This window comes from Vibrio sp. FF266, assembly GCF_041439695.1.
Classification (GTDB): Bacteria; Pseudomonadota; Gammaproteobacteria; order Enterobacterales; family Vibrionaceae; genus Vibrio; species Vibrio tasmaniensis_A.
The window spans coordinates 151,764-209,434 of the sequence record NZ_JBGOOO010000004.1 but is presented as its reverse complement, the minus strand read 5'-3'; the positions used below and the strand labels follow the sequence as shown (position 1 = coordinate 209,434).

48 protein-coding genes, 1 tRNA gene and 1 riboswitch (1 of these 50 only partly in view) are annotated in these 57,671 nt (G+C 43.9%); of the genes, 27 read left to right on the top strand and 22 right to left on the bottom strand.

What is annotated here, in order from left to right:
- Nucleotides 1-1,730 carry the 3' portion of a methionine--tRNA ligase gene (gene metG / locus ACED59_RS05575; RefSeq protein ID WP_017099044.1) on the top strand. 331 nt of this gene lie to the left of the window's left edge, so the window shows 1,730 of its 2,061 coding nt (coding positions 332-2,061); its start codon lies off the left edge, out of view; it ends in the stop codon at nt 1,728-1,730.
- Nucleotides 1,731-1,950: 220 nt separating this feature from the next.
- Entirely contained in the window at nt 1,951-2,430 is a 480-nt protein-coding gene (locus tag ACED59_RS05570; RefSeq protein ID WP_017099045.1) for a DUF1456 family protein, read from the top strand.
- Nucleotides 2,431-2,571: 141 nt separating this feature from the next.
- On the opposite strand, the gene fadR is transcribed toward ACED59_RS05570, so the two are convergent.
- Nucleotides 2,572-3,411, bottom strand: coding sequence for a fatty acid metabolism transcriptional regulator FadR (gene fadR, locus ACED59_RS05565; protein ID WP_009848622.1), 840 nt, complete (start codon nt 3,409-3,411; stop codon nt 2,572-2,574).
- 641 nt (nt 3,412-4,052) lie between these two features.
- Between fadR and nhaB the strand changes: the two genes are divergently transcribed.
- Both nhaB and dsbB read left to right on the top strand, forming a co-directional pair.
- A complete protein-coding gene (nhaB, locus tag ACED59_RS05560) occupies nt 4,053-5,645 on the top strand; it encodes a Na(+)/H(+) antiporter NhaB (protein ID WP_009848623.1) in 1,593 nt (530 codons plus the stop codon).
- 131 nt (nt 5,646-5,776) lie between these two features.
- Nucleotides 5,777-6,301 carry a disulfide bond formation protein DsbB gene (gene dsbB / locus ACED59_RS05555; RefSeq protein WP_009848624.1) on the top strand — a complete coding sequence of 175 codons (525 nt, stop codon included), beginning with the start codon at nt 5,777-5,779 and terminating at the stop codon, nt 6,299-6,301.
- Between the two features lie 73 nt (nt 6,302-6,374).
- Here the strand turns inward: dsbB and ACED59_RS05550 are convergent, their stop codons facing one another.
- A complete protein-coding gene (locus ACED59_RS05550; protein ID WP_012603553.1) occupies nt 6,375-6,995 on the bottom strand; it encodes an SEC-C metal-binding domain-containing protein in 621 nt (206 codons plus the stop codon).
- A gap of 218 nt (nt 6,996-7,213) precedes the next feature.
- Between ACED59_RS05550 and ACED59_RS05545 the strand changes: the two genes are divergently transcribed.
- Both ACED59_RS05545 and dusC read left to right on the top strand, forming a co-directional pair.
- Entirely contained in the window at nt 7,214-7,756 is a 543-nt protein-coding gene (locus ACED59_RS05545) for a prepilin-type N-terminal cleavage/methylation domain-containing protein (RefSeq protein WP_009848626.1), read from the top strand.
- A gap of 70 nt (nt 7,757-7,826) precedes the next feature.
- A complete protein-coding gene (dusC, locus tag ACED59_RS05540; RefSeq protein WP_017099046.1) occupies nt 7,827-8,783 on the top strand; it encodes a tRNA dihydrouridine(16) synthase DusC in 957 nt (318 codons plus the stop codon).
- Nucleotides 8,784-8,826: 43 nt separating this feature from the next.
- On the opposite strand, the gene ACED59_RS05535 is transcribed toward dusC, so the two are convergent.
- From ACED59_RS05535 to yfbV, 3 genes are all read right to left on the bottom strand, one after another.
- Nucleotides 8,827-10,293: a sensor domain-containing diguanylate cyclase gene (locus tag ACED59_RS05535; protein WP_017099047.1), complete on the bottom strand. Its 1,467-nt coding sequence runs from the start codon at nt 10,291-10,293 to the stop codon at nt 8,827-8,829.
- A 251-nt stretch (nt 10,294-10,544) separates the two neighbouring features.
- On the bottom strand, nt 10,545-11,510 hold the full coding sequence (locus tag ACED59_RS05530) for an ABC transporter substrate binding protein (protein ID WP_017099048.1): 966 nt from the start codon (nt 11,508-11,510) through the stop codon (nt 10,545-10,547).
- A 309-nt stretch (nt 11,511-11,819) separates the two neighbouring features.
- Nucleotides 11,820-12,272 carry a terminus macrodomain insulation protein YfbV gene (yfbV, locus tag ACED59_RS05525; RefSeq protein ID WP_017099049.1) on the bottom strand — a complete coding sequence of 151 codons (453 nt, stop codon included), beginning with the start codon at nt 12,270-12,272 and terminating at the stop codon, nt 11,820-11,822.
- Between the two features lie 341 nt (nt 12,273-12,613).
- On the opposite strand from yfbV, the gene ACED59_RS05520 reads away from it, so the two are divergent.
- From ACED59_RS05520 to ACED59_RS05510, 3 genes are all read left to right on the top strand, one after another.
- On the top strand, nt 12,614-13,810 hold the full coding sequence (locus tag ACED59_RS05520) for an acetate kinase (protein ID WP_017099050.1): 1,197 nt from the start codon (nt 12,614-12,616) through the stop codon (nt 13,808-13,810).
- 146 nt (nt 13,811-13,956) lie between these two features.
- Complete coding sequence (gene pta / locus ACED59_RS05515; protein ID WP_029224061.1) at nt 13,957-16,122, top strand: phosphate acetyltransferase; 2,166 nt, start codon at nt 13,957-13,959, stop codon at nt 16,120-16,122.
- Between the two features lie 379 nt (nt 16,123-16,501).
- Nucleotides 16,502-18,958 carry an EAL domain-containing protein gene (locus ACED59_RS05510; RefSeq protein ID WP_371731359.1) on the top strand — a complete coding sequence of 819 codons (2,457 nt, stop codon included), beginning with the start codon at nt 16,502-16,504 and terminating at the stop codon, nt 18,956-18,958.
- Nucleotides 18,959-18,991: 33 nt separating this feature from the next.
- Here ACED59_RS05510 and ACED59_RS05505 read toward each other — a convergent pair whose 3' ends face one another.
- The 11 genes from ACED59_RS05505 to moaA form a co-directional block, all read right to left on the bottom strand.
- The gene (locus tag ACED59_RS05505) at nt 18,992-19,939 is read right to left on the bottom strand and encodes a glutathione S-transferase family protein (protein WP_029224062.1); all 948 of its coding nucleotides are present in this window, start codon (nt 19,937-19,939) and stop codon (nt 18,992-18,994) included.
- Nucleotides 19,940-20,132: 193 nt separating this feature from the next.
- Nucleotides 20,133-21,119 carry a murein tripeptide/oligopeptide ABC transporter ATP binding protein OppF gene (oppF, locus tag ACED59_RS05500; RefSeq protein WP_029224063.1) on the bottom strand — a complete coding sequence of 329 codons (987 nt, stop codon included), beginning with the start codon at nt 21,117-21,119 and terminating at the stop codon, nt 20,133-20,135.
- A complete protein-coding gene (locus tag ACED59_RS05495) occupies nt 21,116-22,087 on the bottom strand; it encodes an ABC transporter ATP-binding protein (RefSeq protein ID WP_017078105.1) in 972 nt (323 codons plus the stop codon). The genes oppF and ACED59_RS05495 overlap by 4 nt, the downstream gene beginning before the upstream one ends.
- Before the next feature lie 42 nt (nt 22,088-22,129).
- Nucleotides 22,130-23,032 carry an oligopeptide ABC transporter permease OppC gene (gene oppC, locus ACED59_RS05490; protein WP_004734021.1) on the bottom strand — a complete coding sequence of 301 codons (903 nt, stop codon included), beginning with the start codon at nt 23,030-23,032 and terminating at the stop codon, nt 22,130-22,132.
- A 15-nt stretch (nt 23,033-23,047) separates the two neighbouring features.
- Nucleotides 23,048-23,968 carry an oligopeptide ABC transporter permease OppB gene (gene oppB / locus ACED59_RS05485; protein ID WP_004734022.1) on the bottom strand — a complete coding sequence of 307 codons (921 nt, stop codon included), beginning with the start codon at nt 23,966-23,968 and terminating at the stop codon, nt 23,048-23,050.
- A gap of 116 nt (nt 23,969-24,084) precedes the next feature.
- Nucleotides 24,085-25,716 carry an ABC transporter substrate-binding protein gene (locus tag ACED59_RS05480; RefSeq protein WP_017099054.1) on the bottom strand — a complete coding sequence of 544 codons (1,632 nt, stop codon included), beginning with the start codon at nt 25,714-25,716 and terminating at the stop codon, nt 24,085-24,087.
- A gap of 660 nt (nt 25,717-26,376) precedes the next feature.
- Entirely contained in the window at nt 26,377-26,850 is a 474-nt protein-coding gene (gene moaE, locus ACED59_RS05475; RefSeq protein WP_009848639.1) for a molybdopterin synthase catalytic subunit MoaE, read from the bottom strand.
- Between the two features lie 2 nt (nt 26,851-26,852).
- Nucleotides 26,853-27,098: a molybdopterin synthase sulfur carrier subunit gene (moaD, locus tag ACED59_RS05470; RefSeq protein ID WP_017085813.1), complete on the bottom strand. Its 246-nt coding sequence runs from the start codon at nt 27,096-27,098 to the stop codon at nt 26,853-26,855.
- Entirely contained in the window at nt 27,095-27,574 is a 480-nt protein-coding gene (gene moaC, locus ACED59_RS05465; RefSeq protein ID WP_004734026.1) for a cyclic pyranopterin monophosphate synthase MoaC, read from the bottom strand. The genes moaD and moaC overlap by 4 nt, the downstream gene beginning before the upstream one ends.
- A 12-nt stretch (nt 27,575-27,586) precedes the next feature.
- Complete coding sequence (gene moaB, locus ACED59_RS05460; protein WP_017099055.1) at nt 27,587-28,099, bottom strand: molybdenum cofactor biosynthesis protein B; 513 nt, start codon at nt 28,097-28,099, stop codon at nt 27,587-27,589.
- Between the two features lie 356 nt (nt 28,100-28,455).
- A complete protein-coding gene (gene moaA / locus ACED59_RS05455) occupies nt 28,456-29,445 on the bottom strand; it encodes a GTP 3',8-cyclase MoaA (RefSeq protein WP_009848642.1) in 990 nt (329 codons plus the stop codon).
- Nucleotides 29,434-29,586, bottom strand: a riboswitch (molybdenum cofactor riboswitch). Its footprint overlaps the gene before it by 12 nt.
- A gap of 194 nt (nt 29,587-29,780) precedes the next feature.
- Here moaA and ACED59_RS05450 point away from each other — a divergent pair.
- The gene (locus ACED59_RS05450) at nt 29,781-30,668 is read left to right on the top strand and encodes a YvcK family protein (protein ID WP_017092489.1); all 888 of its coding nucleotides are present in this window, start codon (nt 29,781-29,783) and stop codon (nt 30,666-30,668) included.
- A 90-nt stretch (nt 30,669-30,758) separates the two neighbouring features.
- On the opposite strand, the gene luxU is transcribed toward ACED59_RS05450, so the two are convergent.
- The 3 genes from luxU to uvrB form a co-directional block, all read right to left on the bottom strand.
- Complete coding sequence (gene luxU / locus ACED59_RS05445) at nt 30,759-31,103, bottom strand: quorum-sensing phosphorelay protein LuxU (protein WP_004734030.1); 345 nt, start codon at nt 31,101-31,103, stop codon at nt 30,759-30,761.
- A gap of 24 nt (nt 31,104-31,127) precedes the next feature.
- On the bottom strand, nt 31,128-32,516 hold the full coding sequence (luxO, locus tag ACED59_RS05440) for a quorum-sensing sigma-54 dependent transcriptional regulator LuxO (RefSeq protein WP_004734031.1): 1,389 nt from the start codon (nt 32,514-32,516) through the stop codon (nt 31,128-31,130).
- Nucleotides 32,517-32,818: 302 nt separating this feature from the next.
- Nucleotides 32,819-34,849, bottom strand: a complete 2,031-nt coding sequence (uvrB, locus tag ACED59_RS05435) for an excinuclease ABC subunit UvrB (protein WP_017063461.1) — start codon at nt 34,847-34,849, stop codon at nt 32,819-32,821.
- Nucleotides 34,850-35,358: 509 nt separating this feature from the next.
- Here uvrB and ACED59_RS05430 point away from each other — a divergent pair.
- The 10 genes from ACED59_RS05430 to ACED59_RS05385 all read left to right on the top strand — a co-directional run bounded on the left by ACED59_RS05430 (nt 35,359) and on the right by ACED59_RS05385 (nt 44,409).
- Nucleotides 35,359-35,434, top strand: a tRNA-Asn gene (locus tag ACED59_RS05430).
- Between the two features lie 518 nt (nt 35,435-35,952).
- The gene (rsxA, locus tag ACED59_RS05425) at nt 35,953-36,531 is read left to right on the top strand and encodes an electron transport complex subunit RsxA (RefSeq protein ID WP_004734039.1); all 579 of its coding nucleotides are present in this window, start codon (nt 35,953-35,955) and stop codon (nt 36,529-36,531) included.
- A 2-nt stretch (nt 36,532-36,533) separates the two neighbouring features.
- Nucleotides 36,534-37,127, top strand: a complete 594-nt coding sequence (rsxB, locus tag ACED59_RS05420; protein ID WP_004734040.1) for an electron transport complex subunit RsxB — start codon at nt 36,534-36,536, stop codon at nt 37,125-37,127.
- A gap of 7 nt (nt 37,128-37,134) precedes the next feature.
- Nucleotides 37,135-40,020, top strand: a complete 2,886-nt coding sequence (gene rsxC, locus ACED59_RS05415; protein WP_371704889.1) for an electron transport complex subunit RsxC — start codon at nt 37,135-37,137, stop codon at nt 40,018-40,020.
- Nucleotides 40,020-41,066, top strand: coding sequence for an electron transport complex subunit RsxD (rsxD, locus tag ACED59_RS05410; protein WP_017098009.1), 1,047 nt, complete (start codon nt 40,020-40,022; stop codon nt 41,064-41,066). The genes rsxC and rsxD overlap by 1 nt, the downstream gene beginning before the upstream one ends.
- 12 nt (nt 41,067-41,078) lie before the next feature.
- On the top strand, nt 41,079-41,708 hold the full coding sequence (gene rsxG, locus ACED59_RS05405; protein WP_017098008.1) for an electron transport complex subunit RsxG: 630 nt from the start codon (nt 41,079-41,081) through the stop codon (nt 41,706-41,708).
- Nucleotides 41,708-42,400, top strand: a complete 693-nt coding sequence (locus tag ACED59_RS05400) for an electron transport complex subunit E (protein ID WP_017088559.1) — start codon at nt 41,708-41,710, stop codon at nt 42,398-42,400. Before rsxG ends, ACED59_RS05400 begins: the two co-directional genes overlap by 1 nt.
- A gap of 206 nt (nt 42,401-42,606) precedes the next feature.
- Complete coding sequence (gene nth / locus ACED59_RS05395) at nt 42,607-43,242, top strand: endonuclease III (protein ID WP_010437137.1); 636 nt, start codon at nt 42,607-42,609, stop codon at nt 43,240-43,242.
- 126 nt (nt 43,243-43,368) lie between these two features.
- A complete protein-coding gene (gene gloA, locus ACED59_RS05390; RefSeq protein WP_004734046.1) occupies nt 43,369-43,785 on the top strand; it encodes a lactoylglutathione lyase in 417 nt (138 codons plus the stop codon).
- Nucleotides 43,786-43,974: 189 nt separating this feature from the next.
- Complete coding sequence (locus ACED59_RS05385) at nt 43,975-44,409, top strand: DUF2753 domain-containing protein (RefSeq protein ID WP_012603530.1); 435 nt, start codon at nt 43,975-43,977, stop codon at nt 44,407-44,409.
- Between the two features lie 98 nt (nt 44,410-44,507).
- On the opposite strand, the gene ACED59_RS05380 is transcribed toward ACED59_RS05385, so the two are convergent.
- Nucleotides 44,508-45,389, bottom strand: coding sequence for an OmpA family protein (locus ACED59_RS05380; protein WP_012603529.1), 882 nt, complete (start codon nt 45,387-45,389; stop codon nt 44,508-44,510).
- Nucleotides 45,390-45,577: 188 nt separating this feature from the next.
- Between ACED59_RS05380 and rnt the strand changes: the two genes are divergently transcribed.
- The 4 genes from rnt to ACED59_RS05360 all read left to right on the top strand — a co-directional run bounded on the left by rnt (nt 45,578) and on the right by ACED59_RS05360 (nt 53,926).
- On the top strand, nt 45,578-46,222 hold the full coding sequence (rnt, locus tag ACED59_RS05375) for a ribonuclease T (RefSeq protein WP_029223957.1): 645 nt from the start codon (nt 45,578-45,580) through the stop codon (nt 46,220-46,222).
- 65 nt (nt 46,223-46,287) lie between these two features.
- Complete coding sequence (locus ACED59_RS05370; protein ID WP_012603527.1) at nt 46,288-47,613, top strand: Na+/H+ antiporter family protein; 1,326 nt, start codon at nt 46,288-46,290, stop codon at nt 47,611-47,613.
- Between the two features lie 534 nt (nt 47,614-48,147).
- A complete protein-coding gene (locus ACED59_RS05365; protein ID WP_231847883.1) occupies nt 48,148-49,491 on the top strand; it encodes a response regulator in 1,344 nt (447 codons plus the stop codon).
- Nucleotides 49,492-49,537: 46 nt separating this feature from the next.
- Nucleotides 49,538-53,926, top strand: coding sequence for a transporter substrate-binding domain-containing protein (locus tag ACED59_RS05360; RefSeq protein WP_017098214.1), 4,389 nt, complete (start codon nt 49,538-49,540; stop codon nt 53,924-53,926).
- A 42-nt stretch (nt 53,927-53,968) separates the two neighbouring features.
- Here ACED59_RS05360 and ACED59_RS05355 read toward each other — a convergent pair whose 3' ends face one another.
- Together ACED59_RS05355 and ACED59_RS05350 are read right to left on the bottom strand one after the other, a co-directional pair.
- Nucleotides 53,969-54,598, bottom strand: a complete 630-nt coding sequence (locus tag ACED59_RS05355) for a DsbA family protein (RefSeq protein ID WP_371704890.1) — start codon at nt 54,596-54,598, stop codon at nt 53,969-53,971.
- Nucleotides 54,599-54,697: 99 nt separating this feature from the next.
- Complete coding sequence (locus ACED59_RS05350; RefSeq protein WP_009848715.1) at nt 54,698-55,036, bottom strand: Grx4 family monothiol glutaredoxin; 339 nt, start codon at nt 55,034-55,036, stop codon at nt 54,698-54,700.
- A 269-nt stretch (nt 55,037-55,305) separates the two neighbouring features.
- Here ACED59_RS05350 and sodB point away from each other — a divergent pair, with 269 nt between their 5' ends.
- The 3 genes from sodB to ACED59_RS05335 all read left to right on the top strand — a co-directional run bounded on the left by sodB (nt 55,306) and on the right by ACED59_RS05335 (nt 57,603).
- The gene (sodB, locus tag ACED59_RS05345) at nt 55,306-55,890 is read left to right on the top strand and encodes a superoxide dismutase [Fe] (RefSeq protein ID WP_004734050.1); all 585 of its coding nucleotides are present in this window, start codon (nt 55,306-55,308) and stop codon (nt 55,888-55,890) included.
- A gap of 247 nt (nt 55,891-56,137) precedes the next feature.
- Nucleotides 56,138-56,641, top strand: a complete 504-nt coding sequence (locus ACED59_RS05340) for a VC2046/SO_2500 family protein (protein WP_269146599.1) — start codon at nt 56,138-56,140, stop codon at nt 56,639-56,641.
- A 278-nt stretch (nt 56,642-56,919) separates the two neighbouring features.
- The gene (locus ACED59_RS05335; RefSeq protein WP_371704891.1) at nt 56,920-57,603 is read left to right on the top strand and encodes an SDR family oxidoreductase; all 684 of its coding nucleotides are present in this window, start codon (nt 56,920-56,922) and stop codon (nt 57,601-57,603) included.
- Nucleotides 57,604-57,671: the final 68 nt, after the last annotated feature.

Below are 57,671 nucleotides of genomic sequence, written 5' to 3'. Positions count from 1 at the left end.
ATCTAGAACTTAAAAAGAACGGCTTCATTTCTAGCCGTACTATTTCTCAGCTTTTCGATCCTGAGAAAGAGATGTTCCTACCAGACCGCTTCGTAAAAGGTACTTGCCCTAAGTGTAAGTCAGAAGACCAGTATGGTGATAACTGTGATAACTGTGGTGAGACATACAGCCCAACTGAGCTAATTAACCCTAAATCAGCGGTTTCTGGCGCAACTCCAGTAATGAAAGATTCTGAGCACTTCTTCTTCGACCTACCTCAGTTCGAAAGCATGCTTAAAGAGTGGACTCGTTCTGGTTCTCTACAGAATGAAACTGCAAACAAAATGCAGGAATGGTTCGAGTCTGGTCTGCAACAGTGGGATATCTCACGTGATGCACCTTACTTCGGCTTCGAAATCCCAGGCGAGAAAAACAAATTCTTCTACGTATGGCTAGACGCTCCTGTTGGTTACATGGCTTCTTTCAAGAACCTATGTGACAAGCGTGACGATCTAAACTTTGACGAATACTGGAAGAAAGACAGCACAACTGAGCTTTACCACTTCATCGGTAAAGACATCGTTTACTTCCACAGCCTATTCTGGCCTGCAATGCTAGAAGGCGCTGGTTTCCGTAAGCCAAACAACGTATTCGTACACGGCTACGTAACGGTGAACGGTGCGAAAATGTCTAAGTCGAAAGGCACATTCATCAAAGCAAGTACGTACTTAAATCACCTAGACCCTGAGTGTCTACGCTACTACTACGCTGCTAAGCTAAACAGCCGTATCGATGACCTTGACCTTAACCTTGAAGACTTCACTCAACGTGTAAACGCGGATGTAGTAAACAAGATTGTTAACCTAGCTTCTCGTAACGCTGGCTTCATCACTAAGCATTTCGAAGGCAAGCTTTCTGCTGAATTTGCAGAACCTGAGCTATACAACGAATTCGTTGCTGCTGCAGAGCGTATCGGTCAGCTATACGAAACTCGTGAGTTCAGCCGCGCTATCCGTGAAATTACTGCACTAGCTGATAAAGCTAACCAGTACATCGACGAAAAAGCACCTTGGGTTCTTGCAAAAGAAGAAGGTAAAGAGAAAGAGCTTCAAGAAGTTTCTTCTGTCGGTATTAACCTATTCCGCGTGCTAATGGCTTACCTGAAACCCGTTATGCCAGAGCTTGCGGCTCGCACTGAGGCTTTCCTAAACGAAGAGCTTACGTGGGAAGCGATTGCTACTCCGCTAACTGATCACGAAATCACTAAGTTCAAGGCGTTGTTTAGCCGTATTGAACCGAAGAAAGTAGAAGCAATGATCGAGTCTTCTAAAGAAGATGCAGCCGCAGAAGCCGCTGCGAAAGAAAAAGCAGAAGCTGAAAAAGAGCAAGCAAGCCAAACTGAGCTAGACAAAGAGCCAATCGCAGACGAGATTGAATTCGATGCCTTTGCAGCAGTCGATATGCGTATTGCTCGTATTATCTCATGTGAAGAAGTACCAAAAGCGAACAAGCTACTGAAGTTCCAACTGGACATCGGTGGTGAAACTCGCCAAGTATTCTCTGGTATCAAGTCAGCGTACAAACCTGAAGAGTTAGAAGGCAAACTAACTGTCATGGTAGCAAACCTTAAACCTCGTAAGATGAAGTTTGGTATGTCTGAAGGCATGATCCTAGCTGCTGGTCCTGGTGGCAGTGACTTGTGGATCCTTGAACCACACGAAGGTGCTCAACCTGGCATGCGTGTAATGTAGCTCTGGCTTCAGTCAGATAACAAGCACTCATAGCGAAATCCCTAATGCACTTTTAACTTGAATGAGTTGATAAGCATTGGGGATTTTTTATATCTACCGAAAATAAGCGTTCTCTGTTAGAGTCGCCGTCAACTATGCTATGTAGAGTAGAAATTTGTTTGCCGACAATAACGGGCTAACCAACACCTTTTACTCTTCAAACCCTTTTTAGGAATCCCCAGTGACTAACAACGAAATCTTGCGTCGTATTCAACACGCGCTAAACCTTAAAAATGCACAGATCATTAAAGCTATCGAGCAAGCTGATGTGACCGTTGCTCATGACCAAGTGATTAATTGGCTAAAAGACGACAACGACAAGTCATGCTCTAAGATGAAAGATAAAGAGTTAGCGGTATTCCTAAATGGTTTTATCAATATTAAGCGTGGCAAAAAAGAAGGTGTTCAACCTAAACCTGAAGTTGCTCTGACTAACAACATGATTTTCATGAAGCTGCGTATTGCGTTGAACATGAAAGCAGAAGATGTATTAGATATATTAGAAGTGGTAGGCATCAGCCTAAGTAAGTACGAGATTGGTGCCTACTTCCGTAAGCCAGAGAACAAGAACTACAAAGTATGTGAAGACCAACTACTTTGCGATTTTCTAAATGGCGTGCAATTTACTAACCGTCCAGACTCAGAAGAGTTTGCAGGGTAAGTTACTGCCTATTGATACGTTTTCACCAACTATCAATAAATAAAAAGCGGCGAGATAATTTGATTATCTCGCCGCTTTTTCGTTTCTTTACGTCGTTTACTCAATAAGTAAAACAACCGAACAATACTTTTATGAAAAGACTTAGCTGTCGTCTTCAGTAAAGTTTGTCGGTAACGTTGTCTTCATCTCGTTCCAAATCTGTGCGCTTGCGATACCGTAGTTACGAATCACAAGTGGTAAATTCTCACGCTCACCGCTTTCACAAATAACAAACAAGTTTTTGTAGAACTCCATGGCTAAACGACGAGCTTCTGGGTTAGAGAAGTAGTAGCTGCCAACACGGTCGTACAACTTACGAACACCATTGAAGATCAGGCCATAAATTTGGTTACCTGAATGGAATGCTAAACGTTGGAAAAGCATGTAATCGTAGAAGTTAAAAGTTTTAGCAATTAAGATCGTTTGACGCTTCGCTTCATCTTTTTCTACGTCTTCTTTCACCGATTGTTTGATCTTGTCAGCATATGGCGACGATTCTAAGAATTCATCCCAAGTAGGTGCCGCAAGTAAAGATTCACAAGATTCAATTACGTTAGTAATCGTACGCTCTGAAGCCTCTTTATTTGCTTTGAATGCATAACGCATAAAGATAGGGCTGATATTAGTACGAGCAGCAAGCAGGTCTTCTACCATTTTACTTGCGTTATCAACGTCCAACGTCATTAATGTATCAAGGATATGAAGACCTGACGTTTCCATAAACTGATTAACTTTAGTTGGCTTACCGTGTTGGATTGTCAACCAACCATCACGAGCAAGACGCTGAAGTACTTCACGAAGCGTAGTACGTGTAACACCAATCAGCTCAGAAAGCTCACGCTCTGCGGGCAAGATAGAACCTGGAGCGAAACGGCCATTCCAAATACTTTCAATGATATACTTTTCTGCAAATCCTGCCGGGCTCTTTGCCTTAATGACCATCTACACTTCAATCCAATTTAATTATTTTGTTCTAATTTACTCATCATACCACTAGTTAACACCCTGCGGAAATACCCCCAAAAAATTTTACGCACTCAAAACCCAAGTAGAGTTAAAACTCTAAAGTTCAGCACACGTTTGCACTCAAGGTTTGGATAGCAAGCGACTACAAATCATCATTTAAACAAACCATTAACACAACAAATTCTTTTTAAAATCAATGAGATTGGTCATATTTTTAAATCTATTAATTTGCAATATTAAGTTGTAATAATCATATATAAGCCGTCGTTATTCTGTAAATTTTAATCATTTCGCTGAAATATTGATTCTAGTCGGTTTTTATCACATTTTAAGTGGTATGCTTGCGCTACTTTGATCGCGTTTCTCAACAAAAAAGAGGTATTTTTAGTGCTACAGGGGTTTTCCTGTTGACTAAATGTTATCTAAGAGTAGAGTTGCGCTCAAAAATAAGCAGTGCTTGAGTTTCTAAGGGAGTGACTTGGCAAGACCACAGAACATTACATGGAATGTAGTTTTTCTAAGTCACTGTTAGTTATAGGTTTTAACTAAACCTACAGCTCGATTCTCAAAATGTTGTATTGCTTGTCTATTCATAATCAACATAAAAGAGTATTAACATGCCGATGTCTCTCGGAAACGCTTTTATCAAAAACTTCCTTGGTAAAGCTCCTGATTGGTATAAACTTGCCATCATTTCCTTTTTAATCATCAACCCGTTTGTTTTTTTCCTAGTTGACCCATTTGTTGCGGGCTGGCTATTAGTGGTTGAGTTTATTTTCACTCTAGCTATGGCTCTAAAGTGCTACCCTCTCCAACCCGGTGGCTTATTGGCAATTCAAGCCGTCGCCATTGGCATGACTAAACCAGAAATGGTTTATCATGAGCTACAAGCAAACCTACCAGTATTACTCTTACTAGTATTCATGGTTGCTGGCATCTACTTCATGAAAGAACTACTTCTGTTCATTTTTACGAAGATCCTGCTCGGTATCCAATCCAAAATTCTACTCTCTGTCGCTTTCTGTGTCGCCGCAGCATTCTTGTCTGCCTTCCTAGATGCGCTGACAGTAATCGCCGTAGTCATTAGCGTTGCAGTGGGCTTCTACTCTATCTACCACAAGGTTGCATCAGGTAAGGGCACAACGTCTGCGCACGATCATACTCATGATGAAGAGATCTCTGAGCTAACACGTGATGACCTTGAAAACTACCGCGCATTCTTACGTTCACTACTTATGCACGCCGGTGTTGGTACTGCTCTGGGTGGTGTAATGACCATGGTAGGTGAACCACAAAACTTAGTAATTGCTAAGCAAGCGGGTTGGGAGTTCGGTGAATTTATCATCCGCATGCTGCCAGTAACACTGCCTGTTTTCTTCTGTGGTATTTTAACTTGTGCACTTGTCGAGAAATTCAAAGTGTTTGGCTACGGTGCAGAGCTGCCAAATAACGTTCGCCAAATCTTAGTTGAATTTGACAACAAAGAACGCGCAAATCGTACAAAACAAGATGTAGCTAAACTATGGGTTCAGAGTGCAATCGCAGTTTGGCTTATTGTTGGCCTTGCGCTTCACGTCGCTGAAGTCGGTTTGATTGGCCTTTCAGTGATCATCTTAGCTACAGCGTTTACAGGTGTAATTGAAGAACACTCGATGGGTAAAGCCTTTGAAGAAGCACTGCCATTTACTGCACTTCTTGCCGTCTTTTTCGCGGTTGTTGCTGTAATCATCGACCAGGCTCTATTTAAGCCAGTAATCGATGCCGTACTTCACGTTGAAGATAAAGGCGCACAGCTCGCACTCTTCTACGTAGCCAACGGTATTTTGTCGATGGTTTCAGACAACGTATTCGTCGGTACGGTTTACATCAACGAAGTTAAAACAGCTCTGGTTGAAGGCGTCATCACTCGTGACCAATTTGATCTGCTTGCTGTTGCTATCAACACAGGTACCAACCTACCTTCTGTTGCTACGCCAAACGGCCAAGCTGCATTCCTATTCCTATTAACGTCAGCACTTGCTCCGTTAATTCGACTGTCTTACGGCCGCATGGTCATCATGGCTTTGCCATATACTCTCGTATTAGCACTTGTTGGCCTTGCCGGTATTGTGTTCTTCGTAGAACCGATGACAGCATGGTTCTATGATGCAGGTTGGATCATTCACCGTACGGGTGAAGTGGTAGCTCCAGTTATCTCCGGTGGCCACTAACCCGGATTTCTATCGCTAAACACAATAGGTGCATCTAACTAATCAAAAATATTAGTTGATTAGGAAACTTATCCAAGATAAAAAGCTCTGAGTAATCAGGGCTTTTTTATTTTATTGACAGGATTAAATTCGTGAACTTTTTTGCAATGCTCAAAGACTTCTCTAAGGGACGTTTATCTTGGCTTTTACTGCTGGCTTTTATTGTCTTTTTTGAAGCATGTGCTCTTTTCTTTCAGCACGTGATGATGCTTGGCCCTTGCGTAATGTGTATCTACGAGCGCGTTGCTATGCTCGCTATCGGCATCGCAGCAATGATTGGTGCTATTGCCCCGCATAATCCGATTTCACGTTGGCTAGGTCTACTTGGTTGGGGGTTAGGTGCGTATAAAGGGTTGATGCTTGCTTTAGAGCACGTTGACTACCAGTTTAACCCGTCTCCTTTCGCTACCTGTGACCTGTTCGTGACCTTCCCTAGCTGGGCACCTCTAAACCAATGGGCTCCGTGGATGTTTGAGGCCTACGGCGACTGCAGCAAGGTTGTATGGCAGTTCTTAGAACTTTCAATGCCTCAATGGCTAGTGATTATCTTCGCGGGTAACTTGGTTGCTTTCGGTTTTGTAGTGATTTCTCAATTCGTTAAATCGAAGAATGACTAACAATTAGCACATCATGTTAAGAAACGAAAAAGTCGACATTACGTCGACTTTTTATTATCTATTAACAATGCAATTAAGATTTTTTACCACAGCACTGTTTAAACTTTTTACCACTTTCACACGGGCAAACATCATTTCGGCCGATGCCCTTAAACGGATTCACACTTTGAGATTTATTTCCGAGCATCGCTTCATCCGCTGCTAGCGCAACTTCTGTCACCATCAAATCGACTTGCCCGACGAGATCATTCAAAGTTGGCGGGGTTTCTAATCCAGCTGCTTTCATTTGCTCGATTGTCTGTTCTTCATCAATCGCCAGCATGAATGTTGTTAACATTGCTTGTAGCATGCGTAATGTGCCATCTGCGATTGACGTTTCCTGCCACTGTTCTTCAATCGTCGGCCAGACCATCATAAAACCTTCAGAAAAATCGGCTAGCTGTTCAGCAAAATTATCTGCATCAAGCACTTCTGTAAGCAAATATTCACTTCGCTGAATGAGGTTATGTTGGCGATTAATTTGCTCGGTGACTTGAGGAACGAAGTCCTGACCAGTTTCAGGAATAGCTATAGGTAACCAAGCCTCTGGATCAAGAGGTTTAGTTGCAAGGTTAGATGCAAATATAGCACCTTCTACAAACTGGGCTGTTACGTCGTTAATTGAGTCAGGAAGACTCAATAATTGATACTTCATATTACTTCACTAGTCGGTCAATTCTGTTGTCTCCATTATACCCACAAGGCTAACAATTAGTAATTATTCGTATAGCTCTATGATTAATTACACCTACCAGTAGCCACGCAAACATTATCTTTAGTTCAATTCAGCAAACTAAACTTATTTCATTTTGAAAATTTAAGTTTGAAGTGTAAAAGAGTCATTGAAATATTTAGTTATATATAGAATACATTATGAAACAACACCAAAATGGTTTTACTTTGATAGAGCTAGTCTCTGTCGTCGTTATTTTAGGCATACTTGCCGTTACCGCAGCTCCTCGCTTTCTAAATTACCAACGCGATAGCCATGAAGCTATAGCTCAAGGTGCTTTTTCTTCTTTTCGAACTGCGGTTAACCTTTACCACTCACAGTGGCTTGTTGATGGAGAGCCTGATTTTAATCAAGATGTCGATTATGGTGAAGGCAGCGTTTATCCTTCATCGACTGGTTTTCCAATCGCTGTTGATCAACTACCGATTAATTCGGGGACTGCAATTAGAGGGAGTGACTGCGCAAGGCTTTGGCGGGCGCTCATGAATACTGACCTCACCGTTAGAGATCACGGTAGCTCAGTATTCCCTTCAGAAGAACCGATCGTTGCTTGGTATACATCAGATCCAAGCTGCTATTACTACTACACTGATGGTTACTCGCTAGGCGAAGATTTACCAAGGCTCAACTACTTCCCTCTAACCGGTGAAATAACTGTTACGTCAGATTCACCTAGCTCATAGTGACAAGCTTTTAACTTGCCCGTACAATCACGCGTCTTAATTTTCGATCCATTCAGTTTCGGTAAAGCAAATGCGAGTAATACTTGGCCCTATGGAGGGCGTTTTAGACCATCTAATGCGTGAAATTCTCACAGAGATCAATGATTACGATCTCTGTGTGACGGAATTTGTGCGCGTAGTTGATCAACTTCTTCCTCCGCATGTTTTTCACCGTATTTGCCCTGAATTGCATCAAGGCTCTCAAACCATGGCTGGTGTTCCAATCCATCTCCAGCTTCTAGGACAACACCCAAATTGGATGGCCGAGAATGCTTTTCAAGCTGCTAGTTTAGGCGCTAAAGGCATTGATCTTAATTTTGGTTGCCCTGCAAAAGCGGTAAACAAAAGTAATGGCGGTGCGTCACTGCTAAAAGAACCAGAACTCATCTATCAAGTGGTGAAGTCTTGTCGAGATGCGGTGCCAGCACACATTCCCGTATCTGCAAAAATTCGATTGGGTTGGGAGCACCCGGAAGAGTGCTTTGAAATTGTCGACGCTATCGAACAAGCAAAGGCAGACGAACTCACTGTGCATGCAAGAACCAAAGTTGGCGGCTATAAAGCCAGCGAAATTAAATGGGATTACATCAATCAAATAAGAGAAAAAACGTCTCTACCTTTGATTGCTAATGGGGAAATCTGGAACTATCAAGATGGTCAAGATTGCATAGAAGCCACTGGCGTCGATTCATTGATGGTCTGTCGTGGCGCTTTCAACATTCCAAATCTTGGCAACGTCGTTAAGCACAACCACCCAAAAATGCCGTGGAATAAAGTCATCGAACTTTTGCTACGCTATTCAGAGTTTCAAATAAAAGGGGACAAAGGCATGTACTACCCCAATAGAGTGAAGCAGTGGTTTGTTTATCTAAGTAAAGGCTACCCTGAAGCGAACGAACTATTTAAAGAAATTCGCACTTTCAAGAAAGCGCCACCTATTGTGGAGCGCCTTCAGCGTTATCAAGAGGAACATCGCCAAACTGTGTGAGTTAGTTCCCCTTCTTCTCTAACATAGAAGTTCAATAGCGTGGTTAAAATACGATGCGGTCTTTACCTGTCGTCTTAGCCACGTACAACTTTTCATCCGCGTGTTTGAATATCTCTTCAAAGCTTAGGTTATTATGCTCAGCTTCAGTAATACAAACACCACCAGAGACAGTAAAACCATTAGGTACAATGTTAGCTGAGTTTGCACAGACAGCATTTTTAACACGCTCTAATGTCCTCATTAACGTTTCACGATCATCACCTTTAAGATAAACGACAAACTCTTCACCACCAAACCTTGCTGCTACATCACTACTTCGAATGCTATTACTTATCTGGCGGGACATGTAGCGAATAACATCATCCCCTTTGTCATGCCCAAAGGTATCATTAATCAACTTGAAATTATCAATGTCAAATACAGTCAAGGCGAATAACTGGTCATGCTCCACACTGCGCCAAAAAGCTTCCAATCCTCTGCGATTTAGCAGCCCGGTCATCGGATCTTTAGCTGCTAGCTCTTTGAAGTAACCACGTTCAATATTGGAGTTAACGAAGAAAAAGAGCGTTACAGAGAATAGATATACGATGATAGCGACAATCAGACTGTCTTTCTCGTAGACAAAAAAGTGCTCTACCTCTTTGGCAAAATCTAATTCGTAGTACATCGCGTGATGAGAGGTGACTCCTTCCAGTTGTATCGCGCGATAGAAAGTAGCGCTATCAACCGGATTAACCAAGGTGGTATCAATAATATCGATTCTACCGGCTAAGTGCTCATTCGAACTCGCAAGCAATTTACTGGCGTCAATCTCAACAGAAAGCATTCCTTGATGTATCCCCTTATGAAACACCGGAATCGTCATGCTTATCATACGGTCAAGAGAGTCAAATCGATACGCAGGACCCGTTAAAGTCAATTGTTCTGGATTGTTGGCGGTTCTTTGCCAATACGGGCGGCTTTTTATGGTCGAAAGTAGTTCTTTCCCTAGCTCTTTAGCAAAGTCTTCTGGCGAAGAGATCACATACCCACGAGTATCAATAAAGTGTACGCCGTTGTGATATTCATCAAGCTGGGACAAAAATGAAAGAATTGGCGCGAGAGCAATTTTTTCTGACGCACTTTTATAGCTATCACTGGTTTCATTACAAAGGGGTTCTTGACCAACCAACATATAGTCGATATCGACAGAGGGGATATCTGCGGTTTTTCCGTCAGCAAGAAGTAATACGTCAATGGGCCAAATTCGGCAAATACCGTCAACCACTTGCTTATTGTGATCAAGGAAAAGAGGGTTTCCTGATTTGTAGTAATTAGAGAAGCTGTAATCTAGAGCGGTAACAATTTTGGTCGTTCGTTTAAACACTTCTTCAATACGCTGAAACTCACTGCTGATGTCTTTTTCAACCGCATCAAAATAATTTTTTCCTATCAGCCCAAGTAACATGGTCGCGATCACAGCGGGAAAGCCGAAGACAAAGGTAAGGCTAAAGTGCCTATTTACTTTCATAGAATGTGCTCTTAGCGCTCAGTTATTTTCATTAGTTCCATTAATATTATGACATTAATCGACAGCCCTCTCGATGTAAAATAATGTAAGTTGGTATTAACGATGCACCTATCGGGTAAATAACTACTTAAAAATGAATAAAATAGATCGCAGCTAATGGTGAGAGTCGACTAATGTTGTTCATTATGATGGTTTAAGTCCCTGTTAACAAAGTGACTTATCAAACATGATTTTTTTGATGTAAATACCTATTAACGACTGACTATCGCACGATCAACCACAGACTTAGGTAGCGTCAAACCAAGCATACGAGCGGCATCTAGGTTAACTACCAACTGAGAGCTTTGAGCCGTTTTAACACTCAACTTCCCTGGTTTTTGTCCGTCCAAAATAGCGGCCACATAATCAGCGGTCTGCACCCCAACGTCATAGTAATCTAGACCTAACCCAGCTATTGCTCCCTTGCCAACATAAGACGTTGCTCCTGCAACCACGGGTGTGCCAGCTTGGTTTGCTGCATTTATAAGTCCTTCAATACCGCTTGCCACCGTGTTATCGGTTAGCGCGTAGATAACATCAGATTTTTTAGCCACGGATGCTGTTTTTTCTTCTACATCATCGATAGTCAACGCTTTAGCAGTATGCAAAGTAAAGCCAAAGTCTCGTGTAGACTGCTTTAACAGCCCTACTAAAGCAACAGCATTTGCCTCTGCTGGGTTATAAACCACACCGACTGAAACTGCATTGGGGAGTAGCTCTTTAATAAGAGATACATGTTGGGAAATAGGTGATAAGTCAGAAAGGCCCGTGACATTTCGTCCCGGCTGCTCCAATTGTTTAACAAGTCTTGCTCCGATAGGGTCTGTCACCGCGGTGAACACAATCGGGATCGTTCGAGTCGCTGAAACCAACGCTTGAGAGGTCGGTGTCGCGATGCCAACTAATACATGAGGGTTCTCACTAACTAACTCTCTGGCTATTTTTGCTGCCTGAACGGGATTGCCACCAGCCATTTCATAAGAAAACTCTAAATTTTTACCCGGTTCGTAACCTTTTGCTCTCAATCCTTCAAGAAGTCCTAGACGTGTTGCATTCAGATCTGGATGGTCAACAACTTGTGAAACCGAAACTTTGGCAACGTTCGCCATGACATTGCTTGTCCATAGCAACAACAGACAACTTACGACCGCTGCCAATACCTTTTTTACAGAACTCATTATCGCTCCCTGAATCAAGCTCTGCTCATTATTGCTCGCTCAAAGAGAACAACATCACTATTGATATTATTACCTGTAACCATTGATGACTTGAAGTTATATTTAACAAAAACACAACAAGGCTCGAAAAATGCGTGAAATAGTGAAAGGCAGAATTTGAAAAGTAAGAAACTACATGAGTAGTAAGAGAAAAAAGGAATGAGGGGGAGCGAGATGAATAAAAACGAAGTGAAAATATTAAAGTCAAACCTGAGAACAAACCATCAATGAAGAATAGTTGCTCTCAGACAAGAGGAGAGTTGAAACTCATTAGAACCAACGTTCCATTGAGGATTTATCTAGCTGACGAAATGCGCGATTTAAAATGATCGCCAATTCTTTATAACGAGGGCGCGACTTCATTGGCTCTAACGCAAAACCCGTTTCAGTGATCTTCTCATGAAGTTCGCGATACCACGAGACTAGCGCAGGTGGAAGTTGTGTGTTTGAGCGATTACCTAACCACCACATGCCTTGAAGCGGTAAGCTGATTGCAAACAAAGCCATGACCACAGCTTGTGGCATCGCTTGGTAATTATTAAAGACCATTTGTGTAAGAACACTAATAGCAGCAATCGCAGGCATCACTTTCACGCCAAAACGGGTCGCTTTAATAATGCGCTGTTCTGGGAAGATCGCGTTTAACTCTTTTCGGACGGGCCAGAGATCCATGTACTTTTGGCCATCTTTTAAACTACTCGCTAAACCAACTCTATTGCTCATATGAGTCTCCCATTAAAAAAAAGTTGAAATCATCAACTAAAAACACAAAAATTTGACGAAAAATAATATTCTTTCAAATTTTTTTGTTATATTTGCACAATATCGCTATTATTTGCAGGCCTCAATCTCATTGTTGCCCTTATTTACAATTTAAGCAACTTTGAGAAGACTTCTGCAAGGAATGCACAAGCCTCTTTTTGATAAAGAGCGCTTTCACTTTATACGGAAATTAACGTTTTTTTGACCAAGGTTAGTACGCAAGCCTATGTGCTTCGACTATTCTTGAGATTAATTTTCATCCTTAACTGATTTCGATCAGAAAAATAAACAGGTAGTCATTAATGTCTAAGCTAGTTTTAGTTTTAAACTGTGGTAGTTCTTCTCTTAAATTTGCTGTAGTTGACGCAGTATCTGGTGACGAGCATCTAACAGGTCTTGCAGAATGTCTGCATCTTCCTGAAGCTCGTATCAAGTGGAAACTTGATGGTAAACACGAAGCTCAACTAGGTAATGGCGCAGCACACGAAGAAGCACTAGCCTTCATGGTAGAAACTATTCTTGCTTCTAAGCCAGAACTTTCTGAAAACCTTGCAGCAATCGGTCACCGTGTTGTGCATGGTGGTGAAAACTTTACTTCATCAGCACTAATCACTGATGAAGTAATTAAAGGTATCGAAGATGCAGCGACTTTCGCTCCTCTTCACAACCCTGCGCACCTTATCGGTATTAAAGCAGCTCAAAAATCATTCCCAGCACTAAAAAACGTTGCTGTATTTGATACTGCTTTCCACACGACAATGCCAGAAGAAGCTTACCTATACGCGCTTCCATACAACCTATACACAGATCACGGTATTCGTCGTTACGGTGCACATGGTACATCTCACCTATTTATTACTCGTGAGTGTGCCACGCTTCTAGACAAACCTATTGAAGAAGTTAACATCATTAACTGTCACCTAGGTAACGGCGCATCTGTTTGTGCAGTCAAGAATGGCCAATCTGTAGATACTTCTATGGGCCTTACTCCTCTTGAAGGTCTTGTAATGGGTACTCGCTGTGGCGACCTTGACCCTGCTGTTATGTTCCACCTACATGACAAACTTGGCATGAGCGTTGATGAAATCAACACAATGTTCACTAAAGAGTCTGGCCTACAAGGTCTAACTCAAGTAACTTCTGACTGTCGTTTCGTTGAAGACAACTACGGCGAGAAAGAAGAAGCTACTCGTGCAATGGACGTATTCTGTCACCGTCTAGCTAAATACGTTGCAAGCTACACTGCAACCCTAGAAGGTCGCCTTGACGCTATCGTATTCACTGGTGGCATCGGTGAAAACTCAGCGCCAATCCGTGAAATGGTTCTTAACCGTCTTGCATTCTTCGGTATCGAAGTAGATAGCGCAGCTAACCTTAAAGCTCGTTTCGGCGGCGAAGGTACTATCACGACTGAAAACAGCCGTGTACCAGCAATGGTTATCTCTACTAATGAAGAGCTAGTGATTGCAGAAGATACAGCTGAACTAGCAGGTCTTTAATCGAATTTTCTGACTAGCTTCACTCGACGCTAGTCAGATTTTTATCTAAGAAAAATGGGGCTCAACTTTTATTCCTACCCCTATATAAATGTTGGTAGGAACAGGAGTTGAGCTTTTTTCATTCCAATAGTTAAAGGTACTCCTCAATGTCCCGTACTATTATGCTTATCCCTACAAGCGCTGGTGTTGGTCTTACTAGTGTAAGCATGGGTGTTCTTCGCGCGATGGAGCGCAAAGGCGTAAGTGTTTCGTTCTACAAACCAATCGCTCAACCTCGTAGCGGTGGCGATCAACCAGATCTAACATCAACTATCATTAGCACAAACAGCGACATCAAGATTGGTGAACCAATTGCGATGACTAAAGCTGAAGCGTTGATCGGTAGTGAAAAAATGGATGTACTTCTTGAATCTGTTGTTGAGCAATACAACAAAATCAACAAAGACGCTGAAGTAACGCTAATCGAAGGCCTAGTCCCTACTCGTAAGCACCCGTTTGCAAACCAAGTGAACGCAGAAATCGCAAAAACGCTTGGCGCAGAGATCGTATTCGTTGCGACTCCTGGTACTGACAACCCTACGCAACTTAAAGAGCGTATCGAAGTAGCATGTTCTAACTTCGGCGGTACAAAAAACAAGAATATCAAAGGCGTAATCATCAACAAGCTTAATGCTCCTGTTGATGAAGCTGGTCGTACTCGCCCTGACCTATCTGAAATCTTTGATGATGCAGACAGCGCTCAGCAAGCGAACCTTGAAGTAATGCAAATCTTCAATTCTAGCCCTATCCGTGTTCTTGGCTGTGTGCCATGGAGCATCGACCTAATCGCAACTCGTGCGGTTGATATGGCTAAGCACCTTAACGCTGAAATCGTTAACGAAGGTGAAATCTCAACTCGTCGTATTAAGAGCATCACTTTCTGTGCACGTTCTCTACCGCACATGATTGAGCACTTCAAGCCAGGTTCACTGCTAGTAACTTCTGCAGACCGTCCTGACGTTATCGTTGCTGCGGCTCTTGCTGCGAAAAACGGTGTTGAGATTGGCGCAATCCTACTGACTGGCGGTTACGACATTCCAGAAAGCATTGCTAACCTTTGCGCACCAGCATTCGCTTCAGGTCTACCGATCTTCAAAGCTCAAGGTAACACTTGGCAGACGTCTCTAAACCTACAGAGCTTCAACCTAGAAGTTCCTGCTGACGATAAAGAGCGTATCGAGTTCGTTAACGATCACGTTGCAAGCCACATTGATGGCCCTTGGATTGATTCTCTATCTGAAGGTACTCAAGGCATCCGTCGTCTAAGCCCACCAGCATTCCGTTACCAGCTAACTGAATTTGCTCGTAAAGCGGCTAAGCGCATCGTTCTTCCTGAAGGTGACGAGCCACGTACAGTTAAAGCTGCGGCTATCTGTGCTGAGCGCGGTATCGCAACGTGTGTACTTCTAGGTAACCCTGAAGAAATCCGTCGCGTTGCAGCGCAGCAAGGTGTTGAGCTTGGCGCTGGCGTTGAGATCATCGATTCTGCATCAGTTCGCGAAAACTACGTAGCTCGTCTAGTAGAACTTCGTGGCGCTAAAGGCATGACTGAAGTTGTTGCTCGTGAGAAGCTAGAAGACTCAGTATTCCTAGGTACTATGATGCTTGAAGCTGGCGAAGTTGACGGCCTAGTTTCTGGTGCTGTTCACACAACGGCGAACACTATCGTTCCTCCGTTCCAGATCATCAAGACTGCTCCTGATGCTTCTATCGTATCTTCAATCTTCTTCATGCTTCTGCCTGATCAAGTGCTTGTATACGGTGACTGTGCGATCAACCCAGATCCAACAGCTGAACAGCTTGCTGAAATCGCTATCCAATCTGCAGATTCTGCTGCGGCATTCGGTATCGACCCACGCGTTGCTATGATCTCTTACTCTACTGGTGAATCTGGTAAAGGTGCAGACGTAGATAAAGTGCGTGAAGCAACCAAACTTGCTCAAGCGAAACGTCCTGATCTAGTGATCGACGGTCCTCTTCAGTACGACGCAGCAATCATGGAAAACGTAGCCGCTTCTAAAGCGCCTAACTCTCCAGTTGCAGGTAAAGCGACAGTATTCGTATTCCCAGACCTAAACACGGGTAACACGACTTACAAAGCGGTACAGCGTTCAGCAGATCTAGTGTCTATCGGTCCAATGCTTCAAGGTATGCGCAAGCCAGTAAATGACTTGTCTCGTGGCGCTCTAGTAGACGACATCGTTTACACAGTGGCTCTAACGGCTATCCAAGCAGACCAAGCAGCTCAAGCTGAAGAAAAAGTAATTAACTAATTACTTTTCTCTCGCTCTAAAATGCGTTAAAAACATTCAAGCCCGTGCAATTGCATGGGCTTTTTTCCATCACAAATTAGTGGCAATCAAAAACGTTAAACATACTGGAGGTTAATTGAACAGCGTAAGCAGGTACGGCTCACCCTTTCATATCAAATCACCCAAGAGCTGCATTTTCACTTTTAGCTAAATCACTGATTTATCAAGTTGCCTTTTTCTTTCCTTTCTATTATTAACCTACCGTACGTTTGTCGGAAAAATGCGATCTTTGACGTTTTATTCTTCGCAATGATGATTAGTTTTGTTATATTATTTTACATAATAAATAAACTTCTTTGTATTTCATAACACTATGACGTCAGATACTCGGCTGATCGCGTTGATCAAATGGCTCCCAGTTAGCTTTATCGCACTTTTTTCACTCGTACTGATTTCTTCATTTCTGTACAACTCACACCTATCTAATCAAAAACAATTAGTGAGAGCTGAACAACTATTTAAAGATCAGCACAAGCAATTGCTTAAAAGCCAAGTCGACGTCGCAAAAAGCCAAGTTCTCTATTTAAAATCAACCACCGAGTCAGAACTAAAACAAGTCGTAAAAGAACGATTAGAAGAAGCACATCGAATCTCGACTCGTCTCTACGAAGACAACAGATCACAGCCAAAAGAAATAATCGAATCCATCATTAAAAGTGCGTTAAAAGACATTCGCTTCAATAGTGATCGTGGTTACCTTTTTATTGTTGATCGCCAAGCTAAAGGTATTATGCACCCATTCTGGCCCCATCTCGAAGGGCAGGACCTTTCCACGCTTAAAGATACGCGAGGCACTCCCATCGTCACAGAAATGGTCAAACTGTCGCTTGAGAAGAAAACAAGTTTCTACAGATGGTGGTTTCACAAACCAGGTGACAGCAAGACAGAGTACGAAAAAATTGGATATTCTGTCTACTTTGAACCACTAGACTGGGTTATAAGCTCCGGTGATTATGTCGTTGATGTTGAAAGTGACCTAAAACAACAATCATTAAATTGGCTGAAAAACTTAACGCTTCCTGGTTCTGATCAGCTTTTCGTACTCGACAAGCAAGGCGTATTTTTGGCGCACGAGTCGCAAGAACTCATTGGGTCAAAACATCCTACATTTCAGTTAATTATTCAAAGTCAAAACTCAACTAATTCACTCCAAGAACGATTTATCAGCCTCGATAACGGGTTGGCTAACAATCGTTCGCAAGACACCATTAACTATGTAGCAAAAATTCCAGACTGGGAGTGGTATATCGTTGGTAGTGCTTATACCCAAGCCATTGAACAATACTCTATCGCACACAAACTGGTCACCGAAGAATCACTAAAGCACGATACGATTGAACTCATCATTTATAGTGCAGCAAGCTTCCTAACTTTGCTGGTCATTAGTTTCTATATGGGTAATGCCATCGCACGACGTTTTACTACCTTCCAAAACAGAATTAAACATGACTTCCATAAACTAGAGCAGAACCGTAAAGAACTCTCTTACTTGGCTCACCACGACTCACTCACCGGTCTTTACAACCGAACTGCATTAAAAGAGAGCTTTGCGGTCATACAAGAAAGAAACATACAAAATACGACTAAAATCGCTGTACTTTTTATCGACCTAGATGATTTTAAAAATATTAACGACGCTCATGGTCATGCCTATGGGGATCAACTGCTCAAAAACATTGCTCAAACTCTACAACATTTAACTGAGCCGAATGAAATGTATTTCCGTTTTGGCGGGGATGAGTTTATTGCGATTATAGACAATCTACCGACAGCTGAATCTTTGACACCAATTCTTAACAAGATTAAGCAGGCAATCGAACGCTCATACAATATCAAAGGGGAAAGCCTATCGATTAAGACAAGCATCGGCGTATCGTTATCCCCCGATCATGCAGACAATATAGAAATGTTAATATCTAAAGCTGATATGGCACTCTATTTCGCTAAACGTACAAGCAAAGGCATTATTCAATTATTTAACGAGTCTATTTCCGATGATATTCACAGTAAGCTTGAGATTGAGAACGCGCTTAACTCTGCCTTAGATAACAAGGAGCTTTACGTTCACTATCAACCTCAGATAAGTATACATTCAGGTGAAGTATTAGGAGTAGAAGCGCTTTGTCGTTGGCAAAACAAAAAGTTAGGATTTATTCCACCTGACGTATTTATCAGCATGGCGGAAAAAACGAATCTAATTAATGACATTACGTTCTTTGTCGCTGAAACGAGCATGCGTGATATTAGCACTATCAATAATCAACTAGGCGTATCCCTGTCGTTATCGATCAATCTCTCACCGGCTGTTTTTACTCACAACCACTTGGTAGAACGTTTCTCTGAACTCGCAGCCAAGTACGCTTTGTCTCCGTCAAAAATCAAGATAGAGATTACAGAAAGCGTACTTGTCGAAGATCTGCAAGCCGTTACGCTAGTAATGAACCGCTTCCAAGCACTAGGAATGCAAGTTTCCATCGACGATTTCGGCACAGGATATTCGTCATTAAGCTATATTGCCTCCCTGCCTATCAATGAGATCAAGATAGATAAATCATTTATAGATACTATTGATACCGATGAGAGGCAATTTGCACTGGTTGAAGCGATTACTTCTCTAGCAAGTATTTTCAATTTCGACTTGGTCGTGGAAGGTATTGAGACTCAAGCACAGCTGCAGTCTATTAAGCAATTGTACTGTAGCGCAGTTCAGGGCTACTACTACTCACGTCCGGTAAGCGCAACAGACCTCGTTAAGTATCTAGAGCTACAAAATCAAAGAGAAGCCTTTGAAGTTTAATTCGATATCAGCCTAATCCTATGTTCCGATAAGTTAAATTAAATAGCTGCGTTTATGGGGTGACTCTAAATCAAGGAAAGGCCCTTTGGGGACAACTTGAGTTGGGTTGATACCGGTGTGACTGTAATAGTAGTGACGCTTGATGTGATAAAAGTCGGTCGTCTCTTTGATGCCTTCGACCTGGTAGAGCTCTTTTAAGTAGCCCTGAATATGGACGTAGTCTGAAATTCGCTGCTTATTACACTTAAAGTGCCCAACATAAACGGCATCAAATCGAACCAGAGTGGTAAACAAGCGCCAATCCGCTTCTGTAATCTCGTTACCCGCTAAATAGCGATGTTCGCTAAGGTGAGCGTCTACTTTGTCTAAGGCTTCAAATAACGCACCATACGCTTCTTCATAAGCTTCTTGTGTGGTTGCAAAGCCAGTACGATAAACACCGTTGTTGATGCTTGGATAGATGTAGTCATTCCACTCATCAACCTTCTTAGCCAATTCCCACGGATAGTAGTCATCGGTGTTGCCTGTCAGTTCATTAAATTCTGAGTTGAACATGCGGATAATTTCAGAGGATTCGTTGCTCACGATGGTGTTGGTTTTCTTATCCCATAGCACAGGCACCGTCACTCTACCCGAGTAGTCAGGTTTGGCTTGAGTGTAGATTTGATGCATGCGCGTATGGCCGAACAGAGGTTCAGGTAACCCCATTTGCCAACCATCACTCATCATGTCTGGGCAAACAACCGTCACGTCAATGTGATCGGTTAGGTCTTTAAGCTCTCGGAAGATAAGGGTGCGGTGCGCCCAAGGGCAAGCCAATGATACGTACAAGTGATAACGGCCGCTTTCAGGCTGAAACTGCGCGGACGCTTTATTCTCTACCCAGTGACGAAAGCCTGCATCTTCGCGAACAAACTTGCCACCGCTTTCTTTGGTGTCATACCAAACGTCATGCCAAACACCTTCAACTAACTTACCCATATCCAAACCTCTGTCATCCAAACTTTTCTCTAGTATAAAAAAAGCCAACTTTTTCAAAACTAGAAGAAGTTGGCTTAGTTGTTCAAATAATTTGATGAAGGTGAAGATCCTCGAATACGTAAGCATAAAAAAAGCGCAACCTATAAAAAGTTGCGCTTAAGCCTGTCACAGGCTGAACCGTATCAAACGGGTTCTAGACTTGTACGTGCAAGCAAGATACTGCGTGTACGTCATCGCCTTGAATGGTTGGCTTGGTTTGCGCGCAGGCCTCGGTTGCTTCAGGGCAACGAGTACGGAACACACAACCCGATGGTGGGTTGATTGGCGATGGTAAATCACCTTCCAACATCTGAATCGTTTTGCTGCGCTCTAAGCGAGGGTCTGGGATCGGAACTGCAGACATCAATGCTTTGGTATATGGGTGCTTAGGATCTGAGAACAAGGCATCTGATTCACCTAGTTCAACAGCATTACCTAAGTACATCACCAATACACGGTCAGAGATGTGTTTCACAACCGACAAATCGTGCGCGATGAATACCAAAGACAAACCTAACTCTTTCTGTAGTTCCATAAGAAGGTTTACTACTTGAGCTTGGATAGAGACATCCAGAGCAGAAACCGGCTCATCACAGATGATCATCTTAGGCTTCAAGATAAGTGCACGTGCGATACCGATACGTTGACACTGGCCACCAGAGAATTCATGTGGGTAACGGTTGATTACGTTTGGTAGTAAACCAACCTTTGCCATCATCTCTTTAACTCGATCTTTCACGTCCTGTTTAGAAAGCTCTGGATAGAAAGTTTGTAGAGGTTCAGCAATGATGTCTCCAACTGACATACGTGGGTTAAGCGATGCTAGTGGGTCTTGGAAGATCATCTGAATCTCTTTACGAGTCTCACGACGCTTCACTTCCTGCATCTTAGTCAGGTCTTGACCTAACCACATAACTTCGCCTTCAGTTGCCTCCACTAAACCAATAATTGCGCGCGCAAATGTCGACTTACCACAACCAGACTCACCTACCACACCTAGCGTTTCGCCTTCGTAAAGATGAACATCCACACCATCAACGGCTTTAAGGTTTGATGGTTTCGCCCAAGGCCAAGCAGACTTAGCCGCAATGCTAAAGTGAACCTTAAGGTTTTTAATATCTAATAGTAATTCTTTACTCATTTTGTCCAAGTCTCCCAATCAGAAAAACAAGCACGCTGACGATCTTTTGCAAATGGCTGCAAAATCGGTGCTTCTTGCTTACAACGGTCCATTACTCGATGACAACGATCTTGGTAAGGACAACCTGTTGGCAGGCGAAGTAAGTTAGGTGGGTTACCTGGAATCGTCGGCAGAATTTCACCTTCGGTATCCAAACGAGGAATTGCTTTAAGCAGGCCTTCCGCATAAGGGTGGCTAGGCTCGTAGAAGATTTCATCTACTGTGCCGTATTCCATGGTACGGCCAGCGTACATCACTAGAACTTTGTCACAAGAACCGGCAACGACACCCAAATCATGGGTGATCATGATGATTGCTGTATTGAACTCATCTTTAAGCTCGTTCAGCAATTCCATGATTTGCGCTTGAATGGTTACATCCAACGCCGTTGTTGGTTCATCAGCAATCAGTAGTTTTGGACGACATAGCAAAGCCATTGCAATCATCACACGTTGACGCATACCGCCAGAAAATTCGTGTGGATACATGGTAATACGTTTACGTGCCTCAGGGATTTTAACCGCTTCCAGCATACGTACTGATTCTTCGAACGCTTCCGCTTTGCCCATGCCTTTATGCAGCATAAGCACTTCCATCAACTGATCACATACTTTCATGTAAGGATTCAGTGACGTCATTGGATCTTGGAAGATCATCGCGATCTGTTCAGCACGGACTTTGTTCAGTGCTTTCTCTGGTAGATTGAGAATCTCATTACCTTCAAACTTTGCACTGCCTGAGATGATGCCGTTCTTAGCCAGCAGTCCCATCAGTGCAAATACCGTTTGAGATTTACCCGAACCCGACTCACCAACAATACCCAGCGTTTCGCCTTGATTGAGTGAGAAGTTCAGGTCGTTTACTGCGGTTACGATACCATCTTGCGTGGTAAATTCGACGCGCAGATCTTTGACATCTAATAAGCTCATTATTGCTTCCTTAATCTTTTATAGCTTTTAATTGCTATTTCTTTATCTGTCTTTTGGATCAAGCGCGTCGCGCAGACCATCACCTACGTAGTTAAAGCAGAACAGCGTAACTACCATGAATGCCGCTGGGAATGCCAGTTGCCAAATAGCAACTTCCATTGTTTGCGAGCCTTCTTGTAACAGCGCGCCCCAACTTGTCATAGGCTCTTGAACACCAAGACCAAGGAAAGATAAGAATGATTCAGTAAGGATCATGCTTGGAATAAGGAGCGTTGAGTAAACCGCAACAATACCCAATACGTTCGGTACGATATGACGTGTAATGATTTTCCATTTACTGACACCACATACGTGCGCAGCCTCAATGAACTCTTTACTACGTAAACTCAACGTTTGGCCACGTACAATACGCGCCATATCGAGCCAAGCAATCGCACCGATAGCAACGAAGATAAGTACGATATTACGACCAAAGAATGTCACCAGTACGATAACTAGGAACATGAATGGCACTGCGTATAGGATCTCTAGGATACGCATCATCACTCGGTCAGTGCGACCGCCAATGAAGCCTGAAGCCGCACCGTAAAGCGTACCTATCAGTACCGCTACGAATGCACCCATCACACCAACCATAAGAGAAATACGGCCACCAATCATCGTACGAACGTATAGGTCACGGCCTAAACTGTCGGTACCAAACCAGTGATCAGCATTTGGGCCTACGTGCATTGCGTACCAGTCAGTATCATCGTAAGCATGCTGTGCCAACATAGGTAAGAAGATTACCGATAGCACCATAACAATTAGAATGAACAGACTGATCATTGCGGCTTTGTTGCGCATAAAACGAATACGCGCATCCTGCCACAAGCTACGACCTTCAATTTCCAAACTCTCAGAGAATTTTTCGATCGCTTCTAAGTTTTCTTTTTTCTTCAACATAACCATGCGTCCCTGCTAGTAGCGAATTTTCGGGTCAATAAGCGCTAGTAAAATATCAACGATTGCGTTGAACAAGATGAATAGGAAACCAATCAAAATGGTTACACCCATTACTAACGAATAATCACGGTTAAACGCGGCGTTAACAAACAGCTTACCGATACCTGGTAGGCCGAAGATGGTTTCAACAACAACTGAACCTGTGATGATACCTACGAACGCAGGCCCCATGTATGAAACAACAGGTAGCATTGCTGGCTTAAGCGCATGTTTAAGAACGATATAACGGTAACTTAGACCTTTAGCGCGAGCGGTACGGATAAAGTTACTGTTTAGGGTTTCAATCATGCTACCGCGAGTGATACGAGCAAAGGTTGCTACGTATAGAAGAGACATCGCGATAACGGGTAGGACGATGTACATGTACGTACCACCGTGCCAACCACCTGCTGGAAATATATGCCAGTGTAGCGAGAATAGGTAGATAAGCGCTGGTGCCAACACGAAGGATGGCATCACCACCCCAAGCATGGCGGTCGACATTATGGTGTAGTCGATCCAGGTGTTGTGCTTCAAGGCGGCAATGGTTCCGACCGTTACCCCCATCAATAATGTGAAGATAAAGGCAACAAAGCCTACCTTCGCAGATACTGGAAGTGCAACCGCAATCAGCTCATTTACTGTGTAATCTTGGTATTTAAAAGATGGACCAAAATCACCCTGAAGGATGTTGGTCAAGTACGTGGTGTACTGTTCAAATACAGGTTTATCTAAGCCATATTTAGCTTCGATGTTAGCCATAACTTCTGGCGGTAATGGACGCTCGCTTGAAAACGGGTTACCCGGTGCGAAACGCATAAGAAAGAAAGATATAGTGATCAACACCAACATGGTTGGAATCGCTTCAAATATCCTTTTCATAATGAATTTAAGCATAAACTCACTCTTTCAGTCTGTGACAATTAAAATTAGAAAGACGCTACATGCGCGCCCTGCGCATGTAGTGTCTGTATCGTTATAGTTATATTAACTTTTTAGAATCGAAGCGTTTATTATTCAGCTTTGATGTAGAGATCTTTTGAGTAGATTTTATCTTCCGCGTTATTAGTAGGGAAGCCACCTACATGTGGGTTAAGTAAACGCGTTTTAACGTACTGATAGATAGGAGCAATAGGCATATCGTTCGCCATTAGCTTCTCTGCTTCTAAATACAGTTCGTTACGTTCTTGTTCTGAAGTGGAGTTAATAGCCTTGTCTATCAAAGTGTCATAATCACGATTTCCCCAATGTTGGCCGCCTGTCGTATTAGCACTTACCATCAAGGTCAAAAATGTAGACGCTTCATTGTAGTCACCACACCAACCTGCACGAGCTACTTCAAAGTTGCCAGTATCTTTAGAAGATAGGTAAGTTTTCCATTCTTGATTTTCAAGTGTAACCTTAAGACCCAGTGTCTTCTTCCACATAGAACCTAGTGCTACAGCAACTTTCTTGTGATTCTCATCAGTGTTATATAAGAGGGAGAACTCAAGAGGATTGTCTTTTCCGAAACCCGCTTCTTCAAGAAGGCGCGCCGCTTCAGCATTACGTTCTTTTTGAGACATTTTACCGTATTGAGGAAGCTCAGGTTCGAACCCAGCAGTAATTTCCGGCGTGAGGAAATACGCAGGTTTCTGTCCTTGCCCCATGATTGCACCAGCGACTATGTCACGATCAATCGCATAAGAAATAGCCTTACGTACACGAACATCATCGAAAGGCTTTTTCTTAGTGTTAAATGAGTAGTAGTAGCTACAAAGGTTACCCACAACGGATAGATCTTCTGGATGTTCTTTTTTCATACGCTTGAAATGCTCAATTGGCAGATCATCTGTAAAATCGATTTCACCAGATAGGAAACGGTTCATTTCCGCTACTTGGTTTTCGATTGGCAGGAACGTGACTTTGTTTAGAACAGTCTTATCATTGTTCCAGTATTGGTCGTTACGCTTAAGTACTAGGCGTTCGTTAACAACCCATTTATCAACAGCAAATGCACCATTACCAACAAAGTGATCTGGCTTAGTCCATTGGTCACCGTACTTTTCAACAGTTGCTTTATGTACTGGCTTAACTGTTGTGTGGCCCATCATCATTACGAAATATGGTACCGCTGTATCTAGTTCAACAACAAGCGTGTTTGCATCTACAGCTTTAACACCTAGCTCACTCTTGTCTTTCTTACCCGCTACGATGTCTTTCGCGTTCACCATCTTGGTATATTCCATGTACCAAGCATATGGAGAAGCAGTGGCAGGATCGACTGCACGTTGCCAGCTGTAAACGAAATCTTCAGCTGTTACAGGATCGCCGTTAGACCATTTTGCATCTTTACGTAGGTGGAAAGTGAATGTTTTGTTGTCCGTCGTTTCCCAGCTTTCGGCTACACCTGGGATTGTATTACCTTCGCCATCTTGGTTCACTAGACCTTCTAGAAGATCACGAATTACGTGAGATTCTGGTACACCTTGAGATTTGTGTGGGTCGATAGTCGCAACTTCAGTACCGTTACCGCGAACAAGTTCCTGAACTTTTGCTAGTTCTGTGCCTGCTGGAACTTCAGCAGCGATAGAAAGAGTAGAAGTGGCAGCCACTGCCAAACCAGCACCTAGAAGAAGGGCCTGAGTGATTTTATTCTTGTACATTTAATAAACTCCAAGTTTTACGTATTGCATCCATGACTTCTTTGCTAAGTTCACTGAACGGCAGTGATTTAGATTTATTTAGCTCAAAATTTAAGCATAAAAATCTAAAACCTTACAAAGATTGAGGCACACACTATCAACCATTGAAGTAATTTGCCATAAACAAGTCGCAAAAAATCGGATAATTCTCCGAATTACTCAAGGTCACAGTGTAAATCTCTAATAAAAACCTAATGAATAGTTAATTACACATAGGAATTAATTAAAAAACAGCCTTTAGTGTTGATGTATCTGAATTGATACTTTTATTTAGCATCTTATGCTAGAACACTGTCGGCAAATTAACATTAATGCCACATGAAATCTAATTGCACATCACATATCCCCTAAATAGACTGCACTATTTGTGAGGATTATCACTTTATACAAAACAGCATAAAGCACTGCACCAAAACAGATGCAGAGCTGCACCAGTACAGAAAAAATAAGCCAAAGAATTTATATGCAACTCGAATGATTAATCATTTAATAAGCACCCTATTTTTTATAAATGACTTTGTTGCACGCACAAAAAAACCGACGTTCAACGTCGGCTTTATTACCTAAGTCCTAACCTGAAATGCGTTATCACGTTAAGGACGAAACATTATGTGGGATAATTTACTTTTTCCAGCGCTCTGCAGCTTTGGTATCAGAATCGCGAGAATCAACCCAGCGAGTTGTTTCAGTGGTACGTTCTTTTTTCCAAAACGGCGCTTTGGTTTTCAGAAAGTCCATAACAAACTCACACGCTTCGAAGGCAGCGCCACGATGTGCACTGGATACACCAACGTAAACAATCTGGTCACCGATATCTAGGTCACCAACGCGGTGAATCACTCGCATCTTCTGGATAGGCCAGCGCGCTTCAGCTTGGTCACAGATCTCACTCAGAGACTTCTCTGTCATACCCGGATAATGTTCTAGAGACAAACCAATCACGTTGTCGCCAAGGTTCATGTCGCGAACTTTACCTACAAACGTCACAACCGCTCCCGCAGCCGTACCTTGAGCTAGATAATCGTATTCGTCACCCACAGAAAAGTCTTCAGCAGTCACTAATACTCTTGGATCAATAACTCGAGAGTCATTCATGGTTAACCTCCAGTAACTGGTGGGAAGAAAGCCACTTCGTCGCCGTCTTTCACTTCAGTCGTCAAAGGTACAATTGATTGGTTGAGTGCTGCCAGCAGCTTGCCCTCTTCCAATGCGATATCCCATTTGCCTTCTTGTGTTACAAGGTGGCTACGAATCGCTTCAATAGTATTGTATTGCGCATCGACCTCTAGGCTATCAACACCGACAAGTTCACGAGTTTGTGCAAAGAAAAGTACCGTAATCATGATTCCACCTTGAAGTGACCTGATTTACCACCTGTCTTCTCTAGCAGACGTACGTTCTCGATAACAATGTCTTTCTGAACAGCTTTACACATATCGTAAATCGTCAGTGCAGCAACAGAAGCAGCCGTTAGCGCTTCCATTTCTACGCCTGTCTTACCAGCAAGCTTACATACCGATTCGATACGAACCTTGTTTTCAGACTCAATGGCTTCAAGTTGTACTTCTACTTTAGTCAGTAGCAAAGGGTGACACAGTGGAATCAAGTCCCACGTCTTCTTCGCTGCTTGGATACCAGCAATACGTGCCGTTGCGAAAACATCACCTTTATGGTGGCTGCCAGAAACAATCAGCTCTAGCGTTTCTGCTGACATTTGAACGAAAGCCTCTGCTCTCGCCTCACGTACTGTCTCTGCTTTAGCCGATACATCGACCATGTTCGCTTCGCCAGACGCGTTAATGTGTGTAAATTGGCTCATGCTCAATCCACCTTATACAGAAAGATGTGGCATGAAATTGCAAGGACGGTGACTCGCATCCATCTGTTGCTTGATGATCTTAGTCCAACCTGTACGGCACGCACCTGTAGAACCTGGCATCGCAAAGATAACCGTGTGGTTAGCAAAACCCGCAATCGCACGAGATTGAATCGTTGATGTACCAATCTCTTCGTAAGACACTTGGCGGAAAAGCTCACCAAAGCCTTCTACTTCTTTGTCGAATAGTGGTTTAAGTGCTTCAGGCGTGCTGTCACGAGAAGTGAAGCCCGTACCACCAGTGATTATAATCGCTTGAACGCTTTCGTCAGCAATCCACTGAGATACGATCGCACGGATCTTGTACATGTCATCGATAACGATTTGCTTATCAACCACGTTGTGGCCTGCTTCTTTAGCATGCTCAGCTAGGTAACCACCTGACGTGTCATTTTCTTCTGTACGAGTATCTGAAACGGTTAGTACTGCGATGTTTGCTGCTTGAAATTTGCTTTCTGCGTGACCCATTTGTTCACCTATATAAATTTTTCGATGATTAGGGCGTGTTGACCTTTCGTGATTAAATTTTGTTCGAGATAAAAGCGTTTTAATCGCGGCGAGGGGGAAGTCGCCTAGTCATTCTAAGCAAATCTCCCTCAACAAAGAGTAAAACGCTTTTAGCCGAACCCTTCGGGCAGCATTTGCTGGTCATTTCTACTGCGTTATCGGCTTCTCATGTAGGCTAGCTACACATCAAAGCCTCTGCCTTGTATAAATACCCAGCAACTCGCTGCAAAAATCAACTCGAAAGGGCAACACGCCCTAGACTTATTCGCCCAGCCTAAAGAAGCTGAGCGATAAAATGCTTTAGAGTATATAGCGGGTTAACCGCCGATTGACGCCAAGTTTGGAGTCATGCCACTGTTGCCATCGTGTAAGAAGTGGCTAACGGACTTGGTTTGAAGCTGAGCCTGAATTCGATCAATGAGCTCTTGCTCTTGTTGATCCTCTTGAATCAGATCTCTCAGTTCAACACCATGGTCGCCAAACAGACATAAGTGAAGTTTACCGGTCGCAGAAACACGCAGTCGGTTACAACTCTCACAAAAGTCTTTCTCGTAAGGCATGATCAAACCGATTTCACCCTTGTAGTCTGGGTGGACAAACACTTGCGCGGGGCCATCATTAACGGCTTTGACTTTTAACAGCCAACCATTAGCAATAAGCTGGTTGCGGATCGCAACGCCAGACACATGGTGTTTATCGAACAACTCGTCCATCTCGCCGGTTTTCATCAGCTCGATAAAACGTAATTGAATAGGTTTGTCTTTGATCCAATTAAGGAAGGCTGGTAATTCCTGACTATTGAGGTCTTTCATCAATACGACGTTGACTTTGACTTGTTCAAAGCCAACCTCAAACGCTTTATCAATGCCTCGCATAACCTCTGTAAACTTATTCTCACCAGTGATCTGATGGAACATGCGCGAATCTAAGCTATCCACGCTCACGTTTATATGGGTTAAACCAGCATCACGCCATTGCCCTACTTGTTTCTCCATGCGGTAGCCATTCGTTGTGGTGGCTACTTTTTCGATGCCTGGAGTAGAAGCAACAGTATGTATGATTTCAGGAAAGTCTTTACGCAGACTCGGCTCTCCGCCTGTAATGCGGATCTTTGAGGTACCACAATCTGCAAACGCTTTTACAACGCGTTTGATCTCGGGAACACTTAAAAAAGACGAGTTTTTTTGCCCTGACGGTTTGTAACCATCCGGCAAGCAGTAAGTACATTTAAAGTTACAGACGTCTGTAACCGACAAGCGCAAGTAATAAAACTTGCGATGGAATCTATCTTCGAATTGTTGCGCCACGGAACACCTTTCCAAACACGGGAGGCATAATCATTTCCAATTAAGCCCTTGTGACAACATGTCACTGGCTCTTGATGCGTATCGGTACAGCAAATACCACTGTGCGACTTAGCATGCGAGAGCTCGGAGTTATGGCAACTGCACGTTATATTCACACGCGCAGTAGCTGAGTAATAAAATACTTAATATTTGTACGTGAATCTAGCTCTGATGACAAAAAACGGGTCACATCGGCAAAAAAAACGTATCAAACCCTCAAAATAACTCTTGTTGAGTATCTGACGAGAAGCATTTAACCTAAATTATAGTTGGTAATAATCTAACAAGAACAAAAAATGAATATTTACTCTTCAAAGAAAGTCGTAGCAATCGGTGGGGGCCATGGCTTAGGTCGTATGCTAGCTGCATTAAAAGACTTTGGTAGCAATGCGACTGGCATTGTTGCAACAACAGATAATGGTGGTTCAACCGGGAGAATTCGAGACTGCCAAGGTGGTATTGCTTGGGGAGATACTCGTAACTGTATCAACCAATTAATCACAGAACCTTCGATCAGTTCGATGATGTTTGAATATCGCTTTCGCGGTCAAGGTGAACTCGATGGTCACAACTTAGGTAACCTAATGCTAACGGCACTAGACAACCTTTCCGTTCGCCCATTGGAAGCAATTAACCTAATTCGAAATATGCTCAAGGTCGATGTCAATATCGTCCCAATGACCGAGCACCCTTCTGATCTCACGGCTTTATCAATGGACGGTCGTTGGGTAACTGGCGAAACCAACGTTGATGACATGACAGAAAAGCTGCGCATGATGGACTTATCTCCAGAAGTACCGGCAACCAAAGAAGCTGTTGCAGCAGTTGAGCAAGCAGACTGCATTGTCCTTGGACCAGGAAGCTTTTTAACCAGTGTGATGCCCCCGCTGCTACTGCCAGAAATTGGCAAAGCAATCGCGGAAAATACCAAGGCAAAAGTTATCTTCGTTGAAAACCTTTCGCCAGAGCACGGCCCTGCAGGAAAAATGACGCTTCAAGAACAATTGGAGTGGTGTGAACGTACCTGTAAGGCAAGAAAAATAGACATTGTACTGGGCAATGAACCACACCCTGAATTAGAAGGGCAATGGAATTGTGTGACCACTGATCTTGCCTCTCCTAACCGAGATTGGCGACACGACCGTTTAAAACTCCAACAAGCGATTAGGGATCAACTGGCTTAATGCTTGTCGCTTAGGCTAGACGACAGAGACCAGTAAAAACAAAAAAGGAGCATCATGCTCCTTTTTTAGTCTCTTTAATAACTAGCCGCTTTAGAGATCCGTCATCAACTGCTGATATTCAGTGTACGTTGATAACAGGAGCTCTTGCATATCTTGGAAATCAATATCGGTTACAGGCAATGCTTGCTTCACTTTTGCGTCTAAGCTAATCGCAAAACTACACAAAGAGTCTGCGCCAAAACTCGCAGCGCTACTCTTAAGTGCATGGCTTATATCAGCCAAGTACTTAGATGTATCCGACGCTTTATTTATCTCTAGATGTTCGTAGTAGCCTTTCAACTCACCTAAGAAGATTTCCAGCAAAACTGGTACATTCTCTTGCCCTATTTCACCGGCAAGCTCATCAACTTTTTGCTGATTTAATACTTTCGTCATTATGATTTTCTTATTGTTTGGTGATTACTGCTTCGCATTCCACGTTTGCAACTTACGGTATATCGTCGATGGACTGACATCTAAGAAACCGGCCGCGCGGGGAATGTTGCCGTCACACGCTTTTATGGCCTGTTCGATAGCCGTCTTCTCAGTGATCCACAATGGGAAAATATCTTTTACCGTGATGTCTTCGTTCTGCTTCTCTTTCAAGCGCAAGCTGTTTTCAATCGGTTGGTTCAATGGTGGTGGAAGCATGTTGAGAGTAATCTCTTTGCCGTTATTCAATACCACCACGTTCCGTAATACGTTTTGTAGCTGACGAACGTTACCCGGCCACTCATATTGATTAAAGCGATCAAGCACTTCCTGAGCAAAACGCACAAACGCCTTACCTTCCTCAACCGACATGTAACCTAGTAACGAGTACGCAATCTCGATGACATCTTCACCGCGCTCGCGCAATGGCGGCAGGTGCAATGGAATCACGTATAAACGATAGTATAAATCTTCTCTAAAGCGACCTTCTTGTACTTCTTTCCAAGGGTCACGGTTGGTTGCACATACGAAACGAACATCGACACTCTTCATCTTCGAAGAGCCCACTTTTTGAAAAGTACCGGTTTGGATAAAGCGCAGCAGCTTGGTTTGCAGCTCTAAGTCCATTTCGCACAACTCATCAAGGAATAGTGTTCCGCCATCAGCAAGTTCAGCGGCACCTTGACGATCAGTTGCAGCACCGGTAAAGGCGCCTTTAACGTGGCCAAATAGCTCACTTTCAATTAGATCTTTAGGGATAGCCGCACAGTTAATCGCGATGAAAGGCTTGTCACCACGCTTGCTCGCCGCATGAATAGCTTCTGCACATACCTCTTTACCCGTACCACTTTCACCCGTGATGAAAATACTGGCTTTACTCGATGCTGCAGAGTCGATAGTTCGGTAAACCTGCTGCATGGTTTGGCTACTACCAATGAAGCCTTGGTAATTTTGGTTTCCCGGATGTTCCGAGCTATTTTTAAGTTTGGTGGCTTTACGGATCGCGTTGTTCACCGTAATACGGAGTCGGTCGGCTTCACACGGCTTGATAAGGAAATCTTGAGAACCATGACGCATGGCTTCTACGGCGGTATCGATAGAACCGTGAGCCGTCATGAAGATAACCGGAACTTCAGGGTATTTTTGTTTTACAGCAAATAGCACGTCCATACCCGTCATGTCAGGCAGACGTAGATCTAATAAAATAAGGTCTGGGATTCGATGATTCAAACTCTCGATTGCATCGCGGCCAGTGCCGACAATGTTGATATCAATTTCGAGCGGTGTAAGATACGAGCGATATAAAGCTGCTACCGAAGCGGTATCCTCGACCATCAACAAATACTTCGATTTGTTATCTAGCGTTTTTGATTGCATATCCTAGCCATTTATAATTTGCATTTCTTATTATAGTCGCATTCCGCTTTGCATTATGCAAATTAGCCACAATATTTGTAGTGTGTTTTTTTACTTACTTCAAATAATCAATGTTTTATCTATCTGGCACGAACGATGCAACTGTATAAATGACCTTCGGGTCACCTAGCCAACTGACGTTGTTAGTGGACCGAGTGTTCACAAACGTAAGCCAGTAGAACATTTACTACTGGCTGTTTTTTTGCCTGAAACACTCTCAATTCTTGTATTGAGGGGAACAATTCTTCGAATGAAAAGTGAGATTAGCTGTTGGTAATAAACTGCTTTCTTAGCTGCTCAATTTCATCACGCTTCTGTGCGGCCAATTCAAATTCTAGGTTCTGAGCATGCTGATACATCGCAGTTTCTAGCTTGCTGATCTCTTTATCAAGCTGTTGCGGTGTAAGTACTGCATAACTTTCAGAAGGCTCTGCAACCTTAGATAGAGGAACTTGCTTCGATTGGCGCTGCTGCTTCGACTTGGTTAGATCACCTAGCTCCATAATGTCTTTGATATTACGTTTCAACGCTTGCGGCGTGATGCCTTGCTCTTCATTGTAGGCTTGCTGCTTCTCGCGACGACGATCGGTTTCATCAATCGCTTTTCTCATCGACTTAGTAATCGAATCACCATAAAGGATCGCTCGACCTTCCAAGTTACGCGCAGCACGACCAATGGTTTGAATCAGAGAACGCTCAGAACGTAAGAAACCCTCTTTATCAGCATCAAGAATCGCCACCAGCGATACTTCCGGCATATCCAGACCTTCTCGAAGTAAGTTAATGCCCACTAACACGTCGAACTCGCCCAAACGTAGGTCTCGAATGATCTCTACACGCTCCACGGTATCGATATCTGAGTGCAAGTAACGAACCTTAACACCATGCTCACTAAGGTATTCGGTTAAGTCTTCTGCCATTCGTTTAGTCAACGTAGTGACCAATACGCGCTCTTCTTTCACTGAACGGATTCTGATTTCAGACAGCAAGTCATCCACCTGAGTCGCGACAGGTCTTACTTCGATGATTGGGTCTAACAGACCAGTAGGACGCACCACTTGATCAGCAATCTCACCATCTGATTTCTCAATCTCATAATTACCCGGCGTGGCCGACACAAAAATGGTTTGTGGCGCGATCGATTCGAACTCTTCAAATTTCATCGGACGGTTATCCAACGCAGAAGGCAACCTAAAGCCAAACTCAACCAAAGTTTCTTTACGAGAGCGGTCACCTTTATACATGGCGCCAATTTGCGGCACAGTTACATGTGACTCATCGATGATCAGCAAACCATCATCAGGCAGGTAATCAAATAACGTTGGAGGCGCTTCCCCTTCCGCACGGCCGCTCAAGTATCGTGAATAGTTTTCGATACCGGAACAGAAACCCAACTCCGTCATCATCTCGATATCAAACTGAGTTCTTTGAGAAATACGCTGTTCTTCGAGAAGCTTGTTGTTGTCTTTTAAATATTGAGCCCTATCGCGCAACTCATCCTTAATCTTCTCAATCGCCTCAAGGATCTTCTCTCTTGGGGTGACATAGTGAGTTTTTGGATAAACGGTAAAACGCGGTAAGTCTCTTTGTTTCACCGCACCAGTCAGAGGATCAAAAATACTAATACAGTCCACTTCGTCATCGAACATTTCAATTCGAACCGCATCTTGGTCAGATTCTGCTGGGAAGATATCAATCACCTCACCACGAACACGGAACTGACCACGTTCAAATGCGACATCGTTTCTCGAATATTGCAGCTCAGCCAAGCGGCGTAGGATGTCTCGCTGATCCATCACCTCACCACGACTCAAATGAAGCATCATCTTCAAATAAGACTTAGGATCACCAAGACCGTAGATAGCCGATACAGACGCAACAATAATGGCATCTTTTCTTTCTAACAAAGCTTTGGTAGCTGAAAGTCTCATTTGCTCAATATGAGCATTTATCGACGCATCTTTCTCGATAAAGGTATCCGTGGTTGGAACGTAGGCTTCCGGTTGGTAATAATCGTAGTAAGAAACAAAGTACTCAACGGAGTTATTCGGAAAGAAAGATTTCATCTCGCCATAAAGTTGAGCTGCCAACGTTTTGTTAGGCGCTAACAAGATTGCTGGTCTTTGAGATTGAGAAATGACGTTGGCAAGAGTAAAGGTTTTACCAGAGCCCGTTACCCCTAATAGAGTTTGATGTGCCAAACCAGAATCTAATCCATCTAGTAATCTGGTTATCGCTGTCGGCTGGTCACCGGACGGGCTATAGTCCGATACCAAGTCAAAGAGTTTACTCATAGGTCGCCATTTCCATACTGTTTTTATAATCAGGTCATTGTCACTCTAGGAGGAGTGTAGTTGCAACTATTATCTAGAGAAATGCTTCTTAAGATTAGATATCAGTGATAGCTTTTACTTTTAGAACTTGGTATTATCCGTGCCCTTGCAAGATCTCTTCAGCTAAATCACTCAATTTTTAATCCACTACTTTTCCCCAAAAAATCTAAAAATAGCACTTGTTTTACTGTATATTTTATAATCGTCAAAAGTTATACAATAGTGATATTTTGATACAAATCTTTTAAATACATTACCTTACCTCAAATTTTTATATTCCCAGATTTATCCCAATTATTGTTGTTAAAGTTTCACACACACACTTATCCACAATTTTGGTGGATAACTAAAGAAAGGCTAAATCCGGTAAGGCGTCCAAGAAAGTAAAGTTTTTTATATTATTTTTTTCTGCTATTTTTTATTGACAGAAATTCGGACTATTATTAGAATTCGCGTCGCTAACAAGCAATTCCCCTTTAGTTCAGTTGGTAGAACGGCGGACTGTTAATCCGTATGTCGCAAGTTCAAGTCTTGCAAGGGGAGCCAAATTCAGAAAAAAGCTCAATCGAAAGATTGGGCTTTTTTCGTATATAACTGCGACTAACTTGTTCCAAGTTAATATCACACCCGAATCGTCGGACCGTGCTACCCGCCCGCGTTTAAGTCTCGACAAGGGGGCCAAATTTAAAGAAGCCGCATCACTCGATGCGGCTTTTTGCGTTTTAACGTACTCACTTTCCTAAAAGCCCTCCGAGCAACAGCCCTGAGTTAGCAACAATCAATTGACTCAAAAGTTCGCTATTTACTTCAACCAATTTCGACCTTTTGGCCGAAAACAAAAGTGAAATCACTGAGTACTCAAATGATCAGACAAAGATCATTGTGATATACCGCTGCACGCTCACACCATCAAAATCTATGTCTATACTTACTGCAGCTTTGGTAATCAATCGATTACCTGATGTTTTTTTCACCAAGTGTCTAAATCCCTAGTGATCCTTGGTTGTTATTAGGTGAGCAAAACAGGATAATATCGGGATCGGAATCTCAAGAATTAATCCATTATGACCGAATACCTTTTGTTGTTGGTTGGCACAGTGCTAGTCAATAACTTTGTGCTAGTGAAGTTTTTAGGGCTATGTCCATTTATGGGCGTCTCCAAGAAGTTGGAGACTGCTATTGGCATGGGCCTCGCGACGACTTTCGTTCTAACGTTAGCGTCGGTATCTGCATACCTAGTAGAAACCTACATCCTTACCCCTCTGGGTATTGAATACCTGCGTACCATGAGTTTCATCTTGGTTATCGCGGTGGTTGTTCAATTTACGGAAATGGTCGTTCACAAAACCAGCCCGACTCTATATCGCCTGTTGGGTATCTTCCTGCCTCTTATCACCACCAACTGCGCGGTGTTAGGTGTGGCACTTTTGAACATCAATGAAAACCACAACTTCATTCAGTCGATCATCTATGGTTTCGGCGCGGCTGTTGGTTTCTCTCTTGTTCTGATCCTATTTGCTGCGATGCGTGAGCGTATTGCGGTTGCTGATGTTCCTATGCCATTCAAAGGTGCATCGATTGCGATGATCACAGCAGGCCTAATGTCTCTGGCATTTATGGGCTTTACTGGGTTGGTGAAATAAGCATGAGCACCATCTTAATTGCAATCATTGCACTCGCCGTTTTAGCCGCCGTTTTTGGCGCTATCTTAGGCTTTGCTTCTATCCGCTTTAAAGTAGAAGCCGATCCGATCGTTGATCAAATCGACACTATATTGCCGCAAACTCAGTGTGGCCAGTGTGGCTACCCAGGTTGTCGCCCATACGCAGAGGCGATCGCTAACGGAGATAAGATCAACAAATGTCCTCCCGGCGGCCAAGCAACCATTGAGAAGCTTGCAGATTTAATGGGCGTAGAAGTTGAAGACTCCGCTCATGACTTAGATAACAAAGTAAAAACCGTTGCCTTCATTCACGAAGATATGTGTATCGGCTGTACTAAATGTATTCAAGCCTGCCCTGTTGATGCCATTGTTGGTGGCACCAAGGCACTTCACACAGTAATCAAAGATGAATGTACAGGTTGTGATCTATGTGTCGCACCGTGCCCTACTGACTGTATCGAAATGATTCCAGTGGCAACAACGACTGAAAATTGGAAATGGCAGATGAACATCATTCCTGTTACTGATATCACTAACCAAGCAACTGATGCGACCGCGTCAGAGCCTAAGGCATAGGGTTAGTATGATCTCTTTAATTGAACAAATTCGCACGGGCTCTATTTGGAACTTCCCGGGCGGTGTGCACCCTGCTGAAAACAAGAAACAGTCGAATACTACTGATATCGTGCATGCAAGGCTCCCAGAAGAAATCGTTCTTCCAGTGAAACAGCACATCGGTAAGCCTGGTAACTTATTGGTTGCTGTCGGTGATGCCGTACTCAAAGGTCAACAACTGACGGCCTTAGAGACTGGTTTTACTTTGCCAGTACATGCACCAACATCGGGTGTGATTACCGCTATCGAACCACGAACCACCGCTCACCCTTCTGGCTTGAGCGACGTGTGCGTGGTTATTAAACCTGATGGCTTAGACGCTTGGATTGAAAAAAATCCAGTTGAAGATTTCTCGACAAAGACTTCTGACGAACTGCTTGATGTGATTCGCCAAGCTGGTATTTCAGGCATGGGCGGCGCAGGCTTCCCTACGGCTAAGAAACTTCAATCAGGCTTAGGTCGTACCGACATTTTGATCGTCAATGCTGCGGAATGTGAACCTTACATCACCTCTGATGACAAGTTGCTGCAAGAGCATGCCGACGAAGTATTAAAAGGCATCGAAGTGGTTGAACACATTCTTCAACCAAAGCTGACGGTTATCGGCATTGAAGACAACAAACCAGACGCGATAAAAGCACTTGAGATTGCAGCGAAAGACAAAGATATCGTCATTCGTGTTATCCCAACTAAATACCCTTCAGGTGGTGAGAAACAGCTGATAAAGATCCTTACTAATAAAGAGGTTCCGGCTGGCGGCATCCCTGCAGACATTGGTGTTTTGGTTCAGAACGTCGGCTCTCTTTACTCGATTAAGCGAGCGGTAATTGACGGCGAACCTGTGGTTAACCGCGTTGTGACATTAACCGGTAAAACCTTTAAGCAACCTCGTAATGTTTGGGCGCTATTAGGTACACCAGTACACGAGTTACTTGAAGAGTTTGGCTACAAAGCCGATAAAAAACTGCCGCGTTTGATTTTGGGTGGCCCTATGATGGGCTTCACCTTGCCACATGCCAATGTGCCAATCACTAAAACGTCGAACTGTATTTTAGCGCCAACGCGTCGTGAGATCTCTCCAAGCACTTACGAGATGGAATGTATTCGTTGTAGCGCGTGTGCCGAGGCTTGCCCCGCATCACTTCTTCCTCAACAACTGCAATGGCATGCGAAAGCCAACGAGTTGGATAAGTGTGAAGAACTGAATATTAAAGACTGTATTGAATGCGGTGCTTGTGCATTTGTCTGCCCAAGTGAAATTCCTCTTGTTCAGTACTACCGCCAAGCAAAAGCTGAGATCAAAACTCGAAAAGATGAAGCCGCTGCAGCAGAGCGCGCCAAGATTCGTTTCGAAGAGAAAAACGCTCGTATGGAGCGTGACAAAGCAGAACGTGAAAACCGCTTCAAAAAAGCCGCTGATAACCGTCGTAAAGACATGAAATCAGCCGACGGTGATGATGCGATTGCAGCTGCGATTGCTCGCGTTAAAGCGCAAAAAGCCGCGGCAGACCAAGCTCCTAATGCGGAACCAGCGGTGAAACCTGCGGTTGCGGCTGCGATTGCCAAGGCAAAAGCAAAACAAGCTGCGGCTCAGAAAGCGGACAGCGCTGAACCAGACAATTCTGAAATGTCGAAACTGCGTGAAGAACGTAAACGACAAGCTCGAGAGCGCAAGGCACAACAAGCAGCAACTGATGCTCCTGCAGAAAGCTCTGGTGATGGCAAAAAAGACGCTGTTGCTGCAGCTATCGCTCGTGCTAAAGCGAAGAAAGCTCAACAAGCAGAATCTGCTTCTGACGCTCCGGCTGAAAGTACTGGCGATGCTAAGAAAGATGCTGTCGCTGCCGCTATTGCTCGTGCTAAAGCCAAGAAGGCTCAGCAGGCAGAATCTGCTTCTGAAGCTCCGGTTGAAAAATCAGGTGACGCTAAGAAAGATGCAGTCGCTGCCGCTATTGCTCGCGCTAAAGCCAAGAAAGCACAACAAGCGGAGTCAGCTACTCAACCCGAAAGTGAAGCTCCAGCTGAAAGCTCTGGCGACGCGAAGAAAGACGCCGTTGCTGCTGCTATTGCTCGTGCTAAAGCGAAGAAAGCTCAACAAGCAGAATCAGCTACTCAAACCGCAAGTGAAGCTCCGGCTGAAAGTACTGGCGACGCTAAGAAAGATGCTGTTGCTGCAGCTATCGCTCGCGCTAAAGCCAAGAAAGCACAACAAGCAGAATCAGCTGCTCAAACCGAAAGTGAAGCTCCAGCTAAAAGCTCTGGTGACGCTAAGAAAGATGCCGTCGCTGCAGCCATCGCTCGCGCTAAAGCAAAGAAAGCTCAACAAGCTGAAGCCGTTACTCAAACCGAAAGTGAAGCTCCGGTTGAAAGCTCAGGCGATGCTAAGAAAGATGCAGTCGCTGCCGCTATCGCTCGTGCTAAAGCGAAGAAAGCTCAACAAACAGAGTCAGCTTCTCAAGCTCCGGTTGAAAGTACTGGCGATGCTAAGAAAGACGCGGTTGCTGCAGCAATAGCTCGCGCTAAAGCGAAAAAAGCGCAGCAAGCGAAACAAGACGAGTCAGAAGAAACGCCTGAACCTGTAGTTGAACTTGAGGCAGAGACTCAACAAGAATCAGTCGACCCTAAAAAAGCGGCCGTTGCCGCAGCAATAGCTCGCGCTAAAGCGAAGAAAGCACAGCAAGTAAAACAGGCCGAGACAGAAGAAATACTTGAGCCTGTGACCGAAGTTAAGACTGAAACTCAACAAGAACCAGTCGACCCTAAAAAAGCAGCGGTTGCTGCAGCGATTGCTCGTGCTAAAGCAAGAAAGGCGCAGCAAGAGCAAGACAAAAAGAATAATGAGGAGAAAGAGTAGTGGCCTTCTTTATCGCCAGCTCACCGCACGCGCACAATCGTAGAAGCACCCCAGATCTGATGAAATGGGTGGCTATTTGTGCATTGCCAGGTCTACTAGCTCAAACCTACTTCTTTGGATGGGGTACGCTCATCCAGTTAGTATTTGCTATTGCACTTGCTGTTACCTTTGAAGCCGCTGTAATGCTGCTAAGAAAACGTCCGCCAGTGATGGCATTGCGTGATTACAGTGCGGTTGTGACCGCTTGGCTACTCAGTGTCGCGATTCCCCCACACTCTCCATGGTGGATTCTCGTCATAGGTATGTTCTTCGCGATTGTCATCGCGAAGCACCTATATGGCGGTCTTGGGCAAAACCCATTTAACCCTGCGATGGTCGCTTACGTTGTTTTACTGATCTCATTCCCAGTTCAGATGACTAGCTGGAATGCTCCTACTAGCTTAACGGCTGAAGCAACGAGCTTTGTTGACTCCTTCTTGATGATCTTTACTGGTTTCAATAATGAAGGCTTGTCTTTACAACAAGCGCGTCTTGGTATTGATGGCACCACTATGGCGACGCCACTCGATGCCTTCAAAACCGCACTAACGGCAGGCAACACGGCTTCTGAAGCTCTGTCTCAACCTCAATTTAGCTGGTTAGCTGGTGTAGGTTGGGAATGGGTTAACCTTGCCTACCTAGTCGGCGGCTTGGTGCTCATCAAGCAACGCGTGATTCAGTGGCATATTCCGGTCGCTTTTATTGCTAGCCTTACGCTGTTTAGCCTAGTGTTCTTAGTGCTGACGCCAGGTGAAACCGCTTCTCCAACCATTCATCTATTGTCTGGCGCAACCATGCTTGGTGCATTCTTCATTGCAACCGATCCGGTTTCAGCCTCGACGACAGTAAAAGGTCGCTTGGTATTTGGTGCCATGATTGGCGGGTTAGTCTTTATTATCCGCAGTTGGGGTGGCTTCCCTGATGGCGTAGCGTTTGCTGTATTGTTAGCCAACATGTGTGTTCCACTTATTGACTACTATACCAAACCTCGTACATACGGCTATTAAGGAGCGGATACCATGCTAAATGCAATTAAGAAAAACGGCCTTGTACTCGCGATTTTTGCGTGTGCTTCGACAGGTTTGGTCGCGGTAACTCACTACCTGACCAAAGATCAGATTAAACAGCAAGAACAGGCTCAGTTACTGTCCGTGCTTAACCAAGTGATCCCGCACGATCTGCACGATAATGAACTGTTTTCAGCCTGTACTCTGGTTCAAGCCGAAGAGCTAGGCACTGAACAAGCGATGCCAGCTTACATTGCTAAACTCAATGGTGAGCCAAGTGCGATTGCGATCGAAGCGATTGCACCCGATGGCTACAACGGCGCGATTAAGGTCATTGTTGGGATGAAAATCGACGGTACCATTTTAGGTACTCGCGTTCTTTCCCACCAAGAAACACCGGGATTGGGTGATAAAATTGATCTTCGTGTGAGTGATTGGATTCTCTCATTTGCCGGTAAGCAAGTGACGGATTCTAATCTTGACCGTTGGAAGGTTCGTAAAGATGGTGGTGACTTTGACCAGTTCACTGGCGCAACCATTACGCCAAGAGCTGTCGTGAAGTCAGTGAAGCAAGCGGTGCAGTACGTTAACCAAAACAACCAAGCATTGCTTGCTCAACCTCTAAATTGTGGTGGTGAATAATGAGTGACCATAAAACACTAATTAAAAATGGCATGTGGGCCAATAACCCTGCCCTAGTGCAACTCCTTGGCTTATGTCCGCTGTTGGCTGTCTCTTCGACTGTGACTAACGCTCTTGGATTAGGTATCGCTACCTTGCTTGTATTAGTCGGGTCGAACGTGTCTGTTTCTCTAGTTCGAAACCATGTGCCAAAAGAAGTGCGTATTCCAGTATTCGTGATGATCATTGCTTCACTAGTAACCTGTGTTCAACTTCTGATGAACGCTTACGCATATGGCCTTTACCTCTCTTTGGGTATCTTTATCCCACTGATCGTAACCAACTGTATCATCATTGGCCGAGCTGAAGCCTTCGCGTCTAAAAATGAAGTGCTTCCTGCAGCACAAGATGGTTTCTGGATGGGCCTTGGCATGACATCGGTACTGGTTGTATTGGGTGCGATGCGCGAGGTTATTGGTAACGGCACCCTATTTGATGGCGCAGACCTGCTCCTTGGTGATTGGGCTTCGGTATTACGAATCCAAATATTCCAATTTGATAACAGCTTCTTGTTAGCCTTGCTACCACCCGGTGCCTTTATTGGTGTTGGTTTCTTGATTGCTTTGAAAAACATCATCGACAACCAAGCTAAATCTAGACAGCCAAAACAAGAAAAACCAGCTATTGAACGCGCTCGCGTTACCAATGCCTGATAAGTTACAGTAGCTTAAATCCTGCTGAGTAGCTCAACCGCTCAGCAGGTAAATAGATTGACCAAGCACACATAATAATGACGCTCATAAGAGCGCGTAACCGATGATAAAGCCTGAACCATTGCGGAACTTGTTATTTTAAAACGAGTAAGTTTGAAAGAACTTCGCCGGAACTCAAGCCCTAACTATTTGAAAGTAATGTCGCTATGAACAATGTAAAACGAGTAGAAATACTTGAGCGTTTAAGAGAAAACAATCCAAAGCCAGAAACCGAGCTTAACTGGAACAGCCCTTTCGAGTTGCTGATCGCAGTGCTCTTATCTGCGCAGGCAACCGATGTCAGTGTCAACAAAGCCACTGATAAGCTGTACCCTGTGGCTAATACTCCACAGGCTATTTTTGACCTAGGTGTCGACGGCCTAAAAGAGTACATCAAGACCATCGGCCTATTTAATTCGAAAGCAGAAAACACCATCAAAACGTGTCGTATGCTGCTTGACCTACATAATGGTGAAGTACCAGAAGATCGCGCTGCGTTAGAAGCCCTTCCAGGTGTAGGCCGCAAAACAGCAAACGTAGTGTTAAATACTGCATTCGGTTGGCCAACCATTGCCGTTGATACTCACATCTACCGTGTATCAAACCGCACCAAGTTAGCGATGGGTAAAACGGTCGACGATGTTGAAGCAAAGCTGCTCAAAGTCATTCCCAAAGAATTCAAACTGGATGTCCACCATTGGCTCATTCTTCATGGACGTTACACCTGTGTCGCGCGTAAACCACGCTGTGGCAGCTGTATCATTGAAGACTTGTGTGAGTTCAAAGAGAAAACGGACGTTTAGGATCATAAGCTGTTAGCCCTAAGCGAAAGAAGCTAACTTGCCTATTGGCTAAACAGCGCCGCGTTTTTCTAGCGGCATAAAACAGAATTACAAAAACGTATACATAGTTAAAGCTAGGAGCAAATCATGTCAAACGGTCGTATTTTACACACCATGCTACGCGTTGGTGATCTAGACAAGTCTATCGAGTTCTACACCAATGTAATGGGCATGCAGCTATTACGTAAGAACGAAAACAAAGAGTACGAATACACGCTGGCTTTCGTTGGCTTTGGTGACGAATCTCAAGGTGCTGTAATTGAGCTGACTTACAACTGGGGTACGACTGAATATGACCTTGGTTCTGCGTTTGGTCACGTTGCTATCGGTGTTGATGACATCTACACAACGTGTGATGCGATTAAAGCGGCAGGCGGTAATGTGACACGTGAAGCTGGCCCAGTAAAAGGCGGCTCTACACACATCGCATTCGTTAAAGATCCTGACGGCTACATGATTGAGCTTATTCAGAACAAACAAGCAAGTGCTGGTCTAGAAGGTTAACCCTTCGTAGCCTCTGCAATATTTGGCTATGGAATAAACACTATAAGCGAGCATAAAGCTCGCTTTTTTTGTAGCTCTATTAATAATCGATATTCTTTACTAATTATTACAACATTCTCACTGATGAAACTTTACATGATAATAATTATCATTTAAATTAAGTCCCCTATTGATTAGTGAGGTAACACAATGATTAGCGAATGGGAAAAACACACGTTACTTGCCGATACGGCATTGCAGCTCGACGATCCTGTACAAAGTATTCTTCACTATCAGCAAGCATTGAGTTTAAGCGAAAAAATTACTGAACGTACCGATATCCAAGCGGACGAGCGCTTACTTATCTCTGTGATTTCTTGTCACAACCTCGCTCAGTTTTGGCGATGGGCCGGCGATACTGAATATGAACTCAAGTATCTCCAATTGGCTTCAGAAAAAGTACTGACACTGATCCCGCAATGTCCCAATACGCAATGTTCAAGCTTCATTGACTCAATTGGTTGCTGTAAGAAAGCCCTTATCGATTTCATGAAACGCCATCCCAACCCTAAAATTGCTTCTATGGTGGAAAAGATCGATACCGCGACCAACTGTGAAATGATCGCCCGCTTCCGCTTGAACTAAACAAATTACGTTTAAACAACGACTCAAATTTAAAATATAAAAAAGCCCGTCATCAGTGAAGGCGGGCTTTGTCATTTCAAAACGAGCTATTGTTCAGATTACACCTGTGTGCGACCTAAAGAGATAACAACACGTCGGTTTTTGTCTTTACCAATTGGCGAGTTGTTGTCAGCAATTGGACGACGCTTACCATAACCTTGTACTTGAATACGGTCTTCTGGCAAGCCTAGAGATTTAAAGTACTCTCTTAATGATTCCGCTCTGCGCTCTGAAAGATTCTGGCTAATACCTTTGCTATCGACGGAATCGGTGTATGTAGCCACCAGCACAAGGTCGATGTCTTGGTTATAGCGAACATAGTCGGCAATCTGGCTGAGTCTCTTACGTGAAGACTTATTCAACTGATCGCTGTTACGATCGTAGTGCAAGATAGTAAAAGAGATATCTTCGAAGCTGTAAGGCAATAAGTTGGCGATACAGTCACTGAACACATTGTACTTCTCTTGGAATAATACCGATGATAGTGCAACTTCGATTCGCTGATCTCGGCTCTGCCACTCTTGATAGCTGAATGTCGGGTAACGCCCTTTCTCCAACTCACTCAAAATACCCCAAGCGGTTTGACCACCAACATAGCCATCAAATTGTTGGAAGAACTTAATGGTCGTCATGCGGTCAGCACTTTCGCCCGGACGCCAAGCTGGCGGCATAGAGATCAAGCTTACATTGCGTGTCGCACCCATTGGGCGACGCATTTTAAGCTCAAAATCCAAAATGATTTTTTTACTCGCGCGAGATGAAAACTCAGCATCACCGAAGTTGGGGATAGGGTGAACCAAGCGACATTCTAGTGGCGTGTTAGCCACCATCTCCCACGTCGACTGTAGAGGAGATGCTCCGTAACGCTTTTCTTGTGCCAATACCGATGACGACATAAGTAGCGAAAATAGCATTGAACCTGTTATGAGTTGTTTCTTCATAAAGTGGAGTATCTCTTAAGCAATTCGTTTAACAATGCAGCCAATTGCCGCATTTTTCCATCACGTTTGAATATGCAATTATCAAGCCGAAATAGGTCGGCTAATTTATGATTTATTGCCCTTCCCTAGTTTTTATCACTGCTATTATCTGCAATAATGCTGCCTTAATCACACATATTTGGGCTAACATGACTGTAGAAAACGAAGCTCTGACCCTTAAAAAACGCTTTCGTGGCTATTTCCCAGTGGTCATCGACGTGGAAACCGCAGGGTTTAACGCTGAAACCGATGCATTATTAGAAATCTGTGCCATTACACTAAGAATGGATGAGAACGGAGATCTGCACCCTGCATCAACGCTTCATTTTCACATTGAGCCTTTTGAAGGCGCAAATATAGAGCAGGCAGCATTAGACTTTAACGGAATTAAAGACCCATTTAGCCCATTACGTGGTGCTGTGTCGGAACAAGAAGCCCTTAAAGAAATCTACAAGCTTGTGAGAAAAGAACAAAAAGCTTCAGATTGCAATCGCGCAATCATGGTCGCTCACAATGCTACGTTCGATTTAAACTTCGTTAATGCAGCAAGTGAGCGTTGTAAGCTTAAACGCGTCCCTTTCCATCCATTTGCAACTTTTGACACCGCAGCCCTTAGTGGTCTTGCCTACGGTCAAACCGTTTTGGCTAAAGCTTGCCGCACTGCGGGGATGGAATTTGACAACAAAGAAGCACACTCTGCTTTGTATGATACGCAAAAAACCACAGAGTTATTTTGCGGCATAGTAAACAAATGGAAAGCCCTTGGTGGTTGGCCTCTTGTTGACGAAGAATAACAAATAGAGTCGGTAAACGTTCACTCGTATTGCCTTCATAAAAAACACAACATCCCGAGAATAATATGAATCCTGTTGTAATTTCAGTTTGCATCATGCTTGTTTTAGCTTTGATGCGCGTAAACGTTGTCGTGGCTCTCACGTTCAGCGCAATTATCGGTGGCGTAGCCTCTGGTATGAGTGTGAACGATGCTGTAGCAGCGTTCGAAAGTGGATTAGGTGGCGGTGCAACTATCGCACTTAGCTACGCAATGCTTGGTACCTTTGCTGTTGCTATCTCTCGTTCTGGTATCACAGATCTACTTGCTCAAAGCGTCATTAAGCGCATTCACGGCAAAGAGAACAGTGCGGCATCTAATGGTCTAAAATATGGCATCCTTGCGTCTTTGATCTTAGTGACCATGTCTTCGCAAAACGTGATTCCTGTGCATATCGCCTTCATCCCAATTTTAATCCCACCTCTATTAGGCGTATTCGCAAAAATGAACCTAGACCGTCGTCTGGTTGCGTGTGTACTTACTTTTGGCCTGATTACTCCGTATATGGTTCTACCTATCGGTTTTGGTGGCATCTTCCTAAACAACATCCTGCTTAAAAACCTTCACGACAACGGTCTTGAAAACGTAGTAGCAAGCCAAGTACCAATGGCGATGTTGTTACCGGCTGCAGGCATGATCTTTGGTCTTCTTACGGCAGTATTCTTTACTTACCGTAAGCCTCGCCAATACAAAGAAACGTCTCATACTGTTGTTTCAACCGAAGTGAAAGAGATCAACAAGAAGCACATCCTAGTGGCTGCTGCGGGTATTGTTGCTGCACTAACGGTTCAACTATCGACAGGTTCTATGATCATCGGTGCTTTGGCTGGTTTCATGGTATTCACCTTCGGTGGTGTAATCGCTTGGAAAGAGACACACGATGTCTTCACTAAGGGCGTTCACATGATGGCAATGATCGGTTTCATCATGATTGCAGCGGCAGGTTTTGCAGCGGTAATGAAGCAAACTGGTGGCGTTGAATCTTTGGTTGAAGCGCTTTCAACCAGCATCGGTGACAACAAGCCTCTAGCGGCACTGCTTATGCTAATTGTTGGTCTATTGGTAACTATGGGTATTGGTTCTTCGTTCTCTACGATTCCAATTCTTGCAACTATCTACGTTCCACTAGCAGCAGCATTTGGTTTCTCACCTATGGCAACGATCGCTCTAGTAGGTACAGCGGCAGCGCTTGGTGATGCTGGCTCTCCAGCTTCTGACTCAACCTTAGGTCCAACATCGGGTCTTAATGCTGATGGTCAACACGAGCACGTATGGGAAACCGTAGTACCGACGTTCCTACACTACAACATCCCACTGATCGTATTCGGTTGGATTGCAGCCATGGTTCTGTAGTTAAAGAGTCCTACGCTAACTTTTATAAAGACCGCCTCGTGCGGTCTTTTTTGTATATAGGGTCTGTTGACCTTTCGAGCTGATTTTTGCAGCGCTTTGTGGGAAATGGCTACAAGGCAGAGGCTTTGAAGTGTAGTTAGCCTACATGAGAAGCCGATAACGCAGTAGAAATGAACCACAAAGGCTGCCCGAAGGGTTCGGCTAGAATCGTTTTATGCTTTTATGCTTTGTTAAGAAGTATTTACTTAGAGTGACTAGGCTACATACTCCTTGCCGCGCCTAAAACGATTCTAGCCGAACAAAATTTAACCGCGAAAGGTCAACAGATCCTAACCTCTTTCCCCTTTTATTTCTAACTTTAGAAACACGCTAACCTTCTGAACCAACATTACTCCCTATACATTATTCCGTACGTATTGATGTGCAACTTATGGCTATTCATTGAATTCACTCCTACACTTAAGTGTTTAATAAATAAGCCGCTAATTCATAGACGACAAAGTGGCAAGGCTCAATACGTCAGAAGGCTACTATATGGATATACTCGCCCGATCGCGCTACCTCATCGTTGATGACAGCAGCGTCATTCAAAGTGCTACCCGCGCACTACTTATCAAGTTAGGCGTGCCTAACAACAATGTGATCAGCGCATCCAATGCACAAAACGCGATTGAGGCTTGTCGCGCACATCGATTCGACATCTTATTAATTGACCACGATTTAGGCTCAGGAAGCAATGGCTTGCAGTTGCTTGAGTTCTTGCAGCAAAAAGAATTAATCCGGCCACAAACGATCGTCTTTATCGTCACTGGCAATGACAGCCAAGATACCTTCTTTGGCTATGCTAACTTAGAACCCGATGGTTACTTGATTAAGCCAATACGTGCAGATGACATCATAAAAAGAGTCACATCCGCACTCTCTCGGCAGCAATACTTTTCGACATTAGAGCAGGCCTTTTTAAAGAATGGCCTCAATGCGGTAAAGCCACTCTTTGGCAAAGCCCCTGACCCGTCGACACTGAAAGATGCCATTATTTATATGGCGAATATTCTGATAAAAAACCAACAACTCGATGACGCACAAGCCATGTTGAATGGGCTTTTGCAGCTCCATGATTACCTGCCCGCTAAAGTTAAGCTCATTGAAATACATATCCTCAAGCAGCACTATCACGACGCACTCCGTCAAATCGATGGCCTAATAGAAAGCAACCCTCGCAATATCAAGCTTCAGCAACTTAAGGTCAAGATCTGTCTCAATACAAGTGATTTCGAATCCGCGAGCGAACTGATTGACCAAGTACTCACCGTGAACAGCAGTAATATTGAGTTAACCAACACCATGGTCTGGCTGCAGTTGCTAGATAAAAATGTCACACAAGCGACCCAACATCTCAAATCTCTCGCACAACTCATTCCTCACTCAATTTGGGATTCTACAGGTAAGCGAGCACTCATCTTATGGGCGGATAGTTTGGCGCTCACCCACGAAGAACTAACACTTTGGAAACCTGAAGCGACTTGGCAGAGGCTTTCTCACTCTGAAAAGTCTTACGCATTGAGCAAGCCGCTTCTAAAGCTTTGTCGTACCTTACAGCTGATTCAACTCGATCAACATGAGGTTGCGACAGAGTGTATTGAGAGTATTTCGATAAACGAGTTTTCAGGCAATGATGTCGACGCGTTCTTCTTGTTGGCGCTGTGTTATCAAGCCTTAGGATTACAAGACAAAGTCGTTCAAATAAAGCGCCAAATTGACGTTCATTTAAAAGCGGATCACACGAACCTTGCTCTACTTCAACGTATGGCATTGCAGCAAGCTGATAATTTTTCACTCCCCACACTAACTAAAGCCCCTTTGGCTGCCGTTAGTTAAGCATGGCGATACTCTAAAATCAGCAAGCAAACGACAGGATGTCTTTATGCAAAACAGCGCTTCAAAAATGAAAACGTGGTGTGTCGCCTTTTTATTGAGTTGTCTTTCACTGTTGATGTGGCCACTGCTCACCTTTGCCGAAAACACCCCACCAGGGAACACATCACCCGCTAGCTCCTTAGCAAGCAAAACAGAGAACTCATCGAAAGACCAAGTCATATTGCGGGTTGGTCTCCCTTCTTACGACATGGTCCCCTACAGCTATCAACATAAGACTCCCTCAGGCAACACTGTTTCTGAAGGGCTACTCATCAGTATGTTGGATCAGGTAGCGGTAAATGCAGGTTTCCAATATCAGATTAAGTTGTATTCAACATTTAGTGATGTACTGAGTGCATTCGAAAGAGGTGAATTAGATCTGTTAGTCGGTGTCTCTTCGACCAAGGACCGCCATAATTACATGACTTTTAGTGAGCCGATATTTTCCATAAGACGAGCGGTGATTACCCGAAATAGAAAAATAAACGATTTAGGTGCGTTGGCAACCGCCAACCTAGCATTGGAGAAAGGGTTTGCGCTCAATGATCTTCTTCCTAGCCTGCTTCCTGATAGTCAAATTACAACATTAGACAGTACGCAAGCGGCATTCACGGCAATTCAGGAGGATAGCGTGGATGCGTACATTGGCGATGCGCTTGCACTTTCTGCGTTATTACGAGAACAGCCTCGAGACTCACTCACACTATCAGTTCTTCCTGACCTTCCCGCAGATCACTTGCATTTCGCCGTCAAAAAAGGAAAGCACAGATTGCTTAGCCGAATCAATTTCGCTTTACAGGACATTAAGGAAGACTCACTACAATCTTTTTATAATCAATGGCTTGCTCCATCGCAACATTCGATGCTGCTGAACTATGGAACATTGAATTTAACCCAAGATGAAAAGAACTGGCTCGACAGCAACCCTTCCATCCCCGTAGGCACACACTCCAATTGGTACCCTTACGACTTTACCAATGAGCAACAGCAACACTCAGGCTTATCTGCTGACATCTTAAACCTAATAAGTAATGTGCTTGGCGTATCATTCGAAAGTACCACTTACCTAACACCAGAAGCGGCCGAGGTCGCGTTCAATAATGGTGAGACAATGGTGCTAACCAACATCACACCAAGCACAGATAAAGCCCGATACATGGACTTCACTCAAGCTTACAGTTTTGAACCTTGGGTGTTATTGAGTCGCTCTGATCGCTTCGGCAACTTTGCGCCAAGTGGCACCGCAGCTGTTGGTGTGATTGAAAATTCTGGAGGTTCAACGGTTCTACCTTCTCTCTGCCTTACTTGCCTAGCCGTCCCTTACATCAATCACGTCAGCGCTTTCCAAGCATTACAGAAAGACGACATCAGTTTCGCGCTTGCTTCACTTCATCATGCTGCACCTTTATTGCATCAAGACTATGTAGGACAATTCAAAATCACTGGCACCATTAATGAGCAAAACAGCGCACCACTAGCTCTCGCAGTGAACTTCCGCCACCCCATGCTGTTGAGTATTCTCAACAAAACCATTGGAGCACTGCCTGCCAATGAATTAGCGCGCTTGGAAAACAAATGGTTAACCTATGAATACCAAGAAGGCTTATCACCACGCGAAGTCGCTAAATGGTCGGTGATCATCGGGCTTGGGATCTTTGTGGTCATTTTCGTGATCGTATTTTGGAACCGAAAAATGGCGGCTGAAATCGAGCAGCGAAAGATCGCCGAGCAGAGAGCAAAAGCAGCAGAAGCCCACTTGCAAACGCTGGCCGACAACATTGATGGGGTCGTGCTTAAACATATTCAAACGCACCCTCGACAGCCTTTAGATATCCGGTTTAGCTTTGTCAGTGCAGGTGTAAGCGATATGTTCGGCTTATCCGTGGATAACGTAAAAGAGCACCCTCAACGTCTGTTTGATCTGATCGCAGAGGATGACTTGCCCCTGTTTGAAACCAGTATGCTCGAAGCTATTGAAACCGGGCATTGGGAAAATGAACAGCGAATGCAGTTAGAATCAGGTCAAACTAAATGGGTGAAATTTAATAGCCAAGTATCGAACAGCAAAACCATTGAGTGGAATACGGTGATAACAGACATCACCCTACTAAAAAAACAACAGCAAGCTTTAGACAACGCACGCCAAAAAGCAGAAAGTGCAACGGCTGCAAAGTCGCAATTCTTAGCGACCATTAGCCACGAGGTTCGCACCCCGATTAGTGGGATCTTAGGGCTGTTGGAATTAATGCAGGAACATCAGCTGAGTGAAGAGTTACTGAACTTACACGGTGGATTGAATCAGTCGGCTCGGAACTTACTGCACATCGTTAATGACGTACTCGATTACTCCAAGATTGAAGCAGGAAAACTGGATCTTAACCCGACCGAAATTGAGCTCGGCAAAGTACTTGCCCGTATCGTGCAACCGCAATCCATTCATGCACAGCAAAAAGGCTTAGCCTTCCACTATTGGCAAGACCCAAACCTCGCTCAGTGGTTGTTTGCAGACGATATACGACTCCATCAGATTCTAAACAATTTCCTTAACAATGCGATTAAGTTCACCGAACATGGCACTATTTCATTGCATATTGATGTGATTGAGCAGAACGAACATCAGCAGAAAATTAGCCTAACGGTTTCCGACACGGGCATCGGCATCCCGAAAGACAGACAACAAAGCTTATTCCAACCTTTTGAACAAGTCGACAAAACCACTAGCCGCCGTTTTGGTGGCACAGGGCTTGGACTATCTATCGCTTTGAAATTGATAGAACAGATGGATGGCAACATAGAACTGTCGAGTGAAGAAGGAAAAGGCAGCCACTTTACGGTTACCGTCACCCTCCCAACTTGTACCCCTGAACATGCAGTAAGCAACGCTTTGGCTCTACGACAAACGCTGATTTTCCCTTCAGAGGGTGAGAATTCTATTGAGCTAGACGTCGGTAATCACTCAAGCGAGGTATACGTCGTCGGCTACGTTCTGCAACAAGAAGAGCTGTGTCGATATCTGAAACACTTCGATCTTGAACCAAAAGTTCTGCACATTAATCAAAAGCACTTACTCAAAGAGATGGTCGTCAAACATCAGCCCAAACACATCTTTGTCGCGATGTCGGTTTGGCAACAACTGGCGATTAGCGATGCTTGGATTCAGCAGCATACGGGTTCAACACGCTTCACCGTAATCAACCAAAACCCAATGCTCTCACCAGAGCCTTTAGGTAACTCTTGGTGCTTGTCGGTAAATCCGCTGCTGCCCGATAACCTTGTTCATGTTTTAACGAAACCCGTCAGTCACAACAATCTACTCTCATCATTAGACAACGAAACCAAAGCGCCTATCGCCATCGAGACTCGCGAACAAGCCGAGAGTAATGGCCGACTGATTCTTGTTGCGGAAGACCACCCGATCAATCAGCAAGTCATCGCCAAGCAGCTTGAGAGTATTGGTGTCCACGCTGATATTTTCGATAACGGAGTGCTAGCGCTGAATGCTTTAAAAAATAAACGTTATGGTTTGCTTCTCACCGATTGCCATATGCCGGAGATGGACGGTTACACGCTTGCCTCAAGCATTCGTCAGATAGAACAACGCAATGAAGAACTAAATCAAGAAACTCAAAAGTTGCCTATCGTCGCGTTGACGGCGAATGCGGTTCAGGGTGAAGATGCCAACTGTTATGCACACGGCATGGATGATTTCCTAGTTAAACCTGTTTCCATTAAGCAAATGAAGCTGACCATTGAAAAATGGCTACCCGCAATCCACGATTTAGATCCGACGCTTGAAACCGATATTTCTGATGCAGAAAAGCCAGACTCGCAAAATCAGGACACAAGCTCTTCGTCAAACACTTTACCGGCAGCTCAAGAAACCAATGAGTTTTCGATGCTGTTCCAAGGTATTGAACAGAGCTTTGCGGAATCGGCAGAAAATAACAACTCAGAGACAATCGAAGATGTTGACCCCACTGTCCCTCAAGATTCACCCAACGAGACCAATAGCCCCATCATCGACTACACCGCACTCTACGATCTATTTGAAGATCACGATGTGGTGATGACCTTACTCGACGAGTTTGCCGCAAGTTTTATTGCAGATAATGAACAGATAAAAGCGCAGTGGGCTAATAAGGAATATAAGGGACTAAAAACCACATCACACCGACTCAAAGGTGCCGCTAAAATGGTGGCATGTGACGCGATTGCTTCTCCGCTCGCAATCATTGAAGCACAAGCAAACGGCCTAGTAACCGAAGCCACAGACTTAGATCAAGTCGAATCAGAAATTGAAGCATCAATCTCGGAAGCAACTAACACATTCGAACGGTTTACAGAGGAGATAAACCAACTACGTCAGACAAAAGAAAAGGCTTACTCTTATGAGTAAGCCTTAGAGGTTATTGCGTCAATACAGACAGCTCTCGCTGGATTATGCAGCGGGAGCGTTATTCACTAGAATTTCGCGAATAGACTTGAGTGTCGCTTCAGTTGAATGGTAATCCAATTCAACTTCACTAAAGATACCGTTTACCTCAAGCATTAAGGTTGGGTAAGAATGCACACCCATCGCTTCTTTAAAACCTAACTGGTCATCTAACTCGCTTTCCAATAGCTTACTAGAAAGGTCATTTTCAAACTGTTGTACATTCATCCCTAGCTCTTGAGCTAACTGCAAATGCGTTTCTTGGCTATGAGGCAGCATCGCACGAAGGTAGTAAGCGTGTTGGATCGCTTCAAGCATTGCTTCGTAGTGATCTTGAAAACCAGCAGCGATCACTGCACGACACGCTGGGTAAGTGCTGCGAACTGGTTGGCATTCCGTCCAAAACTCATGATTAAATTCCGTACCCAGCTTAGCTCCAATCTGCTTCCAAATCGCTTGAAGCTTGCCTTTCATCTCTTCTGACATCGGCTCTTCAGAATCCGGAGCCAAACCACCGACTACATAGCTAAACTCAATGCTCGCTGGCAATTGTTGTTTTAATAACTCAAGCGTTGGCTTGTAGCCCCAACACCAGCTGCACATTGGATCATGCACATAATGAAGTTTTACGTTCATTGTTCATTCCTTATCGAGTCTTTGTTGAACCATTCAAACGAAAAAAGGAGCCTAATTAAGGCCCCTTCCATTCAATATTTAAGCACCAAGGCCTAAAGCTTACTCAGCGTCGTCGCCAGCTACTTTAGCAGCGGCTTCTTTAACGATTGGCTGAAGCTCACCCTTTTGGAACATCTCAAGAATGATATCACAACCACCGATTAGCTCACCTTCAACCCAAAGTTGTGGGAACGTTGGCCATTGTGCGTAAGCTGGAAGCTCTGCACGGATATCAGGGTTTTGTAGGATATCTACGTAAGCAAATTTTTCACCACATGCCATTAGCGCTTGAGACGCTTGAGAAGAGAAACCACAGCTAGGTAGCTTAGGAGAACCTTTCATGTACAGTAGAATAGTGTTTTCTTCAATTTGCTGTTTGATTTTATCGATAGTTTCCATTGCTTCCTCGTTAATGGATTACGGCTTTCATTGCCTTTATTCTACCCCAAACCAAAAGAATAAAAACCATATAAAAAAAGAGGTTAACCAGTTAAGCTAACAATTCACACAAAAGTGATGAATTAAGCTTTTAATAAAGTAAAAACTTGCTAAACTATATCGCAAGTCAGCAAATTGACCGTGGTTGGCAATATAGCGAGCCATGAATAATAATATCACTGGAAGCAATCGAAAGAGTTAACTCTTTCATATCAATGGAGAATTGAGCAATGGCATTTGAACTACCGGCTCTTCCTTACGCGAAAGACGCGCTAGAACCACACATCTCAGCAGAAACGCTAGATTTCCACCACGGTAAGCACCACAACACTTACGTTGTTAAGCTAAACGGTCTTATCCCAGGTACTGAGTTTGAAGGAAAAACACTAGAAGAAATCGTTAAGACTTCTACTGGTGGTGTTTTCAATAACGCTGCTCAAATCTGGAACCACACGTTCTACTGGCACTGTCTTGCTCCTAAAGCAGGCGGCGAACCAACAGGCGCGGTTGCAGAAGCGATCAACGCTGCATTCGGTTCTTTCGAAGAATTCAAAGCGAAATTCACTGATTCAGCAATCAACAACTTCGGTTCTTCTTGGACTTGGTTAGTTAAGAAAGCTGACGGTTCTCTAGACATCGTTAACACTTCTAACGCTGCGACTCCTCTAACAGAAGAAGGTGTTACTCCACTTCTAACTGTTGACCTATGGGAACACGCTTACTACATCGATTTCCGCAATGTTCGCCCTGACTACATGGCTGCATTCTGGAACCTAGTAAACTGGTCTTTCGTAGAAGAGAACCTAGCTAAGTAATTATTACTTACGCTGCGCTATTTATAGCGAGTTATCTATTGAAAGCTCATGCCTCGGCGTGAGCTTTTTTGTATCTGTCGTATTCTAATCAATGCGAACATTGCGAAACGAACTAGCAGATCAAGCCTACTTTTCAACCTATTCTTACCTTTCTCAATCGCCCTACATAAATTCGTTATTTGCCTGTAATTAAACTCTAAAGTTTGCCAACTCCATGCCGTTAAAGGTGTATCCAATGAGAGGCAGCATGCAAATACATACTTTAGACAAAGCAGGAATCATCAACGAACTGAAGTTCGGCATCGGGATCAGCCAAGCGGTTGAGCAAGGTCGCCGTGCAGATTTTGCGTTGCTGTTATCTATGTTTTCTAATGATGTTCGCGACTGTACTCCCATCGACACTATTGACGTCACTGAAACGACTGAAGATCGCTTACGTAAGCAATTTGGCGTAGCAGAACCGCAACAACTGCGTTCAAACCAATCGTCGTATGAAATTTCAGCGCAACAATCGAATCACTTTCATCAAGCTAGCCTTGCCAGCGCCAAGCTAAGCCACTACTTGAAGCCTGAAGCACTTGCTTTCATGCCAGAAGATACAGCCGACTTCCCCGAAGAGGTTTACCAAAACCTTTCTGGTCATGACAGGCGTAAACTGGCAAGTAAACAGTTACCTGATTTACCAAATGCGACGCTCTACAACGAGCTGTCGACAGCTCAACGTCAATATCAGATTCAGGCGCAAGTATAGCCGCTGCCTAGCCGTCCTCTTTCTCACTCAATATTCACGACTATTCTTTGTTCGATCTTGCTTTTTGAATGATTGATGTAGGCAATATGAACCATCACCTTTGGTCATCATAAAAACCGGAGATGTCGGTTAACACTTGAAGTTACTGCAAAATGTGACCTGCCACAAAGTTCATAAAAAGTTATCAATGGGTACACCTTAGTTTGAGCCAATTCACACCCGCTGTATGAAATTTAACCCATCCTTATCCAACATGGACGATTTGCTTAGGTACTGGGATGGAAATAAAAAGCTCAATTATATTGGTAACATCTGCCGGCTCGCGATTGGGAGGAACGATTGCGAATCACTTTGTTAACCTTGGAGCCACTGTCATCCTTTGTGATAAAGACGCAAAAGCACTTCAGGCGACTTATTTACAATGTGCCCGCTTCTCCGACTCTGTTTACCATTACACGCTCGAAGGGAATGACAGCCAAGCTATCCTCAGCGTATTTGATTTTATTCAAGCCACCTTTAACACTACACCCGATGTTCTGGTCAACAATTGGATAAGTTCCCCAATGCCTAGTCTAATTGGCGATCAGCCTGTCAGTAGCTTTATCAATGATCTGTCTGCTATGGCATCGACCCTTTTCGCATTTGGGCAAATCAGTGCAGAGAGGTTACGAGAGCAAGACAAAGAAGGCGTAATTGTGAATGTGATATCTCACGATGACTTTCATGATGTGTCAGGCTTAGAGAGCGCAAACTCCATGATTACCGGCTTTACCCATAGCTGGGCGAAAGAACTGACGCCATTTGGTATTCGAGTCGGCGGTGTTGTCCCTGCCGTTCATAACTCCGAAGGCAAGCTCAATGGGTGTCACTGGGCACAACTGCAAGACGAACTGACCAGAACAATGGAATACATTGTATCTAATGATTACTTTAGCGGACGGGTTGTAGCTGCAGAGGTGTAAGCGTCTGCGGAGGTGTAAGCGTCTGCGGAGGTGTAAGCGTCTGCGGAGGTGTAAGCGTCTGCGGAGGA

What these genes read in the sequence shown, in the direction of transcription:
- rsxA (WP_004734039.1), top strand. Translation starts at nt 35,953, where the DNA reads ATGACCGAATACCTTTTGTTGTTGGTTGGCACAGTGCTAGTCAATAAC.
- ACED59_RS05355 (WP_371704890.1), bottom strand. Translation starts at nt 54,598, where the DNA reads ATGAACGTAAAACTTCATTATGTGCATGATCCAATGTGCAGCTGGTGT.
- ACED59_RS05545 (WP_009848626.1), top strand. Translation starts at nt 7,214, where the DNA reads ATGAAACAACACCAAAATGGTTTTACTTTGATAGAGCTAGTCTCTGTC.
- sodB (WP_004734050.1), top strand. Translation starts at nt 55,306, where the DNA reads ATGGCATTTGAACTACCGGCTCTTCCTTACGCGAAAGACGCGCTAGAA.
- rnt (WP_029223957.1), top strand. Translation starts at nt 45,578, where the DNA reads ATGACTGTAGAAAACGAAGCTCTGACCCTTAAAAAACGCTTTCGTGGC.
- ACED59_RS05550 (WP_012603553.1), bottom strand. Translation starts at nt 6,995, where the DNA reads ATGAAGTATCAATTATTGAGTCTTCCTGACTCAATTAACGACGTAACA.
- fadR (WP_009848622.1), bottom strand. Translation starts at nt 3,411, where the DNA reads ATGGTCATTAAGGCAAAGAGCCCGGCAGGATTTGCAGAAAAGTATATC.
- luxU (WP_004734030.1), bottom strand. Translation starts at nt 31,103, where the DNA reads ATGACGAAAGTATTAAATCAGCAAAAAGTTGATGAGCTTGCCGGTGAA.
- ACED59_RS05350 (WP_009848715.1), bottom strand. Translation starts at nt 55,036, where the DNA reads ATGGAAACTATCGATAAAATCAAACAGCAAATTGAAGAAAACACTATT.
- rsxC (WP_371704889.1), top strand. Translation starts at nt 37,135, where the DNA reads ATGATCTCTTTAATTGAACAAATTCGCACGGGCTCTATTTGGAACTTC.
- ACED59_RS05335 (WP_371704891.1), top strand. Translation starts at nt 56,920, where the DNA reads ATGGAAATAAAAAGCTCAATTATATTGGTAACATCTGCCGGCTCGCGA.
- moaE (WP_009848639.1), bottom strand. Translation starts at nt 26,850, where the DNA reads ATGAATGACTCTCGAGTTATTGATCCAAGAGTATTAGTGACTGCTGAA.
- ACED59_RS05450 (WP_017092489.1), top strand. Translation starts at nt 29,781, where the DNA reads ATGAATATTTACTCTTCAAAGAAAGTCGTAGCAATCGGTGGGGGCCAT.
- pta (WP_029224061.1), top strand. Translation starts at nt 13,957, where the DNA reads ATGTCCCGTACTATTATGCTTATCCCTACAAGCGCTGGTGTTGGTCTT.
- oppC (WP_004734021.1), bottom strand. Translation starts at nt 23,032, where the DNA reads ATGTTGAAGAAAAAAGAAAACTTAGAAGCGATCGAAAAATTCTCTGAG.
- uvrB (WP_017063461.1), bottom strand. Translation starts at nt 34,849, where the DNA reads ATGAGTAAACTCTTTGACTTGGTATCGGACTATAGCCCGTCCGGTGAC.
- ACED59_RS05530 (WP_017099048.1), bottom strand. Translation starts at nt 11,510, where the DNA reads ATGAGTTCTGTAAAAAAGGTATTGGCAGCGGTCGTAAGTTGTCTGTTG.
- rsxG (WP_017098008.1), top strand. Translation starts at nt 41,079, where the DNA reads ATGCTAAATGCAATTAAGAAAAACGGCCTTGTACTCGCGATTTTTGCG.
- nth (WP_010437137.1), top strand. Translation starts at nt 42,607, where the DNA reads ATGAACAATGTAAAACGAGTAGAAATACTTGAGCGTTTAAGAGAAAAC.
- yfbV (WP_017099049.1), bottom strand. Translation starts at nt 12,272, where the DNA reads ATGAGCAATAGAGTTGGTTTAGCGAGTAGTTTAAAAGATGGCCAAAAG.
- ACED59_RS05480 (WP_017099054.1), bottom strand. Translation starts at nt 25,716, where the DNA reads ATGTACAAGAATAAAATCACTCAGGCCCTTCTTCTAGGTGCTGGTTTG.
- ACED59_RS05380 (WP_012603529.1), bottom strand. Translation starts at nt 45,389, where the DNA reads ATGAAGAAACAACTCATAACAGGTTCAATGCTATTTTCGCTACTTATG.
- ACED59_RS05400 (WP_017088559.1), top strand. Translation starts at nt 41,708, where the DNA reads ATGAGTGACCATAAAACACTAATTAAAAATGGCATGTGGGCCAATAAC.
- ACED59_RS05495 (WP_017078105.1), bottom strand. Translation starts at nt 22,087, where the DNA reads ATGAGCTTATTAGATGTCAAAGATCTGCGCGTCGAATTTACCACGCAA.
- ACED59_RS05340 (WP_269146599.1), top strand. Translation starts at nt 56,138, where the DNA reads ATGCAAATACATACTTTAGACAAAGCAGGAATCATCAACGAACTGAAG.
- rsxB (WP_004734040.1), top strand. Translation starts at nt 36,534, where the DNA reads ATGAGCACCATCTTAATTGCAATCATTGCACTCGCCGTTTTAGCCGCC.
- luxO (WP_004734031.1), bottom strand. Translation starts at nt 32,516, where the DNA reads ATGCAATCAAAAACGCTAGATAACAAATCGAAGTATTTGTTGATGGTC.
- ACED59_RS05520 (WP_017099050.1), top strand. Translation starts at nt 12,614, where the DNA reads ATGTCTAAGCTAGTTTTAGTTTTAAACTGTGGTAGTTCTTCTCTTAAA.
- gloA (WP_004734046.1), top strand. Translation starts at nt 43,369, where the DNA reads ATGTCAAACGGTCGTATTTTACACACCATGCTACGCGTTGGTGATCTA.
- nhaB (WP_009848623.1), top strand. Translation starts at nt 4,053, where the DNA reads ATGCCGATGTCTCTCGGAAACGCTTTTATCAAAAACTTCCTTGGTAAA.
- dusC (WP_017099046.1), top strand. Translation starts at nt 7,827, where the DNA reads ATGCGAGTAATACTTGGCCCTATGGAGGGCGTTTTAGACCATCTAATG.
- moaB (WP_017099055.1), bottom strand. Translation starts at nt 28,099, where the DNA reads ATGGGTCACGCAGAAAGCAAATTTCAAGCAGCAAACATCGCAGTACTA.
- ACED59_RS05505 (WP_029224062.1), bottom strand. Translation starts at nt 19,939, where the DNA reads ATGGGTAAGTTAGTTGAAGGTGTTTGGCATGACGTTTGGTATGACACC.
- ACED59_RS05535 (WP_017099047.1), bottom strand. Translation starts at nt 10,293, where the DNA reads ATGAAAGTAAATAGGCACTTTAGCCTTACCTTTGTCTTCGGCTTTCCC.
- ACED59_RS05385 (WP_012603530.1), top strand. Translation starts at nt 43,975, where the DNA reads ATGATTAGCGAATGGGAAAAACACACGTTACTTGCCGATACGGCATTG.
- oppB (WP_004734022.1), bottom strand. Translation starts at nt 23,968, where the DNA reads ATGCTTAAATTCATTATGAAAAGGATATTTGAAGCGATTCCAACCATG.
- ACED59_RS05360 (WP_017098214.1), top strand. Translation starts at nt 49,538, where the DNA reads ATGCAAAACAGCGCTTCAAAAATGAAAACGTGGTGTGTCGCCTTTTTA.
- ACED59_RS05370 (WP_012603527.1), top strand. Translation starts at nt 46,288, where the DNA reads ATGAATCCTGTTGTAATTTCAGTTTGCATCATGCTTGTTTTAGCTTTG.
- moaC (WP_004734026.1), bottom strand. Translation starts at nt 27,574, where the DNA reads ATGAGCCAATTTACACACATTAACGCGTCTGGCGAAGCGAACATGGTC.
- oppF (WP_029224063.1), bottom strand. Translation starts at nt 21,119, where the DNA reads ATGAGTAAAGAATTACTATTAGATATTAAAAACCTTAAGGTTCACTTT.
- moaD (WP_017085813.1), bottom strand. Translation starts at nt 27,098, where the DNA reads ATGATTACGGTACTTTTCTTTGCACAAACTCGTGAACTTGTCGGTGTT.
- ACED59_RS05365 (WP_231847883.1), top strand. Translation starts at nt 48,148, where the DNA reads ATGGATATACTCGCCCGATCGCGCTACCTCATCGTTGATGACAGCAGC.